Genomic DNA, 57671 nt, shown 5'->3' on the forward strand with positions numbered 1-57671 from the left:
GCGAGTCCCGCATCGCCCCAGCCGAGCTCCTCGAACAGGATGCTCATCGTCGTTGCCCGTTCGGCCGGTTCGAGCTCGAGCAGCCCGTCGACGCCGAAACCGAGCCCGACAAACTTGTCGCGTGCTTCCCAATACGGCGAGCCCGGTGCGATCGCCTCTTCGGGCGTCATGCGATCGAGCTTGACGCCGATCGGGCGCAGCACTTCTTCCGCGTAACGGTGCACGCTCTGCTGAACCATCTGACTCATCTCCGAGGGCGCGGGCTGTGCACCGAGCGGACCGAGTTTGTGCGCTGCAAGGTGATTCGATGCGGTTGACATGTCTCCTCCTTCGAGGTGGTTGGGCGTATCATTTCGTGAGCGACGCACCGGTCACGGCCGGCCCCGGCAAGTGGTCCAGCGGTGTGGCCAGCGGGGTGCGTTTCACCGTTGTCCGGCTGACTGAACTTCGATCTCCTGCATGGAATCCATGGTGTCCCGGCGCGGCGCCATGCAACATCCCCCGTACAGGGGAGCGCGATTGCGTGGACGGGGGATGGCAGCCAGGGTCAACCCGAATGCCCGGAGCAGCTGATGCATGTCATTGAAGCGATGCCGCAACAGAAGCCGCCTTTCCTTCTCACCACGAAGGTCTTTCCACCACGGCTGCCCCCCGGTCTGATCGACCGTCCGCGGCTGAATGGTCTTGCCGAGCAGGCCGAGAGCAAACGGCTCACGGTGATCAAGGCGCCCGCCGGCTTCGGCAAGACTTCGCTCGCGCTCACCTGGCTCGCGCGGCTGCGCGCGGGCGGCGCACACCTCGCGTGGCTGTCTCTCGATACTGAGGATGACGAACCTGCGCGCTTTCTCCATCACGTGGCGCAGGCGTTGCGGCATGCCTGCGGCAACGTCGGCGCTTCCGCGATCGGCTTGACGGCCGAGGCCTCGCTGGTTCCCGCGCATGCCGTCGTGTCGACCCTCATCAACGAACTCGTCGACGTCGACGAAGAGGTCTATCTCTTCCTCGACGACTATCACCTGATCAGCCTTCCGGCGATTCACGACGCTATGTCGTTTTTCGTTGCGAACGCACCGTCACATGTGCATGTGGTGCTCTGCACCCGCACGGATCCCGCGCTGCCGCTCGCCCGGCTGCGAGCCCGCAACGATCTGCTGGAAATCGACGCAGCGGCGCTGCGCTTCAACTTCGACGAAACACGCTGCTTCGTCGAACACGAATGCCCCGGCAAACTGCGCGCTGCCGGCGTCAGATCGCTGTTCGCAGGCACCGAAGGCTGGGCCGCGGCGCTGCGCATTTCCACCTCGGTGCTCTCGCGCGAGCAGGTCAGGCCGGGTTGGGAATTGACCGCGCCTTCCGGCTCTTCCCGGCCGTTCGCCGCTTATCTGGAAGACATGCTGAGGCGCTTGCCCGTCGAGATGGTCGAGTTCATGCTGCGCACGTCGATCCTCGACCGGCTGACGGCGCCGCTGTGCGAGGCGGTCACCGGCATCGAGGCGAGCCAAAGCCTGCTCGAGGCAATCGCCGCACGCCAGTTGCTGCTCGAACCGATGGACGTGGAAGGACACTGGTTCCGCTATCACCACCTGATGGGCGAGTACCTGCGCCTGCGGCTGGAGACGCAGTATCGCGACGACGTGCCGGGTTTGCATCTGCGTGCATGCCAGTGGTACGCCGGGCAGGAGCGCTGGACCGACGCCGTCAGGCACGCCATCGCCGCCGGCGCCACGGAAGACGCCGTCTCCTTGATGGGCCGTTGCGCGATGGCGCTCGTCACCAGAGGCGACCTGCTGACGCTGCTAGGCTGGCAACGCCAGTTCCCGGCCCACCTGATGCGGGCGCAAGTGACCGTCACGCTGGCAATCGCCTGGGGAATGGCGCTGGCGATGCGCTTTCACGACGCGCTCGCCATGCTGGATGCAATCGAACGCGACACGTCCGCCACGAGCGCCGGCGCTGAAGCCATCCGTTGGGAATCCCAGGCGATCCGTTCGGTCGTGGCAGCGCTGCAGGACGATCCGCAACGGGCGCTCGTGCTGGCCCAGGCCTGCCTCGATCAGCCGTCGACCGATATCTGGACCACCAACGTGGTCTCCAATGTCGTGCGCTTTGCGCATTGGAAAGCGGGCGACCTGCAGGCGCTGTACGCAACGCCCTGGATTCCCTATTCGATCGAGGAAGACAAGCGCAACGTGTTTTCGTCTGTTTACCGGCTATGTCTGCTGGGCCACGCGGAAATGCAGCAGATGCACTTCGCGCTGGCCGAGCGGTATTTCACGGAGTCGGCGCGGCTCGCCGAACATCATGCCGGCCCGCAGTCCGTCTGTGTCGCGCTGTGCGCGCCGATGATCGGACATATCCGCTACGAACAGGGCCGGCTGGACGAGGCCGAAGCGCTCGTCATCGACCTGATGCCGGTTGTCGACGCCGCAGTCATGCTCGATAGCGTATTGATCGCTTATCGTCTGCTCGTGCGGATCGCGATCGCGCGCGCGGACACCGCCCAGGCCCATGCCCTGCTCGACCAGGCCCAGACCCTGGCTTATGCGCGCCGGTGGGACCGGCTGAGCGCCGCCGCGCTCGTCGAGCGCAGCCGCCTGTATCTGATGGAAGGAAGACTCACGGAGGCCGCCGCGTGTGTCGCGCAACTCGACCGGCTCGCCGCCTCCGTGTGCGGCCCCGCGCAGTCCGTCTCACCCGAGATCGAAACCTACCGCGCGCTGGCGGCGGCCTGTGTGGCAATGGCGCAGAATCGCGCGCGGGATGCCGTCGAGTCGTTGAATGCCGCGCTTCAGAGCGTCGAAAGCCGGCATGGCGATTACCTCGCGTTACGCCTGCGAACCGTGCTCGCACTCGCGTGGCTGGGCGCGCAGGAACGCAGCCGGGCCATCGAGATTTTTCGTGAAGTGCTGAGCGTTGCCGCACCCGCCGGCATCTATCGGTCCATCCTCGATCAGGGAGCGGAAATCGGTCCGTTGCTGCAAGCCGTTCGCGACGACACACGATGCACGGCGCAAACGAAGGACGCGAGCGCGTACATCGATCATCTGCTCGACGGCTGGCGCGCGCTGTACCAGCCCGCCAGCAAGCCCGAGCGCGAATCGCTGAGCCCAAGGGAGCGCAACATCGTCGAGTTGATCGCCGAGGGACAGTCGAACAAGGAAATCGCGCGCGCCCTCGGGATCACGCCTGAAACCGTCAAGTCTCACGTGAAGAGCATCTTCGTGAAGCTGGCGGTCGACAAGCGCGCTCAGGCGGTGGCGCGCGCGCAGGCGTTGGGACTCGTTGGGCAGCTATAGATCGCGCAGCGCCCTGCTCGACGCATGCGCTTCACCGCGCGGCGACCAGCGTGGCCGCGTGGAGCAGAACGCCGATCAGACCGCCGACGAAGGTGCCGTTGATCCGGATGTATTGCAGGTCGCGGCCGATCTCCGCCTCGATCTTCCGGCCGACTTCCGCCGCATCCCAGCTTGTCACGACCTCGGTGATCAGCGCCGACAGCCGGCGCCGGTAGCGCACCGCCAGCGAGCGCGCGAGTTCGAGCCACCACGCGTTCAGCTTGCCTTGAAGGACGGGCTCGCTGCTTACGCTCTTGCCGAGCGAAGCCAGCATACTCGCGGCCACGTCGCGCAGGACCGAATGCTCGCGATCCAGGTCGGCGGCCACGCGCGCGCGGGTGTGATCCAGAATCACGCGATAGTATTCACCGTCCCTAAGGCGCCGGATGCAATCGCGCAGCAACGATCTGCCGAAGCGGCGATGAACGGCCGAGCTCTGCAACTGAACGATCAGATCCTGCACGGCCGCGTCGAACTGGCGGCGCAACTCGTGATCCGGACTCGCGGCGACTTCACGAAGCAGCGCAATGATGCCTTCGACGAACCGGTTGACGATATAGGCGTCGAGCTGTGCGGGCGTGTAGCGCGACGCCGCGCTGAACCTGGCCTTGATCAGATCCACGTTGGCGGTGAGCCACTTCTCCAGCGCGCCCAGTCCGCGATCCAGCAGTGGCTGATGCCGGTCATCTTCCGTCAGGACTTTGAGGATGCCGCCGGCAGCGCGAGACACGTCGAGCGTGCGCAATTGCGGAATCACCACGCGCTCGAAGAAGCGCCCAAGGTCCGCGCCGTCGATGCTGTTCAGCAATCCCGGCAGCGAGTCCGCCACCGCATCGGCTACCGCGCGGCTGTGGGCCGGCTCGGCCAGCCACTGGGCCAGCGCGTGCGCGGCGTTATGGCCGCTGAGCCGGCCGATGATGAGCTCCGGGGTCAGGAAATTGTCTTCGACAAAGTTGCCGAGACTCTCGGCGATGTGCTGCTGGTTGCGTGGAATGATCGCCGTATGCGGGATCGGCAGGCCAAACGGATGCCGGAACAAGGCGACCACCGCATACCAGTCCGCGATCGCACCGACTATGCCGGCCTCGGCGAACGCTCGCGGCCATGCAAGCCACGGATAGCCGGCCTGCCAGGAGACGCACGTGGCCAGCAGCGCGATCATCAGCGCGAGCAGGCACGTCGCGGTTCGCCTCATGCGCTTCAGACGAATCGCCTTGCGGTCTTGCGGTGCATCGGCTGACGCGCGTTGCGAGCTCTCACTGCCGTCACCGTCGCCGTCAGTCAGAAAGCTCAAACCGTCTCCTGCCGAAGAAACTTTCGCACCACGGGCGCCACGTCTTTCGCACGCGTGATCAGAAACAGATGCCCGTCGTCGATCACATAGAGCGTCGCGTCGCGGATACGGGCCGCGAGAATTTTCGCGTTGGTCAAGGGCACGATAGGATCGTCGTTGCCGTGCATGACGAGTGTTTTCTGGCTCAAGCTGCCGAGCCAGGGCAGGCTGCTCCAGCCCGATGCGGCCAGCAGCTGATAGAGATAGCCACGGCCGCGCGGCGCCTGAATGTGGCGGCTATGTTGTTCGAGTAGCGCGGGATCGCGCCGGTAAGCACCGCCATAGATTTCCGCCCCCACCTTCAGAAGATAGGCCGGGTCGGTATAGCGGCGCGGTCCGATCAGCTTCGACAGCACCGAAAGCCGCGCCGGCACCATGATCACGCCTGGCGACGTGGCCGCCAGAATCAGCCGGCGGCAGCGCCCCGGATACAGATGCGCGAATTGCTGCGCGAGCGCGCCGCCCCAGGAGACGCCGAGCACGTCGACGGGTCCGTCATGACCCAGCCGCGACAATAGCCTGTCGCTCAGCACCGACAGCGTCGAGAAGCGATACGGCAGGACCGGCGCAGGCGAGCCGCCGACGCCCGGGATATCGAAGATGATGACGCTCACGTCTTCCAGCGCTGCCACGAACGGTTCCACGAGTTCGAGATTCGCGCCAATGCCGTTGAAGATGAGCAATGGCGGCGAAGCGTCGCTGCCATACCGGGTCGCAACGCGCAGAAGCTGACCGTCCAGATCGACGGTCTGGATCTGCAGGGTGGTGGCCGACTCGGGGCGCATCGTCATTTCTGTCATTTCTCTCATCCGGAAGACCTCATGACACGACACTGCTGCATCGGCAGCAGTGGTGTTTCGCATTGCCGCGCCGCGTTACTTTTTCGGTTGCAGGAGCGCCTTCAATTCCTCGACATGCTCTGCCGCGCGCCGCGTCACCACCGCAAAACTGTCGGACTGGGCACGGTATGCCGTATCAGCGAGTTCCTGCATGTCCACCAGCGCCTTGTGCAACGCCTGCTGAACCACTTCGCCCGTATTCGCCGTGGGCTTGCCGCCTGCCGCGCCGAGCCGCGTGACGAGAGACTGCAACTCAGCCATCGTCGTGCGCAGAATCTCCGACTGCTTGGTAGCGAGCGACTGCATGCCCGAGAGCGCGGCGGTGTTGGCTTGCGCGAGCGCGTCGATGTCCTTGCGGCGCGACTCCAGAAGCGCGGTGACGTCGATGCCCGGCAGCTTGAACTGCCCGATTACTTTTGCGTATTCACCGAAGAGATTGCTGGGATTGATTGATTCCATGATCAAGACTCCATAAAAACTGCGTTGAAAAAATATTGGCTATGACGCCATGACACGGCCACAGGGGTGCGTCATGCTTCCATCACGTAGGTGCCGGGCGCCTGCGCGACCGACGGATACTGCTTGTTGCCCGGCGCTGCCGGCGCGGCCCGGCGTTCACCCGAACGGGCGGCCAGCCAGTCGCGCCAGTTGCTCCACCACGATTCCTTTTCGGCCTGCGCGGCGGCGAGCCACGCGTCGGCATCGGCCGGCAGTTCCGGATTGACGAAGAACTTCGCCTTCGGATTGCCCGGCGGGTTGATCAGGCTCTGGATATGGCCGCTCGAGCTCAGCACGAAGCGTGTATTGCCGCCGAAGGTCCGTGCCGAGTTGTAGACGCCCTTCCACGGCGTGATGTGATCCGTGATGCCGGCCACGACGTACTTGTCACAGGTCACCTCGGACAGATCGATCGGCGTACCCAACACCGTCAGCGCGCGCGGCTTGCTGAAGAGGTTGCCCGTAAAGATGTCGAGCAGTTGTCCATGCAGTTTGGCGGGCAGCCGGGTCGTGTCGTTGTTCCAGTAGAGGATGTCGAAGGCAGGCGGCGTCTTGCCCAACAGATAGTTGTTGACCCAGTAGCTCCACACCAGATCGTTAGGACGCAGCCACGCGAACACGCGGCCCATCTCCTCGCCGGCGAGCACGCCGCGCGCGGTGCTGCTCTGCTTGGCGGCCGCGATCGCTTCCGGCGTCGCGAAGAGGCCGAGCTGCGATTCCGCGCTGCTGTCCAGCACGGCGACCATCAGCGTGGCGGCGTTGACGGTCTTTTCACCACGGCTCGCGAGATGCCCGAGCAGCGCCGAGATCGTCATCGCGCCGGAGCACGCGCCGTGCAGGTTCACGTCGTCGCTGCCGGTGATGTCCCGGACCGCCGCGATCGCTTCCATCAGCGCGGCGACGTAGGTATCCATGTCCCAGTCACGCTGCGCGGCCGTGGGGTTGCGCCAGCTCACGACGAACACCTGGAATTCGTTCTTCACCAGATAGTTGACGATGCTCTTGCCTTCCGACAGGTCGAATACATAGAACTTGTTGATCTGCGGCGGCACGATCAGCTGCGGGCGGCCGTACACCTGCTCCGTGGCCGGTGCGTACTGGATCAGCTCGAGCACCTCGTTGCGAAACACCACCGCGCCCGGTGCCGTCGCGAGATTCTTGCCGACTTCGAACGCGGTGCGGTCCACCTGCTCGGGCATGCCCTGGTTCTTCAGCAGGTCCATCACGAAGTTGCGGAACCCGCCAATCAGGCTCGCGCCGCCGGACTCGACGATCTTCTTGAGCGCCGCCGGATTGCCGAGCAGCGTATTCGTCGGCGCCAACGCATCGGTCAGCAGCGACAGCACAAACTGCGCGCGCTCCTTGCTCCGCTGGTCCAGCGCCGAACGGGCGACGAAGCCGGTGAGCGCGTCGCGCCACGCCAGATAGCCTTGCAGTGTCATGCGGTACCACGGATTGTCCTGCCACGCCGGATCGCCGAAGCGCTTGTCGCCCTGCGGCGGCGAGGATTCCGCGCTGCCGCACAGCACGGCAACCAGCGCCCGGGCGAGTGCCGCTTCCTGTTCCGCGACCAGCGCGGGTTGCTGCAACGCCTGCGCACCGATCTGCTGTGCGGTGGCGAGGATGTCGCAGGGACGCAGCCCGACAAACGGGTTGGGACCGAGCATGCCGTCCGCGGCAGACGCCGCGAGGTCATCGGCCGGCGTGTCTCGCGATTGATTTTCAGTGGTTACCGCCATTTTGCTGCTCCTCAAACGACCGCTTGGTCGTCGTCAATTCGTCTTCGTCAGGCGACCGGCTCACGCCACCAGCATCGCCAGCGTCTCCGCGATCAGGGCCGGCTTGGCCTCGCCCTCGATCTGCAACTCGTTCATCGTCTTGACGATGACGCGGCCGCCGCCCTTTTTCTCCACCGACACCAGGCTCACGCGGTTGCGTACCCGTGCACCGGCCTTGACCGGCGTCATGAAGCGAACCTTGTCGAGTCCGTAGTTCAGGCCGGCCGAGGCGTCCTCGGGAATCAGGCCGATCTCGATCGCGAGTGCGGCCAGCAAGGACAGCGTCAGATAGCCATGGGCGATGGTGCCGCCGTAGGGGCTCTCGCGCTTCGCCCGCTCCACGTCCACGTGAATCCACTGCCGGTCGCCGGTGCATTGCGCGAAGGCATCGATGCGCGCCTGGTCGACGACAACCCACTCCGACAGACCCAGCTCGCGGCCGACGAAGTCGTCGATCGTGGCAAGGCTGTATGCGTTGATACTCATCGTGTCTGCTCCTCGTGACCGGTCAGGCGAACTGCTCGCGCAACCACTTCTTGTTCATCTTGCCGACGCTCGTCTTCTCCAGCGCGTCGACGAACTTGACGATCTGCGGCACCGCATACTTCGAAATCCGCCCCGTCGCGCTGAACGTCAGCACATGCTGTTTGATGTCTTCCTCGGTGGCCGCCATATCGGCCTTCAGCACCACCAGCGCCACGGGCCGTTCGCCCCACTTGTCGTCCTTGATGCCGATCACCGCGACTTCGGCGACACCCGGATGCAACGAAATCAGGCTTTCGATTTCAAGCGACGAGATCCACTCGCCGCCCGACTTGATCACGTCCTTGATCCGGTCCGTGATCTGCACGTTGCCGGTCGGGTCGATATTGGCGATGTCCTGCGTATGCAGATAGCCGCCGGCCCAGAGCTGCACGGACGCCTCGGGATTGTTCAGATAGCCCTGCGTCAGCCACGGCGCGCGCACGACGACTTCACCGAATGCCTTGCCGTCGTGCGCAACGTCCTCCATGCTTTCGTTGACGATGCGCAGGTCGACGAGCGGGACCGGCCTGCCGGTCTTGCAGCGCAAACGCACCTGCTCATCGAGTCCAAGCGCTTCGCTGCCGGGCGGAAGTTGCGCGAGGCTCAACACGGGGCACGTCTCGGACATGCCGTAGCCGGTGAAGACGTCGATGCCCCGCTCGAGCGCCGTGCGGGCAAGGCCGTGCGGCAACGCGCCGCCGCCGATCACGATCTTCCAGTTGCTGAAATCGACCGAGTTCGCCTCGGGGCAACCCAGCAGCATGTGCAGGATCGTGCTCACGCAATGCGAGAACGTGACGCCTTCGTCGCGCACGAGTTGCACCAGCCGTTCCGGCACATAGCGGCCCGGATAAACCTGCTTCACGCCAAGCACCGTAGCGATGTAGGGCATGCCCCACGCGTGCACGTGGAACATCGGCGTGAGCGGCATGTAGACGTCACCGCGGTGAAAGCGCTGGCCCGACATCGGACTGGACAGCGCCGCCATCACCGTGAGGGTGTGCAGCACGAGTTGCCGGTGAGAGAAATAGACGCCCTTGGGCAAGCCGGTGGTGCCCGTCGTGTAGAACGTCGTGGCGCGCGTGTTCTCATCGAAATCCGGGAACGCGTAGCTGGGCTCGCCGGCGGCCAGCATCGCCTCGTACTCGGTCGCGAACGGAATGGTGTGCGCACAGGCGTCGCTGCCCGGCTCGTCGATCCAGACGAAGGTGTGCACCGTTTCCAGTTGATCCTTGATGGCCTCGACCACCGGCAGAAAATCGGTGTGAACCAGCAGTATTTCCGCACCGGCGTGGTTGATCGTATAAGCGATCTCCGCCTGCGAGAGCCGCACGTTGACCGTCTGCAGCACGGCGCCCATCATCGGGACCGCGAAGTAGGACTCGAGATAGCGGTGACTGTCCCAGTCCATCACGGCGACCGTGCTGCCGTGCCGCGCGCCGAGCCGGCTCAGGCCGTTGGCGAGCCGCGCAATCCGTTCGTGCAGCGTGGCATAGGTCATACGAAGCTGACCGCGGTAGACGATTTCCTGGTCCGGGGCCTGAACGAACGGCGTATGCAGCAACTGCTTGATCAGTAGCGGATACGCATGGGCCGTGAGCGTCGGGTCTTGCACGTCGTCCTGCATCTACATCTCCTTGAGTCCGAAATTGGATCGCGGGCTGGCACAGGTTGATCGTCGCGTGGCGCGTTCAGTGCATCCCGAGTGATGCCATGATCGGTGCGATAAGGGTGCCGGACCATCCCCTGAAAGGGGGAGCGGCATGGGTGAGGGGAAAGGGAGCGCGCCCCCCGCGCAAGGCCGGGGCGCCCGTCTGGCGGGCGGCTTGTGCCGCAGCGCGCTCAGCGCGGTTGTGTCGTGGCGGGAGTGCTCAGCGCGGTTTATGCCGTGATGGGAGCACTCAGCGCGGTTTGAGTTCGACGGGCGAATCGGCACGGTAGCCGCCGCCCAGTGCCTTCGCCAGCGCAATTTCCTGACTGAGCCGCTGCCCGTCGAGGTTGACGAGCGCAACCTGCTCGGCAATCAGCGGCTGGCGCGCCTCCAGCGCCGTGACGCGGCTCGCGAGTCCGCGCTGGTACTGTGCCTCGGCGCTGTCTCGCGCGAACGCCACGGCCTGCACCTTGCGCGCCTGCAGTTGCGTTTCGGCATCCAGGTCCTGCAGGCGGCTGCCGGTCGACGCGACATCGCGCACGGCATTGAGTACCGCCTGGTTGTACTGCTCGATCAGCAGATTGCTCGCGGTTCGCGCGCCACCCAGATTCGCATTGAGGCGCCCGCCGTCGAAGATCGGCAGGGTCAGGCCGGGAATCAGATTGATCTGCTGGCTCGCATGCATGAACAGCTCGGCCAGATGCAGCGAGTCGAAACCGAAGAAGGCCTTGATGTCGAAGCTGGGATAGAACGCTGCCTTCGCGGCGTCGATCTGGTCGAACGAAGATTCGACATACCAGCGCATCGCCTGCAGGTCCGGACGCCGCGCCAGCAATTCGTACGACAGGGTGGCCGGCAAGCTGGCCTGGGCGTGTGGCAGCGGCACCGGCTCGATCTCCTTCAGACCGCCCGGCCCGGCACCGGTCAGCGCCCGCAACGACTCGCGGAACTGCTTGAGCTGCCCTTGTGCCGCGACGATCTGCCCTTGCACAGCCAGTTGCTGCGCGCGCGCTTCTTCGACCCGGGTTTGCGGCTCGAGGCCGCGTGCCGCACGCGCCGTGTGCGTTTCCAGCTCGAACGCCGCGACCTGTTGCGACTGCTCCAGCAGATCGATGAGCTGATACGTGGTCTGGATACCGTAATAAAGCTGCGCGACGTCGGTCGAGATTTCGAGTTCGGCCGCCGACGTTTCGGCGAGGCGCGCGTTGTGCACGCCCAGCGACGCCGCCACCTGCGCGCGTTGCTTGCCCCAGATATCGATGTCGAGACTCGCGCCGAGCCCGACCACGCCCTGTGTGTACCAGGGGCCGTCCAGTCCGGCCGCCGGCTCGTTCGACGCGAACGGACCCAGAAAGCCGTGCGCCGAGACGTGCTCGCGATCGATCGAGCCCAACGCAACCACCTGAAGATTCGATCCGGCCTTCACCCGTTCGACATCCGATTTGGCCTGCGCCACCCGGGTGCGGGCGATCACGATGGTCGGTGCGTCCGCGAGCGCGCACTCGATCAGCGCATCGAGCTGTGGATCGCCGTAGCCGGTCCACCAGCGCGCGGACGGCCAGCCGTCGCGCGCCAGATGGATATCGTCGGCGAGACGGATCTGCTCAGGCGGGATCTGGGCGTACGGTGTGCCGTTTTCGTGGATCAGCGCGCAACCCGGCAGCACGAGCGACATCCACGCGACGCATGACAAGCATCGGCGCCATTGCCAGTCCCACCGACCCGAGCGCGCCTTCATGTGCGGATGGCCTGTGATGAGGGCGCCGCGACGGATGCCTCGACGCGCCAGTCCGGCAAGCCAGCGAGCTGGCGCGATAGTTCATCCGCTGCGGCGATGAGCGGCTGATCGATTGGTTGGCTCGGCTGGGCTGGTTCGGCGGCTTGCGCAGGGACCCCGATGCGTCGTGGTGCGCGGGCGGCGGGCGGGCTGGCCGCAAGATCATCCGCGTACCGGTCGAGCTCGACGCAGGCCTGTTGCTGGATCGAGCGCACTGCATCGACCGTTTGTGGGCTCCCCGATCCCGCTTGCGCCATCAGCGCATTGCGCAACGCATTGCCCGCCAGCATGATCTCGCGTCCCTGCGCGAGAACCGTTTGTGCGCGCAGCGTCAGTTCCGCCTGCTCCCCTTCCTGCCAGTTGGGTTCGAGTGCGACACGCGCAAGCGTCGCCTCGCAATCGCCCAACACGGCCCACGCCTGCAACTGGCGCTGGGCATAGGGCAACTCATCTTTCTGCGCGCCTGCCTGCGGTACGCGCAACTGTGCGGCAATCGCGCGCAGCAGGCCGGCGAGCTTCTGCCGCAGCACGTCGCCCTCGCCCTCCCGCCAGAACGACATCTGCACGAAGGTCGCCACGCCTACGCCCAGCACGATGCCCACCATCCGGTCGCGGATTTCAGTGAGGTTCGTGGTGGGCCCGAACTGTTCGAGCACGGCGAGCGCGAAAGTGAACATCACCTGGATGCCGGCATAGGAGATCCGCTCCGAGCCGGCCGTTATCCACGCCCCGAGCGCGATCACCGGCAAGCTCATCAACAGCAGGCTGACAATGTCGTCGACGTGGGGAACCACGAACACGACCATGAACAGCGCCAGCGCGCTGCCGGTGGCCGCCCCGGCAACCCGCAGCAAGGCACGCTGCGTCGAGGCGCCAAGGCTCGGCAGCGCGACGATCAGGCAAGTCAGCATGACCGTGTGGACGCCCTGCCAGTCGGCGGCGTTGTAAAACACGTAGCAGCCGAGAACAGCGAGCAGCGTCTTCAGCGAAAAGCGCGCGTACGCGGGATTCGTCCATGCGTCGGGCGCGACCATCGGCTCGCTCGCGGGCGGCGTGGCCGGCGCGGCGGCGCCGCTTGCGGCAAGATCGGCGTAGCCGCGCAGCGCGCGCTGCAACTCGGCAGCCGCGGGCGTCGTATCGGCGGCCGCGCGCTCTTCAGGTGTCGCCGTGCTTACATAGCGATAGGGCTCGCCGGTCACGACCGATTCGTCGAGCGCGTGGCAGTTCGCGAGCAACTCGCGCAACATCGCGCGCTGTGCGGCCGACGCGTCCCGCCCATTGAGCGGCAGTTCACTCGCGGCGCGATAAAGACGCGACACCGTCGCGATGCACGCAAGCTGCAACGCCTGATGCTCACGATAGCGGGCATCACGCATGGTGGCGAAGCGCAGCAGCTTCTGCAGCGTGACCGCGCCTTGCTGGACGCTCGCCAGCGTGACCGGCGCGGCGCTCGTGGCGCCCTCGATCAGCTGCGCGAGACGCGTATCGAGCGCCGCGAGTTGCCGATGGATTTCCGCCTTGAGCTGCAATTGCGGCTCGGCAGGCAAAAGCAGCGTATTGACCACGAGTGTCAGTGCGATCGGATAGTTGACGGTGATCCACACCCACAACACCGCGCGGATCAACAGGTCGGCCTGATCGGTCTGGTCCACGAAACTCTGCACGTAGATCACGACGATGGCGACGATGAAGAACACCACGCCGACTTTGAGAACGCGCATCAGATACACGCTGACGAAGAACAGCACGCTCGCGGTGACGATGCGCAGCAACGGATAGTCGAATGTAAACTTCAGTACCAGGATCGAGAGGCCAATGGCGAACGTCGAGCCGACGATGAACAGCACGCCGACCAGCCGCGTCACCACCACGTTCGACTGCGTGACGTAGAACACCACCAGCAGCGATAGCGCGAGCGACGGCACCTGCAGCGCCATCGAGGCGACGATCACGATGGCGCTCGTCAGCAGGCAACGCAACATGACGTTGAGGCGCCCCGGGAAAGGCGCCAGCTCGCGCGCGAGGAAAGCGCCCGCGTCGCGCAGTGTGACGGGCAGGAAGTCGGCGGCGGTCATGGGCTCCTCAGGGACGCTCGCTGCCGTTGCCGCGTCCGGGCTCCAGCACGGCCACCGCCGACGTGCCGAGCCGGAACAGTTCCGGATTCGGATTGTCGATCCGGATCTTCACCGGAAAGCGCTGCGATACATGGACCCAGTTAAGGGTGCGTTGAATGTTCGGCAATCCGCCAGGCAATGCAAGGCCTGCTTCATCGGAGGCGACGCCGTAGCTGATCGAATCCACGCTGCCCCGGAAGCGCTGGCCCGTATCGCTCATCAGGTAGACCGTGGCGGGCGTTCCCGCGCCGATGCCCTTGAGTTCCGTCTCGCGAAAGTTCGCGACCACGTACCAGTGCCGCGTGTCGATCAGGGTGAAGACAGGTTTGAGTACCGAGGCGAACTGACCCGTCGATGTTTTCAACGACACGATGCGTCCATCGAACGGGGCGCGCACGGTCGCATATTCGAGGTTCAGTTCGGCACTCGCGATCTCCGCCATAACAACGGCACGTTGCGCGACCAGCGCATCGACACCGCTCACCGCCGCGGCCGCCTGTTGCGCTTGCAGTTGCGCGGCGCTGAGCTCGGCCTGGGTGGAGCGTTGCGCGGTGCGCGCACGGTCGACCTCTTCCGCCGACACATAACCTTTTGCCAGCAGCGGCTCCATGCGATGCAGCGTATCGGCCGCCTGGCTGGCAGCGGCGCGCGCGCGCTCGACAGCCGCACGCACCGACTGCGCGTTGTATTGCTGCGCATTGACCGAGCGCTGAGTCAGTTCGATTTGCCTGTCGAGCGCGACGAGGGTCGCCTTGCCTCGCGTCAGTGCATCCTGATACGGACGCGGATCGATCCGGAACAGCAGATCGCCCTGCTTCACCGCCTGGTTGTCGCGCACGGGCAGTTCGACGATGCGGCCGTTGACCTCGGGCACGACGTCGATCGTATCCGCGTAGACGTAGGCGTCGTCGGTGCGCGGCGTACGGTCAACCAGCCGGATGACGAAAAGCAGCAACAACAACGTCACCACAACCAGCACGATGGCTGGCCATTTTCTCCTTGATGTGCTGCTGGCTGTCGTCGCCATTCATCCACCTGAGCGAGATTCAATGTTGGAACAGCGTCAACCAGGCAGCAAGTGCGAGCAAAGTGACGAGGGTGGGATAGACCACGGCCGCGGGTCCCAGAAGATGATCGGCCTGCAAACGCTTGAGAAGCAGATAGATGACCACCGTGAGTGCCACGCCCGCGACGATACAGAACAGCCAGTCCGGAAAGTACGCGCCGAGCACGCCAATGGAGGGCGAACGCGAGCACCCCGAAATTGGAATCGCGGCAATCGTGGCCATGCCGATTGCACGCTTCGAAGCTCTGCCTCTGGCAAGTGGCATGTGTCGTTTCAAAGTCGTCTCTGTGGTCGAATCAAGGTCACATGTCTGTGCGCGCTAAAGATGTAACGCCAGCTTTACAATGCGTCGGGAAGCGCCAAAGGCGCCGCCATCCAAGGGCTCGTTGAAGAAACCGGTAGCGCCTTGTCGAGCAGCAACCCGCGCTCCGCTCGCCGGGAGCCGCGAGCCTGGAGGCGTATCACGTCGTCACAATAACGCCGAAAAAGGCATTCCGCATTACATGAATATGCAATGCCGCTGCGCGAAACAACTCGGTAGAATCGAGCGATGGACCCGTTGTCGCGCCGTGCCCACTTCGACATTTCAATCGTTCAGGCGATGCTATCCAGCAGGTCCAGCAAAGCGTCCCCGTCTACAGGCTTTCTGAAAAAACCCAATGCGCCTCTTTGCAAATAGTAGCTTTCTGTATGCTCGCCCGGTTTGCCCGTGATAATGATGACCGGCGTGGCCGCGTCCGACTGAACCGTTCTCTCGAGCACCTGAATGCCGTCAATGGGCCGCATTCCCAAATCGGTAATCACGCAAATCAGACCCGAGTAGCCGTCGGAGAAAAAATCCAGTGCGGATTCGTAGGCCCGTGTTTCGTACCCGCCAGAGGCCAGCAAGTTTGCAAGCGAAGTCAGAACGCGTTTGTCATCATCTATCACGGCAACGGTTCGAACCGCAGGCGTGGACATTTTTTTCTCCGGCTCATCGAGTCCAGCAAAGAATGCGCGTGAGTGTCAGGCACCGAACGTGGTCGTCGTCGATGTTTCGAGTTGCAGCTTGCCCGCCAGCCTGACCAGAGCGGCAAATGAATCCGCCTGCATTTTTCTCATGATGTGGCCACGATGCACCTGCACGGTGTATTCGGTAATACCCAGTACCGTCCCCGCCTGCTTGTTGAGCAGGCCGCTCGCGAGTAACGGCAAAAGCTCCTGCTCGCGCGGCGTCAGCGACTCGTAGAGCGCCTGCAGCGCCGCCGTATCTTCCGCCTCCTTGCGAAGAACGTGTGCTCTCGCGAGGGCTGCATCGACCGCGCGCATCAACGCATCTTCGTCGAGAGGCTTGGTGAGGAACTCAACCGCCCCCCCCTTCATGGCAAGAACCGCGGATCGCACATCCGCCATTCCGGTAATGAAAATGACGGGAATCCGTGAAGCCGCGCTGACAAGCTCCTGGACTTTCAGCCCATTCATGCCGGGCATTCTCAAATCCAGCACCAGGCATGACACGCCATCTTCACGCGGCGTGTCCAGAAACTCACCGCCGGAGTCGAATACGTGGACGTCTCTTCCGTTGGCGCGCAGCAGAACAGAAAGTGCGTCTCGCACCCGCCTGTCGTCGTCGACTACATACACCAGTTCGCTTGCAGTTTCCATGGAACCCCTCTTGGATCAGGTCCTGTCAGAGGCAGGGTTTCCAGGCCGTAGTGACTGAGCCGAACAGCTCAAAAGTGCCTGGTTCCTGATGCTAGTTGGCAGGGTGAAGAACGGCTATTACATGAATCTGCAATGAGTCCCGCGAGGCGCGACGGAGCACGGGCAAGGAGACGCCGTCAATCTTGACCTTTACCCTGACCAACCACGTCTAGCCCAGCCCGAAGCGCAGCCACCTGAATAGCATAAACAGCGGTAGCCGTTATCACGCCCGTTATCAACACGCCGAGTAGTCCAAGCGAAACCGCGACGATCCGGCCGAGCGTGGTGGTGGGTATCACGTCACCGTAACCGATGGTCAGCGCCGTGACCGCGCAAAAGTAGAAGGTCTCGCCTGGCGATGAGGGCGTGCGCGTGGCGACATCGACAGCCCCACCGACGTAATACATGGCAACCGACAGAACCAGGAAAAGTATCAGCAGCACTGCCAGAATGGCGCGCAGGTGCCAGAGGATCCGGGCAAACTCGGTCATTGCATGGTGCGGCTGAATTCGCACGCGAACCGCCTCTTTGGCGCCATTATCCATGCCATGACCTCACAGATGTTCCGGACGCTCTGTTTCCGAAGCCTGCATTCGATACCACTACGGGGTCGATCCTGAATGCTTCTCCGGACCAGGAAAGTGCCGGAGAGCGGGCGTGCTTATCGAAAATGTGCGATTGCTGAGTTACGCCGAGTCCTGATCCAGCGTCTGCTGGGTACAGAAAATAGCAACCGGTAGAAAGGGGCCCGGTCAGCGTCAAAGGATTTATCCCGAGGCGAAAAGCCAAAGTTACATCTTCGCAGTGGCGGGTGCCATTACATATTCATGTAGTGCACAACATGGCTGCCCGCGTTTCCGTCCGACGATTCCGCCAGCTATAATTTTTCTGCACCGGCCGCATAAGAGGAACCTTCAGCGAGATTTTCGTGGGCCGTCTGTGCGACGTTAGAGACCTGGACGCTAACGCTCATTCATTGCTGGACTCGACGACCCGGAGAAGACGATGATCACGCCTGCGGTCCGAACCGTTGCCGTGATTGATGATGACCGACGCGTTCGGACATCTCTCGCGAACCTGCTTGCCTCTGGCGGGTATGGAACACGGGCCTACGAATCCGCGCCGGATTTTTTTTGCCGGCGCCTACGCGGGCCTCGTATGCGTTATCACCGACCTGGGAATGCGACCCGTCGCTGGACCTGCTCAATCGTATCGTCTGAATGGCCTGGGTCTAAAGTGCGGGCTGGTCTGGACCGGCAAGACCGAGGTCCCGCACCCGCGCAACGGCTTGAGTGCGTCGATCCACGCCTAGTTTCATGAAGATGCTCTTCACATGGGATTTGACCGTTTCAGCGCCAATTCCAAGCGTATTCGCGATTTCCTTGTTCGACTGTCCTCGTGCAATCAGGTCGACGATTTCGCGCTCCCTTGAGCTCAGTGATCCACGCTCTGTGTCGCGCTCACGGTCGCCGCCCTGTTGATAAAGGATTCGCCAGCCATCGAGCAGATGATCGATGTATGAGATCAGCTCGTTCGCTCGCACCGTGTGTGCTGTGTGCGCCGTGTGTGCTGCGTGCCGCGCGTCTTCGCCAACAACCCGCAGCAACGCGCCGATGTCCGGACCTACATCGAGGATGGACTGGTACACACCCGCGAGCGCGGCGACCTTCAGGACGTCGCGAAACACCTCGATCGCACGGGCGCGTTCGTTCGCCGCCAGCCAGACCAGCGCAAGCATGGTGCGCAAACGTATCGCCAGGAAATCGCCGTGGCGTCGTTCGGCGCTTTGCAGCGCCGCGCTCAGCTCCGCGGCGGCCTCTTCGGTGCGGTGCTGGGCCGCGGCAACAGAGGCCGCCGCGAGTGCACGATAGTTCTCGATCTCGAGTGCGATGGAGCGAGAAGAATGGGAATTGGCTCGCGCCACCTGATCGAGTTGCGTCAGACATGCACCCGCCTCCATCAACCGGCCTTCCGCAACATAGAGCCGAATGCGCTCGGCAAGGGCGGCAGCGGTCAGCCGTTCCCATTGACGTGCGCAACCCAATGCCTGCGCCCGATCGAGCAGCGCGTATGCCTGCCTCATGTCCGAACGCGCGGCTGCGATCCGGATAAGGAGGCGATAGGCAATCAACACGCTATCGAGCAGGACCGCCACGTCGATCACCGGCATCAAACCGGCAACCCGTTTTTCCGCTTCGTCCAGTCGGCCTTGTTCGTACTGGATTTGCCCGATCATCGGCGCGCACAGTGCGACCGAGATCGAGTCGGGACCGGCATGGTGTTCGGCCAGTCGCATCGATTCGGTGAAATACCGCTCGGCAAGCCCGAAGTGCAACTGTTGCATCTCAGCATGTCCCAGCAGGCACTGCCGGTACACCGAAGAATACAGGTTGCGCTGGTGTTCTTCGCTTGAATAGGACATCCACGGCGTTGCGTAAAGCGCTTCGAGTTTGCCGGCTTTCCAGTGCCCGAAGCGCACAACGTTGGACGCCACATTGGTGGTCCAGATATCGGCAGACGGCCGCGCGAGGCACGCTTCAGCGAGAGCGAGCGCCCGTTCGGGATGGTCCTTCAGTCCCGCGACGACCGAGCGGATCGCCTGGGATTCCCAGCGGATATCTTCGGTTTCCTTACCGGTGTGGGACGGCAGATCGTGTTCGAGCGCATCCAGCATCGTGAGCGCCTCGTCGAAATGCATGGCGAGCGCCATGCCCCAGGCGATCGCCAGCGTCACCTTCACCTTCACCTGTGCACCGGCCAGACCCGCCGGAAACCGGCGCTGCAAACCGAGCAGCGTGAGCAGATCGCCTTTCTTGACCAGCGCCATCGCGCACTGCTCCATCAGACGACTCGCGTTATCCGTGTTGCCCGCGGCGATCGCATGCTTGACCGCCTCGGTCCACAGCGCCTGCGCGCCATACCATTCGCACGCGCGGCAATGCAGCTGCGCCACCTCGTCCGGATGCTGCGCCTCGAGCTTCGCGCGCAGGTACTCACTCATCAGATGGTGATAACGGAACCATTGTCCGTCGAAGTCGAGCGCTTGCAACAGCAACCGGCCCCCGGCGATTTCGTCCAGCATGCGCTGGCTCGTGCGCTGCCCCGTTATCGCGTCGCAGAGCGGCGCGCTCAGGCGATCGAGTATCGACGTGCGCAGCATGAACTCCACCATGTCGGCGGGCAATCGCTCGAACATGTGTTCGATATAGGCGGAGAACGGCCGCGACGTACCTGACGGCACAATGCCTTCCTGAGCCGGTTGGTATTCCGTGCGCGACAGCAAGGACATCGAGATGCGCAACGCCGCAGCCCAGCCTTCCGTGTTGGCAAAAAGCGTCTCGACGTGGGAAGCGTTCAGCACGCCGGGCAACGCGTGTTCGACGAAGCGCCTCGTCTCGTCCAGGTCGAAACGCAAGGCCGGTGCATCGACTTCCAGCAGCTCGTCTCCTGCCCTCAGCCTCGCGAGCGGCAGCGATGGATCTGTGCGGCTGCAAACAACCACATGCACATGTGACGGTGCCTTTTCGATAAAGAACGACGTTGTCTGGTGGACTGCTGGAAGGCTGATCAGGTGATAGTCGTCCAGAAACAGCACGACTTCGTCGTCGACTTCGAGAAGTTCGTTGATCAACGTGGTAACGACGGCGCGCGGCGGGACGAATGCGGCGTCGGCAGTCAGGCTGATCGCCGCGGCGCCGACATTGCCGCAGGCATGCCGCAATGCACGCGCCAGACTATTGAGGAAATGCGCGGGTTCGTCGTCTTCCGTGTCGAGCGACAGCCACGCCACCCGTGTACCGTTCGCGCGCAGCCGCTCGAGCCAGACGAGTGCCAGCGAAGTTTTGCCGAATCCGGCGGGCGCTTTGATCACGGTAAGACGCTTGCTCGCGGCGCGCTCGGCCAGATCGAGGAGCCGCGGACGACTGATCAGATCCGCCGGCAGACGCGGCAGAACGACCTTCGTTTCAAGGAAAATGTGCGGCCCGCTCGCGGGCGTTTCTCCAACCACACGCATTTGTCAGTCACACCGTGTTATTGGGGTGGCCGTGCCTGCCGCCGTCCCCTGACTATTCAAGCGCATCCCCTTTCTGGGGGAGGGAGAGCCTCTCCCCTGTACGGGGGATGGCAGGCTGCGCCGCGCCAGGAGATCATTTCTACACGCGACAAGGGCCGCGTGTTTGCCGATCATTGCCGGGCGCCTCACTGGCGCCGCACTGGGAGCGACTCGTTTTTTGCCCATCATACGCCGCATCGAATCGCATTGCAGAGTATCAGGCGGCAACCGCTCCATAGCCGTAAAAGTCGCTGCACGGGCGCTCCTTGTCATTCGAAATCGTGCGCCCGTTACTGATAAACAGATATCCGTGTTAGCCAAAGTTCCAAGAATCAGCAAGCACTTGCGGGAAAACACCGTCTCCCTCGCGGCCGATCTGACGCTTGTCGTCGAACGCACGCTTGCGATCCTGACGCCGCTCGACGGATACAGATTGCTCGCACCGGCAGCGAAACGGGACGTTCGCGAATCCGTCGCGCTGTCGGCCAAAGTCTGGTTCGAGACACTGTTGTCGGGCGAACCCCCATCGGCACAGGACATGGACACCTTCCGGGAAATCAGCCAGAGACGTGAGCATCAACGCGTACCGTTGCAGTGTCTCCTTCAGGCATTGCGTCTGGGGTTGCGAGAAATCTGGAGCACCCACATCGCGCTGGGCGAGCTGGACGAGCGTATCGCCAAAGAGCTTCTGGCCGACGTCTCGGTGTATCTCCTCGACCACTTCGATCTCATTGCGCAGATCATCGTCCGGGCCTATCTGACTGAACACTATCGGCAGCCGCGCTGGGCGGGATTGGCGATCGCCATCGAGGAAGGCGCGCGCCGATCCGAAAACGTGCGGCACCATCTGGTCGCGCTCCTCGAGCAGTTAGCGGAGGAGCCGGACCTGCTGTCGCGGCTCGAACTCGACCACGCTCGCGAGCAACGCGGTACGGAAGCGGCCGGTGCGCAAGTGATGAAGTTCTTCGGCCTCGATGTCGATATCGATGACGGCGCGGAATTCTCGGCGGCCTTGCGCGACGCGCAGGAGAGGCTGGCGCAGGCGTCGAGGCTCGCGGCGGTCGCCGAACTGTCCGCCTCGATTGCCCACGAACTCAACCAGCCGCTCCAGGCCATCGTCGCGCATGGGCGCGCATGCGTGCGATGGCTCTCTGCAACGCCGCCCAGGATCGACGAAGCCAAATACTCGGCGGAGCAGGTGCTGCGCGATGCGAACTCCGCGGCAGACGTGGTAAGCCGCATTCGGGCGCTCTTCCGGCATACGGCTCCCCAAAAGGTCGAACTCGACGTCAACAAACTGATTCTTCAGGTCTGCACGCTGATGGCCGACGACATCCAGCGCAACGCGGTTTCGCTCAAGACGACCCTGGGCGAAGACGTCTCGAAGATCAGCGCGGACGCGGTTCAGATTCAGCAGGTGATCGTGAACCTCGTGCGCAATGCAATCGAAGCATTAGCGGGAACGGCGGAACGACCGAGGCTGCTCGTGATCCGTTCGCACCGCGATGCGGACAACATCGTGGTCGACGTGGAAGATCACGGCACCGGACAGATGGACTTCGAGAAGATCTTCGAGCCGTTCTTCACCACGAAGGAAACCGGGATGGGGATGGGACTGGCAATCTGCCGGTCCATTATCGAAGCACACGCAGGCAGGATCTGGGCCGTGCGCAATGTGCCGCGAGGGGTCACCTTCAGCTTCAGCCTTCCGAGAACGTTGCCGTAGGCAAGGTTTCGAGCCGCAGCTTGCTTGCCTGCCTGACAAGCGTAGCGAAAGAAGCCGCCTGCATTTTTCTCATGATGTGACCGCGATGGACCTGCACGGTGTATTCGGTGATACCCAGTACCCCGGCCGCCTGCTTGTTGAGCAGGCCGCTCGCGAGTAACGGCAAAAGCTCCTGCTCGCGCGGCGTCAGCGACTCGTAGAGCGCCTGAAGCGCCGCCGTATCTTCCGCCTCCTTGCGAAGAACGTGTGCTCTCGCGAGGGCTGCATCGACCGCGCGCATCAACGCATCTTCGTCGACGGGCTTGGTGAGGAAATCAACCGCCCCGCCCTTCATCGCAAGAACCGTGGACGGCACATCGCCCATGCCGGTAATGAAAATGACAGGAATGCGTGAGTCAGTGCCGACGAGCTTCTGGACTTCCAGTCCACTCATGCCGGGCATCCTCAAATCCAGGATCAGGCATGAAACGACATCTTGACGCAATGTGTCCAGAAACTCCCTGCCGGAGTTGAATGCGTGGACGTTTCTTCCGTTTGCACGCAGCAGAACAGAGAGTGCCTCTCGCACCCGCCTGTCGTCGTCGACTACATAGACTATTTCGCTTGCGGATTCCATGGAACCCCTCTGTGGTCAGGCAAAACTTCTCCTAACGCCGGTACAGCAGGTCTCCGATAGACCCGCGGAATGTGCCTCTCGAACGGGGCATTGCCGATGAGAAATTATAGCCATCCGAATCGTTGTCTGGAAGCACGGGGAGTCGCGATATGCATTACATGAATATGTAATGTCGTCGTCGCATATGAAATTGTAGGCTTGTTTTTTCATAGCGGCATTGATTCGAAGTCGCCGATACGGCGCACCCGGAAAAGACGTCAATGCTATCAACCCGATCATGCTGCCCGACGCCGCGCACGGCAAACAGGCACTCAGTCCGGCGGCAGTCGGGTCTTGACGAACTCCGAGGTTGACATGCTTACCGTGCTGATACCTCGCTCGTCCCGGGCTGCTGCCCTTAGCGTCGCCATCGCCGGTGCATCGGGGGTAGCCGCGCTGCTCGAAACCATCACGGGCTGCCTTAGCCTCGTCCTGGTTGTCCTCTTCACGCACTTTTGCGGGCGCAACTTCGGGCGTCTCGCCGCGGGCTTCACCTCGCTCGGGATCGCCGCAACGATGTTGGCCTCCGACCGCCCTTCTCTTACTCCCGGCTCGCTCAGCCGTAGTGGCGTCACAATCGCGGCGGCATGGCTATGTGCCGGGCTGATCTCCCGGCGCAACCGCCAATCCGCCGCAACTGCTTCATTGAAGCCGGCGCAATCTTCTCTTCGAACTGAAGAAGAAACATATCGGCGCATTGTCGACAACGTGCCGGCATGCGTCTGTGTCGGCAGCCCCACCGGCGAACTTCTCTATGTGAATAAAACAGGTGTCGCCGCGCTGGGAAAGCCGATGGAGGAAATCGTCGGTGATGGATGGATGACTTACGTTCACCCCGATGACGCGCAGGCCGCACGGCGGCAATGGAAAGCCTGCATTGCCGCGCGTGAAGCGATCGATATTAGCGTGAGGATGCTGCAGCACGACGGCGTATACCGCTGGCAGCGTCTTCTGGCCGAGCCGTCACGCTCGTCAAGCGGGGACATCGTCAACTGGTACCTCGTCGGAATCGAAATCGAAGAGACCATCAAGGCCCAACAGGCGCTGGCGGCAAGTGAAAGAGAAGCCAGAGAACTGCTCGACCGGTTACCGGGCCGCTTCGCCACTCGCACACCGGATGATTTCGACTTCATCAATCAGCAGATCCTCGAAAAAGCAGGAACAACGCTGGAAGGCATGCAGAATCTCGGCTTCCTGCGATTCATTCACCCCGATGACCGCGAGCGGGTCAAGGAAGGTTATCTCCGCTCGGTTCGGGACAAGAGCGCGTATGACACAACCTACCGATGGGCGGACCACGGTGATGATTACCGATGGCGCCACTCGCGCTCCGTTCCTTATTTCAACGATGACGGGAGTGTCTACAAGTGGTATGCGGTGAACATGGACATCGACGAGCTTTACCGCTCCCAGGAAGTCATCCGTGAACGTGAAGTTCAATTGAACTGGTTAGCGGAGACGCTTCCTGGCCTGCTGTGGTACACGGACTCGCATGGCCGCCTCGAATACATCAACAAGCGCGCGGAAGACTACACCGGACTGCAGCTCAACGATCTGATAGCGGACGGCGGGCTTCACCTGGTGCACCCGGACGACGCCGCGTCGACCATTGCGATCTGGCAAGATTCTCTCGATAACGGCAGACCTTATGACTGCGTCCATCGTCTCCGCTCGGTCGACAACACCTACCGCTGGTTCCAATGCAAAGGCACGCCTCTGCGCGACGCCAACGGCGAAATTGTGAACTGGTTTGGTCTATCGATCGATATCCACGTGCGGTACCTGGCCCAGGAGGCCCTTCGCACGAACGAACTTAATTTGCGAAGACTTGTAGACGCGTTGCCGGCGATGATCTGGAGAGCCACACCGCGAGGCGAAGTCGACAGATGGAGTCAGCAAATGCTGACTTTCATGGGAAAGAGCGGGGAACAATTCGACAAGGAGATGTTGCTCAACCTCATTCCGGAAGCTGACCGTCTGCGAGTCCGCTCGCGCTGGAGACAAGCTGTTCGAGAAGGCACATCCTATCAGGACACGTACCAGGTGACGGGCGCCGATGGAGAACTGCACTGGTACCTTGCTCGCGGCGAACCGTTTCGCGACGAAAGCGGCCAGATCCTGCATTGGTACGGCGTCTGTACGGACATCGACGATCTCAAGCAAACGGAAGCCGTGCTCGAACAGCGGGAGCACCAGCTACGCGAGCTCATCGAGACCATTCCCGCGATGCTCTGGTGCAACAATCCACGCGGCGAGCTCATTTACATCAACCGGAAAACCGCGGAATTTGTCGGCCTGAGGATTTCGCAGCTTGCTGTGCGCCGCTATCAGAGGACCATCCATCCAGACGACCTCGGCAGTCTGAACCAGGCGTGGACGCATTCGATCAGGACCGGCGAGCCGTACAGCCACGTCGCCCGGCTGCGCAGAAAGGACGGGGTTTACCGGTGGTACCAGCATATCGCTGAGGCCATGAGAGACGCCAACGGCAATATTGTCCAATGGTACGGACTGAGCCTGGATATCGACGAACCCAAGCGTGCCGAGGACCGGCTACGACAGACTCAGGCTGAACTTGCCCGGGCGACCCAGATCGCCACGGTCGCGGAACTCTCGGCCTCGATCGCCCACGAGCTCAACCAACCTCTCACGTCCGTTATCGCTAATGCGCAGGCTTGCAAACGGTGGCTCGCAGCGTCGCCACCCAATTTGAGCGAAGCCAGGGTCTCCGTGGAAAGCGTGGTTCGAGATGCCCGTTCCGCCGACGAAACGATGCAAAGCATCCGCGCACTGTTCAAGCGGCAATCGTTTCAGAAGCGCGAACGGAATGTGAAAGACATGGTTCTCGAATCCGTGCGGCTGCTGCGGGAAGACGAAACGAGGCGTAGCGCGGACATCGACTTCGACTTGCCCGACGGCCTGCCCGCGGTGTTCGTCGACCAGATACAGATTCAGCAGGTGCTGCTCAACCTGATGACGAACGCAATAGAGGCCACGGAAAACTCGGGACGCACACCCAGAATTCTCATTACCGCCAAGCCCCTTGGCAACCGCTCCGTTCTGCTCGAAGTCATTGATAACGGGTCGGGCATAGTCGGTGGCGACAGCATATTCGATGCATTCGTCACGACCAAGAGCAAAGGAATGGGCATCGGGCTTGCAGTGTCCCGCTTCATTATCGAAACTCATGATGGCCGTCTTACCGCCACCAATAATGAGGCCTATGGAGCAACCTTCAGCGTCGTGCTGCCGGTCATGAGAGGGAGCGCCGCAAATTCCGACGTCGGGATAAGTGAAGCGAGTGACTAGCCTTCCTCTTCCTGGTCAAACGCGCACGCACTCCACATTCCTGTAATAGCGGTCCGTGGGACTGCTACCTATCATCCAGTCAAGGCCGAGCGTAGCTCAACCCAGGCACGTCGCATAAGACCGTGGGCGCGGGAACGCCTATTTGTCTAACGTGAATCGAGGAACCGCATCATGCAAGCTCCCTTTGATGCAGACCGAGCGTGGCAGTCCATGATGGCGCTCCTCTCCAGCGAGGTCGAAATACGGTTGCCCAATGTGTCCGCCGGCGTGCGCCCGAAGCGTGCCGATTGCGATTTTTCGAAATGCGCCATCCGGGTTCTGGAACGCAATGGACGAACCTCGGCCACGGTTGCGTGGAGCGACGCGACCTCCTGCTGCTACGGCGAGCAGGTATGGCGGCGCCGCACTGCAAGGAAGTCGGGGGTGTGCGCGCTGAGTGGCCAGGCCATTGCAACCGGCGACGCAATCTACCGACCACGGCCTGCCCGGCCGGCACCGCGCAACATCGACGCGATGATTCTGGCCACCGTCATGGAGGCTATCCCTGTGGAGGTTGTTGCGTGAGCGTTCAGGTCACGCTCCTCGCCCCGTCACTTCCTCAATGTGTGAATCCCCTGTGACATAAGCCTCGCCGGACTGATTCCAGTTTCATGTAATAGCCCTCCTTAGTCCCGCCAACTATTCTGATGACCGTCGCATAACGAAACGTTCAATCCGGTCGCTTTGCAGCAATTCTTTAATTTATGGAGATGCGAAATGGCAACGATAGCTGCCGACTACATGGTTGGTGCACTGAAAAATGCCGGCGTGAAGCGTGTGTTCGGTGTGGTGGGGGATTCGCTGAATGGCTTCACGGACTCCCTGCGCCGGGACGGTTCGATTGAATGGCTTCATATGCGGCATGAGGAAAGCGCGGCTTTCGCGGCCGGCGCCGAGGCTCATCTCACTGGAGAACTCGCGGTCTGCTGCGGCAGCTGCGGTCCGGGCAACCTGCACCTCATCAACGGCTTGTTCGACTGCCATCGCAGCGGCGTGCCGGTACTCGCCATCGCCGCGCATGTCCCGAGTTCGGAAATCGGCATCGACTATTTTCAGGCGACTCACCCCGAGGTGCTGTTCAAGGAATGCAGCCACTACGTGGAACTGGTTCACAGTCCCGACCAGCTGCCGCAGATCCTGGGCCGTGCCATCCGCACAGCCGTTGCGCGTAAGGGCGTCGCGGTGGTCGTCATACCTGGCAATGTGGCACTGGGGCCGCTCACAAAACCCGTGCCGAGCTGGAGCGCGCCCGCCGCGCCGGTGATTCGTCCAGCGAACGACCAGATCACGGAACTCGCGCGCCTGCTGAATGGATCGTCGCGCGTGACCATGCTGTGTGGCGCCGGTTGCAAGGATTCCCATGCGGAAGTCGTGGAACTCGCCCGCAAGCTGCAAGCGCCCATCGTGCATTCGCTGCGAGGCAAGGAGTACATCGAATACGACAACCCCTTCGATGTCGGGATGACGGGGCTGGTCGGGTTCTCCTCCGGCTACTCCGCAATGAAGAGTTGCGACATGCTGCTGATGCTCGGCACCGACTTCCCGTATCGACAGTTCTACCCGGAGAAGGTGACCATCGCGCAAATCGATACACGGGCCGAAGCACTCGGCAACCGGTGCCCGATAGAACTCGGCGTATTGGGAACGGTCAAGGATACGCTTGGCGAACTGCTTCCCCTGATCCACGAGAACACGGACAGCAGCTTCCTGAATCGCGCGCTCGACGACTATCGCAAGGCTCGCGAAAGTCTGAATGCGCTGGCCGAACCGGAAGTGGGCAGCAGCACCATTCATCCGCAGTACGTGACCCGGCTCGTCAGCGAACTCGCGGACGAGGACGCGATCTTCTCCTGCGACGTCGGCACCCCCATCGCGTGGACGGCCCGCTATCTGAAGATGAACGGCAAACGGCGCCTGGTCGGCTCATTCAATCACGGCTCGATGGCCAACTCGCTGTTGCACTCGATCGGCGCGCAGGCCACGTTCAGGGACCGGCAGGTCATTTCGATGTCGGGCGACGGCGGCTTCACCATGATGATGGGCGAGTTCCTGACGCTGATTCAAACCGGTTTGCCGGTCAAAGTCGTCGTGCTCAACAACGGAACGCTGGGCTTCGTTGAAATGGAAATGAAGGCCAGTGGGTTCGTCGATACGGGATGCGACCTGAAAAATCCGAACTTCGCGGCCATGGCCAACGCGATCGGCATCAAAGGGATTCGCGTCGAGCACCCCGCGGAGCTGGAAGCCGCGCTCAGCGAAGCATTCGCCCATCCGGGTCCGGCGCTGGTCGACGTGGTAAGCGCACGCCAGGAACTCGTGATGCCGCCTGCGACGACCACCGACCAGGCTTACCACTTTGGGTTGTTCATGCTCCGTGCCGTCATGGACGGTCGCGGCCAGCAGCTCATCGATCTCGCCAAGGTCAATCTGTTCCGCTAGTGCGGTGCGTCTGCGCCGCGCGGTGGCCCGTACCCGGTCGAACAGCAACTCAATGGAACGCTAACCATGTCCAGCAAGGTCGTCAGCACAGGAAACGAGACATCAGGCCGCGAGCAGATACATGTCGGTTTCGTCATCGCCTGGCTCTTTTGTGCCGCGTTCTACTTCATGCAGTACATGCTGCGTTCCGCGCCGGGCGTGATGATCCCGGAGCTGAGTGCGGCGTTCGCGCGCGATGCGCTGGGCGTGGGCGCGCTCGTCGGCCTGTACTACTACACCTACGCGCTGTTCTCGATCGTTTGCGGTGCGTTGCTCGATCGGGTCGGCGGCAAGGCCGTCATTCCGGCCGGCATCGTTCTGGTTGCCGTCGGCGCGGCGCTGTTCGGCCTGGGCAGCGTGGAGGCCGCGCAGTTCGGCCGCCTGCTGCAAGGCGCGGGTTCGGCGTGCGGGTTCATCGGCGCGGTGTATCTCGCCACGCATGGCTTTCCGCCACGTTCGCTCGCCACGGCGGTGGGCTTCACGCAATGCTTCGGCATGCTGGGCGGCTCCGCGGGTCAGTTCGCCGTGGCGCCGCTGATTCATGGCCTCATCACATGGCAGCAGTTCTGGTGGCTGTCCGGCCTCGTCATCTTTCTGATCGCCGCACTGGTGTTCGTCGTCACGCCGGCAGGTCACGACGACAGTCCGGCCAGCCAGGGATCGTGGATGAAGATGTTCGCGCCGTACAAGGAAGTGCTGACCAATCCGCAGTCGTATCTTTGCGGCTTCTGCGCCGGCCTGCTGTTCTTGCCGACGACGATAGGCGACATGATCTGGGGCATTCCCTTCCTGCGCAACGGTCTCGAAGCCAGCTATACGGAGGCCGTCAATCGCGCGAGCATGGTGCCGCTCGGCTGGGTGATCGGCTGCCCGCTGTTAGGCTACCTGTCCGACCGTCTGGGCCGGCGCAAGCCGGTGTTGATGGCCGGCGCGCTGCTGATGCTTCTATCCGGTGCCGGCATTTTCTATCTGCCGGCCGGTGTGGCGCCGCCGTATGTGCTCGGCCTGCTGCTCGGCATTGGCTCAGGCGCCGCCATGCTGCCCTACACGGTGATCAAGGAGGTCAATCCGGACAATGTGAAGGGCAGCGCCAGCGGCGCGATCAATTTCCTCGTGTTCACGTTCAGCGCGTTGCTCACACCGGTGTACGGCAAACTGCTCGCCCATCTGGCGAAAGGCGGCACGATTGATCTGCCGGTGTTCCGCGCGGCCGGTTCGTGGCTGCTCGGCGGTATCGTGCTCGCCATGGTGCTGACCCTATTCATGCGCGAGACCGGACCGCGCGGACGCGCGAACGCGTGAGGCTGACTATCCGGGCCAAGCCCTCCCCGCCTACGCGCTCACCATAAGCAACAACTCAACGGCTCACCGATACCGGTCTGCCGTTGTCCTTCATGACTACGCGCGCTTGAACTCGCCGTCTCGCAACCTCCAGAGTCCAAGCGCGTTGTCGTCATGGAGCGGTTCTGGAAGAAGCGCTGCCGGCAGATCCTGGTAGCAGACCGGCCGCAGAAAGCGCTCGATTGCACTCGTTCCAACCGACGTGCTGCGCGAATCGGAGGTCGCTGGAAACGGACCGCCATGGACCATCGCGTGGGATACCTCGACACCCGTGGGGAACCCATTGGCGAGAATCCGCCCCGCCTTCCTTTCAAGCGTAGGCAAAAGCCGGCGCGCCAGGTCGTAGTCCTGTGGTTCGAGTTGCAAGGTCGCCGTCAACTGTCCTTCGAGGTGCTCCGCAACCTCGATCATTTCGTCAACATCCGCGCACGTAATAACGAGTGACGTCGGTCCAAAGATCTCTTCCTCAAGCTCAGCGCTTTTGAGGAAACCGGCGGCAGTAGTCGCGAACAACACGGGACGCGCCGGGCACGAGACGCCGGTCTCGACACCTTGCGCCAGGTCCTGAACACCGCTTGCTCCGCTGCGCCGCTCGATCGCGGATCGATAGGCGGCCGCAATGCCCGGCGTGAGCATGGTCTGTTCTTCCTTCTTCGCCAGCGCCGCTGACAACGATTCGACGAATCCACGCGCCGATGGACTGTCGAGCAGAATCACGAGGCCCGGATTCGTGCAGAACTGGCCGACGCCGAGTGCGATCGAATCAGCCAGTGCGCTCGCCATCGCATCTGAACGTTTCTCGAGTGCGCCCGGCAGCACGAAGAAAGGATTGATGCTGCTCATCTCGGCGAACACGGGAATGGGCTCGCGACGCTTCGACGCGATATCGACCAGTGCCAACCCGCCACGTCGCGATCCGGTGAAGCCGACAGCCTTGATCGCCGGATGCGCAACGAGCGCCTCGCCGATTTCGTTGCCGCCGCCGAACAGCAGCGAAAACACGCCTTCGGGGAGTCCGTTGTCGCTGGCCGCACGCTGAATCGCCCGTCCAACGAGTTCCGACGTACCGAGGTGCGCACCGTGGGCCTTGACGACCACCGGACACCCTGCCGCGAGCGCCGAGACCGTATCGCCGCCCGCCACCGAAAAGGCCAGCGGGAAGTTGCTTGCGCCAAATACCGCGACCGGTCCCACTGGAATCTTCTGCAGACGAAGATCCGGGCGAGGCAGCGGCTTGCGCTCCGGCAACGGCGAGTCGAGCGTCGCGCTGAGCCAACGCCCCTCCCGCACGAGCGCGGCAAAGAGTCTCAACTGGCCGACGGTCCGGCCGCGCTCGCCTTCGATCCGGGCCTTGGGCAGTCCGGTTTCAACATGAGCACGTTCGATCAGCGCGTCGCCGATCTCGACGATATTGTCCGCAATGGCCTCGAGAAACTTCGCCCGCGCCGCCAGCGCAACGTTCCGGTAGGCGTCGAACGCCTTGCCCGCAAGACTGCAGGCCCGCTCGACATCAGCACGGTCACCGCCGCCGAACGCCGGTTCAATTTCGATTCCGCGAGCAGGATCGAAAGCGCGCAATATCGCCGCGCTGCCACGAACCGCACGCGCACCTATCAGCATCTCGCCAGTAATTTGCATTGAAAAATCTCCATCAGGTTTTGTATGCGCGATCACAATCCGAACACGTCCTACAGCGACGCCTCGAGCATCATTTGATAGTCATTCACGGATGCGATACGCGGATTGGTCTTGTGGCTATGGTCCTGCAGTGCGCCCTTGATGATGTTGGGGAACATCTCGCGCGTCACGCCCACCTCTGCGAGGCCGGTCGGCAATCCCAGGCGGCCGGTGAGGGCTTTGACCGACGAGCCGATCTCCGCCGGATTATCCAGACCTATTGCCTGCGCAATGCGCGCGAGTTTCCCCTCTTCAACCATGCTCGGCGCCTCACGATTAAATTCGATCACTGCCGGCAGGAAAATCGCGTTCAGCGTGCCGTGGTGCAGCCGGGGATCGATGCCGCCCAACGCATGGCTCAGGCTGTGTACGCAACCCAGGCCCTTCTGGAACGCCAGCGCGCCCTCCATCGAGGCGCTCATCATGTTCAGCCGCGCCACGCGGTCGTCCGGGTGCGCAGTGGCACGCTCGATGTGACGCCACGCACGCCATAAACCATCGAGCGCGATGCCGTCGGCCGCGGGATTGAATACCGGCGACATGAACGTTTCGAGGCAGTGAGCGATCGCGTCCATGCCGGTGGCCGCGGTCAGCGCGGGCGGCAGTTTCATCGTCAGTTCCGGGTCGCAGATCGCCGACTTCGGCACGACGAACGGCGAGATGACGCCCACTTTGCGGCCGTCGTCCAGAATCAGAATCGCGCCCCTGCCCACCTCGCTGCCGGTGCCCGCCGTAGTCGGAATCGCGATGACTGGGGCGGTGGCCGACGTGATGCGCGCCGCCCCGCCTTCGATCACGGCGAAGCTTTGCAGTGGGCCGCTATGCGTCGCACAAACGGCGACACCTTTCGCGAGATCGATCGACGAACCGCCGCCGACGGCGATGATGCCGTCGCAGTCATGCTTTCGGAATTCCTCCACCGCGTCACGCACGGCGCCTTCATTGGGATTGGGCGGCGTACGGTCGTAGACAGGAACATTCGGACCACTGCCCAGCGCGTCCAGCACGCGCTCGACAATTCCGGCATGCCGGATGCCCTGGTCGGTCACGATCAAGGGGCGGCGCATGCCAATTCGTTCGCACTCGCTTTTCAACAGGCGAATCGCGCCAAACTCGAACTGAATCTGAGTGACGTAATTGATAAGCGACATGGCAATGACCTGCAGTTATAGTAAGGACGTCCCTCAGCGTCTTGCCCCGGATGCGCCGCGGGTTTACGTTAGCGCGCCTTCTTCATAAATAAGGACTTTATGACGCAGTATAAGCAGCAGACCGTATCTGACAAACTGAGAACATTTGATACCGCTATAACTTTTCCTCAACCCTGAATGACACCTTCGCTTAATTCCATCGTCTCCCGGCTCCATCTCAAGCAGCTGCGGCTGCTCATTGCGCTTGGCGACCAGGGCTCGCTCCTCAATGCCGCCAAACAGGTGGCACTGACCCAACCCGGCGCCAGCAAGGCGTTGCAGGAAATCGAAACCACCTTCGGCACGCCGCTTTTCAATCGCACGAATCGTGGACTCGAGCCGAATGCGGTCGGTAACTGTGTGATCCGCTATGCCCGGCTGATCCATACCGATCTCGCCCACCTGCGCGAAGAGATCGTCGGGATCATGCGTGGGCACGGCGGCAGAGTTGCGGTGGGCGTGATCATGGGCGCGGTTCCACGACTGACCGAAGCGATCAGTGCCTTGATAGCCAAACACCCCGAAATGTCCGTCGAGATCGTCGAGGACACCAGCGCGACGCTCCTCAATCTCATCGACGCGGGGCGCCTCGATCTGGCTGTGTGCCGGACCACGATCAGTCAGACCCCCTATCTGTACGAAAGCACCAAGGTTCAGGACGAGACCCTGGCGGTCATCGCCAACGTGCATCATCCCAGGTGCGGCGAAAAGGAACTCGCACTTAAAGATCTGGCCGACTTCAGGTGGGTCGTTTATCGGGCCAATATGCCCATGCGCATGCTGCTCGAACGCGAATTCCGCGAGGCGGAGATCAGATTTCCTCTGCACCTGCTCGAGACGACTTCCGCGTTCGCGACCCTCTCGTTGCTGCAAAGCAATCCGACTTTCGTCGCGCTGGTCTCGATCGACGTTGCACAGTTCTTTACGCGTCACGGCATCACGCGAATTCTGCCGCTTCGATTGTCTTCACGCAGTGAGCCGTATGAACTCGTGACGCGTAAGGGCGCGCCGCTCACACCAGGCGCGCGCCACCTGATCGAAGAAATCATGGGCCATTGACGTGACGGCTTAGGAGCTGCCTGGCACTTGCGCGAACTCAGGGCTCGTCGCTGAGACTCACCGGGGCTTCGTCTTTCTTCATCAGCTCATACCAGATCTCGCTGACCTTCACGGCGACGTCAATCCGGCTGCACACCTCAACGCTCGATTTCCGTCCCGCGAACCGCGTCGATCAGATAGTCGACGAAGGATCCAATCCGCGACGAAATCGCCGTATTGCGATAGTAGACGGCGTTGATCGGCTGCCGGACGTCCTGCGTCTGACGCGGAAAAAGCTGTACAAGCGTGCCTTCGCGACGATCCCGCGCGGTCATGAAGTCAGACAGGCACACGATGCCGGCGCCCGCCAGCGCAAGCTGCCGCAGCGTCTCGCCGCTCGATGACGAGATAGTGGGCGCGATGCGATAAGGTTCGTTATCCGGACCGAGTATGGGCCAGATGTTGAGCGATTCGGGCTGATTGAATCCCAGCAGCGAACGCTTCGCCAGTTCGTCGACCCGTTTGGGCAGGCCGTGCGATTTCAGATAGTCCGGGCTTGCGAGGATACGCAGACGGCTGCTGCCAATGGGCTTGCCATGCAACGTCGAATCCTTCAACCGGCCGATCCGGATGGCCACGTCGGTGCGCCGCTCCAGCAGGTCGATGATCCCTTCATTGCTATTGAACTCCAGCTCCACGTGCGGGTAGCGTTCCCGGTAGCCCTGCACGAGCGGCACGATCACGTGCAGCATGAACGGCGTGGCCGCGTCGACGCGTAAGCGTCCCGACGGCCGCTCGCGACGCGCGGCCATCTGTTCCTCCGCCCCTTCCACCGAGGCGATGATCGCCCGTGCGTCCTGCAGAAACGCCCGCCCTTCTTCCGTCAATTCCAGACGGCGGGTGGTTCGACGCAACAGCGTGGTTTTGAGCTTGTCCTCGAGCCTTCCCAACGTGCGGCTCACCGCCGAAATGGCCAGATCGAGCTGCTGCGCGGCCGCCGTGATGGATCCCGTGTCGACGACCGTCACGAAGGCCTGCAACTCATCCAGGGTGGTTTTCATTTTTGATTTCAAGTCAAAACGTTTCCCTTTATAGACTGGCCTTTAGTCAAAAGTAAAGGGCGTTGCAACTCAAACCACAACGCGTGCTGCGCACGTAACAAACCCCACCTCAATCCGACATCGAGTCCGTGTGAGCGGCCGGCGTGCTCGCGGTTTTCATCGCCCCTGACCCGTCGAGGTGGTGCTGGATCGCGTAGATCTCGCGATTGTGGGCGATCGTGGCCGCCGACGGCGGATAGTCACTGTTGTTAGTCGGGATCAGTCCTTCGGCCTGGGCCTGTTTCAGTTGCGCCATGACCTCCGCATGCGTCAGTCCTGACGGATTGGATTGCGCGAATGCGGCGGTGCCGAATGACAGGCTGAGGGCGGTAACGGCAATAGCGGTAAGCAGTTTCATGATGATCTCTCCGATGGTGTGCAAACAATGAATGGCCTGAACCACGCTTCCCATTGTTGTCATTTCACCTGTCGGCGCACTGACCCGCGGATTACCGTTCTGTTATCCGCGCGCAAGCGGCAATAAAGCACCAGATAACAGACTTGTAATTTACCGGACCGCAGCCGGTAAGCCCCCGGCCATCACACTCCTGACTCATGAAGCGCATGCCATGCGCCGTCCGTTGCATTGAAAAGACGGGCGCTTCCATCTGCCTCTTTTCAGGAAACCGTCATGTGGATCGTCAAGCTTGCGCTGCGCCGGCCCTACACATTCGTGGTCCTCGCCGTGCTGATCTTTATCGTCGGCCCGCTGGCGATACTTCGCACGCCGACTGATATCTTTCCGAACATCGACATTCCGGTGGTCAGCATCGTCTGGAGCTATAACGGCTTCTCCGCCCAGGACATGGCGAACCGCATCACGTCGAATTACGAACGCGCGCTGACTTCCGACGTCGACGATATCGAGCACATCGAGTCGCAATCGCTGAACGGCGTGTCGGTGGTGAAGATCTTTTTCCATCAGGGTGCGGACATCAATCGCGCGATCGCCGAGGCCGCGTCCAATTCCGCGTCGATCCTGCGGGTGCTGCCGCCCGGCACGCTGCCGCCGAACATCATCACGTACAACGCGTCGACGGTGCCGATCCTGCAATTGGGACTCTCCAGCGACACCTTGTCCGAACAGCAGCTCTACGACCTCGGCAACAGCCAGATCCGCACGCAACTGGCAACCGTGCAAGGCGCTGCCGTGCCCCTGCCGTTCGGCGGCAAGGTCCGCCAGATCATGGTCGATATCAATCCGCGCGCATTGCAGGCAAAAGGTCTCGCGCCGCTCGACGTGGTCAACGCCGTGAACGCGCAGAATCTGATCCTGCCGGGCGGCACGGCCAAGATCGGCACGAAGGAATACAACGTGCAGATGAACGGCAGCACGGACACGGTCGCCGCACTCAACAATCTGCCGATCAAGACGGTGGCCGGCGGCGTGGTGTATGTGCGCGATGTGGCCCATGTGCGCGACGGTTATGCGCCGCAAACCAATATCGTGCGTAGCGACGGCAAGCGCGCCGCGCTCCTGACCATCGAAAAATCCGGCAGCACGTCGACGCTGACGATCATCCAGCAGGTCAAGGCGATGCTGCCGCATATCGCGGCCGGTTTGCCGAGCGCGCTGCACATCACGGCGCTGGCCGACCAGTCGGTGTTCGTCAAATCCGCGGTGCTCGGCGTCGCGCGCGAAGCGCTGATCGCCGCCTGCCTGACCGCGTTGATGATTCTGTTGTTCCTCGGCAGTTGGCGCGCCACGCTGATCATCGCGGTGTCGATTCCGCTCGCGGTGCTGACGTCGCTGATCGCGCTGGCCGCGCTCGGCCAGACCATCAACATCATGACGCTCGGCGGCCTCGCGCTCGCCGTGGGCATTCTCGTCGACGACGCCACCGTCGCGATCGAAAACATCACGCATCACCTGGAGAACGGCGAGCCGCTGTTTGACGCGATCCTGAACGGTTCGGGAGAAATCGCCGTGCCGACCTTCGTGTCGACGCTGTCGATCTGCATCGTGTTCGTGCCGATGTTCCTGCTTTCCGGTGTCGCGCGCTATCTGTTCGTGCCGCTCGCCGAAGCGGTGGTGTTCGCGATGATCGCCTCGTATTTCTTCTCGCGCACGTTGATCCCGACGCTCGCGCTGTATCTGATGCGCGCGCGTAGCAATGTGCCGGTGACGGGCAACGGTCCGATCGCGCAACTCGTGCGTTTTCAGGCCGGCTTCGAGCACCGTTTTGAATTGCTGCGCGAACGCTACCGCGGCGTGCTCAGCGCGGCGATCGCAAGTCCACGCCGCTTCGTCGCGATCTTCCTGCTGCTGTGCGTCGGCTCGCTCGCGCTCGTGCCATTTGCCGGACGCGATTTCTTCCCCGCCGTCGACACCGGCGAAATCCGCTTGCATCTGCGCGCCCCTACCGGCACACGGATCGAAGATACCGCGAGCCTCACCGATCAGGTCGAAGCCCGCGTGCGTAGTGTGATTCCCAAACAGGAGCTGTCCGCGATGCTCGACAACATCGGCGTGCCGGTGAGCGGCATCAACCTGACCTACGATTCATCGGACCCGATCGGCCCCGAAGACGCCGACGTGATGATCACGCTCGCGCCCAAACACAAGCCGACCGCGGCCTATGTCGCGACCCTGCGCACGACGCTCGCCAAGGATTTCCCGGGCGTGAGCTTCGCCTTCCTGCCGGCCGACATCGTCAGCCAGATTCTGAATTTCGGCCTGCCCGCACCGATCGATATCCAGATCGTCGGCAACAAGCTCGATGCCAACCGCGTGGTGGCGAACCGCCTGCTCGCGCAACTGCGCGGCGTGCGCGGCCTCGTCGACGCGCGGATCCAGCAGCCGGGCGACGAGCCGGCGATCAACGTCAATGTGGACCGCACACGAGCGATCCAGGCGGGCTTGCAGCAACGCGACGTGGCGCAGAATCTGCTGATCGCGCTGTCCGGCAGTTCGCAGACCACGCCGAATTTCTGGCTCGATCCGAAGAACGGCGTCAGCTATCCGCTGATGGCGATGATGCCGCAGTACGACATCGACTCGCTGCAGGCGCTGGCCAATATTCCCGTGGCGCAAAGCGGCAGCGCGGCTTCCGCTGCAAGTACCGCAGCCGCTTTTGCCAATGGCGCCGGCGCTGCCCCGCAGAACCTGCTCGGTGCGCTCGGCACACTGTCGCGCGGCACTCAGCAAGCCGTCGTCTCGCACTACAACGTGCAACCCGTGCTCGACATTTTCGCCTCGGCGCAAGGCCGCGACCTCGGCGGCGTGGCGGCCGACGTGAACCGTCTGGTCGACCAGATCCGGCCGCAATTGCCGCCGGGCGCATCGATCGTCGTACGCGGCCAGGTGCAGGCGATGCACGACTCGTTCGCCGGCCTCGCCAGCGGCATGGTGTTCGCGATCGCTCTCGTCTATCTGCTGATGGTCATCAATTTCCAGTCGTGGCTCGACCCGTTCATCACGATCAGCGGCTTGCCGGGCTCGCTCGCGGGCATCGCGTGGATGCTGTTCAGCACGGGGACCCGGCTGAGCGTGCCGGCGCTCACCGGCACGATTCTGTGTATCGGCATTGCCACGGCCAACAGCATTCTCGTGATCAACACCGCGCGCGAATTGCACCACGGCGGCAAGCCGCCCCTGCAGGCGGCGCTGGAAGCAGGCTTCAGCCGCTTCCGCCCCGTGTTGATGACCGCGTTGGCCATGCTGATCGGCATGCTGCCCATGGCGCTCGGCCTTGGCGACGGCGGTGAACAGAACGCACCGCTCGGCCGCGCGGTGATCGGCGGGCTCGCACTCGGCACGGTCTCCACGCTGCTGTTCGTGCCGGTCCTCTACGGGATGGTGCATGCGTGGCTGGACAAACGCCGCGCCGCCCGGCAGAGCACGCAGGAAGCCGACCTTGCCGCCCGCACCCATTGATTCCGACGAGAGCCTCCCCATGAACGATTCATCTCTTCCGCCCGAGCTCGACGATCGCGCCGGGCAGTCCGCGAACCGTGCTGACCATAATGTGGAAAATGCGGTGGAAAATGCCACAGGAAATGCCGCGAGAAACGCCGCTCAAAGCGCAGCGCAATCGCCCGCCGCCGCCGCGAGATCGACACCGCGCCGACGCCTGTGGCCACTCGCCCTGAGCGGCCTTGCGGCCGCCTTGCTGCTCGCCGGCATCCTGCCGCGTGTCTCCGCGAACGCCGCACTGACGCAACAGACCCAGGCGCAAAGCGCGCTCAGCGTATCGGTGGTCATGCCGCGCGCCGCGCCGTCCTCGAACGAGTTGCTGTTGCCCGGCGCGGTCACGCCGTTCGCGGAAGCATCGATCTATGCGCGCACCAGCGGCTATCTGGCGCACTGGACGAGCGATATCGGCGCCCAGGTCAAAAGCGGCCAGACGCTCGCGACGATCGACGCCCCCGACCTCGACGCGCAACTGCGCCAGGCCCGCGCCGACGAAAGCACTGCGCAGGCCAACTACGACTACGCGAAGACGACCGCGCAACGCTGGCAGGACATGCTGAAAACGCAGTCGGTCGCGCAGCAGGACGCCGACACGAAAACGAGCGACATGGAAGCGCGCCGCGCGATGCTGGCGTCCGCGCAGGCGAATGTCGCGCATCTCGCCGAACTGGTCTCGTACGAAAAAATCACCGCGCCGTTCGACGGCGTGATCACCGCCCGCCACGTCGATATCGGCGCGCTGGTGACGGCGGGCGGCACGCCCGGTACCGCCGGCATGTCGGGTGAGCTGTTTCATATTCAGCAGACCGGTGTGCTGCGGGTCTTCGTCGACGTCCCGCAGAACGACGCGCCGTATGTCACGCCGGACACCAGCGTCTATCTGAGCGCCCAGCAGTTTCCCGGCCGTCACATAGCCGGACGGGTGACGCGCAGCACCGGCTCGATCGATCCGGCGAGCCGCACGTTGCGCGTCGAGGTGGACGTCGACAACCAGGACGGTGCGTTGATGCCGGGCGCCTATGTACAGGTGCATCTGGCGTTGCAATCGTCGACGCCCGCGCTCGATTTGCCGGTCAGCGCACTGCTGTTTCGCCCGAACGGCGTGACGGTCGCGGTGGTCGACGGCAACGGCAAGGTGGCGCTGAAGACCGTGCACCTCGGCCGCGATTTCGGCACCCATGTGGAAATCACCACGGGGCTGGCGGCCACGGATCGCGTGATCGACAACCCGGGCGATTCGCTGACTGCGGGACAAGCCGTCCAGATCGCACCGGCCACGCATAACTGAGCGCCCGTCATCGTAAGGATGTTTGCCATGCCTTTTACTTCTACTTGCCCGTTGCTGCGGCGCACGCTGGTCGTGGCGCTTGTCGGCACGCTTGCCGCCTGCTCGACGCTCCCCGCTTACCAGCGGCCCACTGCCGAGGTGCCCTCGCATTTCGCGGGCGCCACCCCCGGCTGGGCGCAGGCGGCGCCCGCCGACGCCGCGACGCGCGGGCCCTGGTGGACGATCTTCGGCGATCCCGTGCTCGACCAGCTCGAAGCGCGCGTCGACGTCTCGAATCAGAGCGTCCGCAAGGCCGTCGCGCAGGTCCAGCAGGCGCGCTCGATGGTCGACTATCAGCACGCGGGGTTCTTCCCGACCATCACCGCCGGCGCCGCTCAGGAGCGCTTTCGGACCTCGCAGAACATCGTGGGACGCTCGCTCGCGGGCAAGACCATCCCCGACTATTCGGCGGGCGTGTCGGCAAGCTGGGAGCCCGATCTGTTCGGCCGTGTGCGCGACAGCGTCGCGGGTGCGCAAGCCAATGCCGACGCTAGCGCGGCGGACCTCGAAGCGGTGCGTCTGTCGATGAGCGCCGATCTCGCTGTCGACTATTTCGCGCTGCGCTCGCTGGATACGCAGAAGAAGCTGCTCGACGACAGCGTGCATGCGTACGCCGATGCATTGAATCTGCTCCAGCAGCAGTTGAAGAACGGCGCGATCGATGCCTCCGCGGTCGCTCAGGCCACCACGCAGCTCGAAGCGACCCGCACGCAGGACACCGACATCGACGTGACCCGCGCGCAGATGCAGCATGCGATCGCGACCCTGATCGGCGAACCGGCTTCGACCTTTGCCCTGCCGCCGAACGGCTCGGCAGTGGCGCCGCCGGCCATTCCGGTCGGCGTGCCCTCGCAACTGCTCGAACGGCGGCCCGATATCGCCGCTGCCGAACGGCGCGTGGCGGCGGCGAATGCGCAGATCGGTGTGGCGCACGCGGCGTTCTTCCCCGATCTGATGTTGTCGGCGAGTGCGGGGCTGGAAAGCAGCTTCTTCGCGCCATGGCTGAGCGCGCCGAGCCTGTTCTGGTCGCTCGGGTCGCAACTCGTCGGCACGCTGTTCGACGGCGGCCAGCGCAGCGCCACACTGCACGGCGCGAGCGCGCAATACGACGGCACGGTCGCCGATTACCGGCAGTCGGTGCTGGTGGCGTTTCAGCAGGTCGAGGACAACCTCTCCGCGCTGAATTCGCTCGCCGACGAAGCCGCCAGCCAGCAGCGCGCAACCAGCGCCGCCGATCTGTCGCTGCGCCTCACGACCAATCGTTTCAATGCAGGCGCGGTCAGCTATCTCGACGTGGTGACCGCGCAGACGATCGCATTGACGAACGAGCGCACCGCGGATCAGATTGCCGCGCGCCGCCTGACGTCGAGCGTGTTGTTGCTGAAGGCGTTGGGGGGCACGTGGCATGACGCCGGCGCGAGTTCAACGGCGGCTGATGCGGGTGCTTCGGCGGTTGCCGCGAAGCCCGGCGCTGAAGCCGGTATCGACCTGGCTGCAGACAAGCGGGCAATGCGGCCCGCGGTGCAGTCCGAATCCGAAGCGCAGTCTGCTACGCAGTCCGCCGGAACGTGAGAATGAAGCGCGTGCCGTGCCCGTCGCTTTCCGCGCGCACGGATCCGCCATGCAATTCCATGATGGTGCGCACGATCGCAAGACCCAGTCCCGTCGATCCCGTGGAGGCTTGCGACAACTCCGCGGAAGGCAACGTGCTGCGCGACGGATCGATCCGGTAGAAACGGTCGAAGATCCGCTCGAGATGCTCGGCCGCGATCGGCTGCCCCGGGTTCGACACGGTGATGCGCACGTCGCCGGCGGATGCGCCGGCGTCGAGCACGATCTCGCCGCCGCGCGGTGTATAGCGGATCGCGTTGGCGAGCAGGTTGCTGACAGCGCGGCGGAACAGTTCGAGGTCCGCGGTCAGGGACGCCGCGCCGCTCACACGCACTGTGACATGCGCTTCTTCGGCAATGCCTTCGAAGTAGTCGGCGATGTGCGTCAACTCCAGAGCGGCGCCGAACTCGCGCATATGTTTGACGAACTGCGGATGTTCAGCGCGAGCCAGAAACAGGACGTTTTCGATCATCCGCGACAGGCGATCGCACTCCTCCAGGTTTGACGCGAGAAGCGCTTCGTATTCGTCGGCGGAGCGCGGCCGGGCGAGCGCGACTTCCGCCGCGCCCCGCATATTGCTCAGCGGGGTACGCATGTCGTGAGCGAGGTCGGCGGTAAAACGCGACAAACGCTGAAAGCCCAGTTCGACGCGCTCGAACATCGCATTCAATGCGCTCACCAGCGCCTTGAGTTCGCTCGGCACACGCGCGACCTCGATGCGCGTGTGCAAGCGGTTAACCGTCACGAGGCTCGCGCTCGCCGCGATATCGCGCAGCGGCCGCAGCGCGGCGCGGATCAGCACATAGCTCAGCACGATTGCAAGCAGGACACCGGCCACACCGGCCAGGTTGAGTTCGTCACGGTAACGGTCCAGCAAAAGCCAGCGGTCGCTCATGTTGCGCGCCACCAGTACGCTGGCCGTTTCGCCGTTGCGTAACCGTATGTCTGTCAGGATGCCGCGGATCGGCGCGCCATTGCGGCCCGACCACTCGCCGATATCCGCTTCGGTAATGCGTGCCGAAGCCGGAATGCGTTTGAGCGGCGGCAGCGCGGCGATGATCAGGGCGCCGCTTGTCGGGCTTGTGCCGCCTGTTGCACTTGTTGCGCTTGCTGCGCCGGTCCCACTGGTATCACTCGCGCCGCTCGTTACACCTGCCTCACTTGCCATGCGTGGCGCCGCGAAGGTCCCCGCGGCGTTGTGTTCGATCAGCTGGTTGCCGTCCGGGCCAAAGACCTCCATCGACATCGCTTCATTGCCGAGCACGATGCTGGTGAGACGCTCGCTGTGCTCGCGAATGCCCGGCGCGCTATCCAGCTCCTGAGCGAGACGGCGCGCATGGCGAGCGGCGAGCACGATATCGAGGTTGTCCTGTGCCTTGATCTGCCGTTCGAGCGCCAGGTAAAGATAACTGCCGACCAGCACGAAAACCGCCAGCGTGGTGACGCCGAAGGCAATGGCCAGCGTGGCGGCCAGCGAGCGGCCGCGCATCACCCCGCGTCCTTCACTTCGAGCACATAGCCGACGCCGCGCACGGTATGAATCAGCTTGACGGGGAAGTTGTCGTCGATCTTGGTGCGCAGCCGGCGAATCGCCACTTCAACGACGTTGGTGTCGCTATCGAAGTTCATGTCCCACACGTAGGAGGCGATCTGCGTGCGGCTCAGCACTTCGCCCTGACGGCGCGCGAGCAGTTGCAGCAGCGAGAACTCGCGCGGCGTGAGATCGATCCGCTGACCGGCGCGCTTGACGCGCCGGCGATTGACGTCCATTTCCAGATCGCCGACCTTGATCAGTTCGCTTTCGCGCGGCGGCCCGCGACGCGCCAGCGTTCGCACGCGCGCCAGCAATTCCACGAACGCAAAGGGCTTGACCAGATAGTCGTCCGCGCCGAGTTCCAGACCGCGGACGCGATCGTCGACGTCGTCGCGGGCGGTGAGGAACAGCACGGGGGTGGTCCGCGTGCTGCGCAGCGTCTTGACGATGGTCCAGCCGTCCATGCCAGGCAGCATCACGTCGAGCACGATCACGTCGTACTCTTCTTCCTGCGCGAGGATCAGGCCTTGCGGGCCGTCGTTGGCGACGTCGACCGCGTAGCCGGATTCCTCCAGACCTTTTCTCAGGTAGGCCGCTGTTTTCAGCTCGTCCTCGATCACCAGGATTCGCATTTGACGCTCCACGTTGCATTGATCTCTAAATCATACCGGCAAGCGGGATGCGTCGTGATTACGATCCGGTAATGTCAGGCCTGAACCCCAATCTCATGCGTAGCAAGGCCAAAAACCGAAACCCGCAGGCCAGGCGGGTCGGCATTGTTGCGCAGCGAAAGCCCAAGTTGATGCCGCTCGGCAATCCGCGAAACAATGGCAAGCCCGAGGCCGCTCCCTTCGCCCAGCGCGTTTTCCCCACGATAGAACCGGTCGAAAACCCGTTCGATCTCGGCCTCCGGAATCCCGGCCCCGCTATCCACCACGTCGAACCCCACGCGCTCGCCGACGCGCCGCAGGATCACGTCGACCCGGCCGCCGCGAGGCGTATGGCGAATCGCATTGCTAACCAGGTTGCTCACCAGGACACTCATCCCATGCGGCTCGGCGAGCACCGTGTACGCATCGGAAGCGCCGCGCGGCTCTTCGCACACGAGCCCGAGATCGATCTCTCTCGTCTCCGCGAGCAAGGAAAAATCTCCCACCACCTGTTCGCCGATCCGCCGCAAACTCGTCGGCACCATCGACGTCACTGGATGCGCGTCTTCTCGCGCCAGTGTCAACAACTGCTGCACCAGGTGAATGATCCGGTTCACGCGCCCCTCGACGCGCTCCAGCGTCTGGCCTTCGCCCTTCAACGAACCGTCGCGCGAAGCCGCCTGCAATTGCAGCTTCAGTGCCGCGAGCGGTGAACGCAACTCGTGCGCGGCATCGGCGATAAACGTGCGCTGCGCCTGCGACGCCATGCCGAGGCGCTGCAGCAGATCGTTGAGCGCTTCCACCAGCGGCCTGATTTCGACCGGCACAGCGCCGTCCAGCCGCAACGGCTCCAGCGAATCGATCGAGCGTGTCGAGAGTGCGCGAGACAGGCCGCCGATCGGCGCCAGGCCGCGCGCCACCACCAGCAGCACCAGGACGATCGTCACCGGCACCAGCAGGCCGAGCGGCCACAGCGTATGCAGCGCCAGTCGCAACGCGAGGTCCTCGCGCACCGACACCGGCTGCGCGACCTGGATATAGCGTTCGGGCTGTTGCAGCCCAAACGTGCGCCAGTGAAATTCACCGCGCTCCACCGTATTGAAACCGGCCGGCAGGCGCGACAACAGCGGCGCCTGCATCGAGTGATAGACGAGCCGGCCCGAACGGTCCCAGATGTCGATGACGATACGGTCGTCGGCCAGATCGCCGAAGTCGGGGCCATGATGTTCGCCGTCGCCGGCACTCGTGAGATTCGACGGCAACGAGAGTGCGACCGTGCGCAATTCATAGTCGAACAGTTCGCTCGCTTCTCCACGCGCCGTGTGGAAGATCCCGTACGCGGCAACCATCGAGGCCGCCGCCAGGCCAAAAATCAACCAGCCCAGCAGCCAGCGGCGAATCGACGTCATCCGCACCTCTTCAGACGGTAGCCCACCCCGCGCACGGTCACCACCTGCTCCGCGCCGATCTTGCGCCGCAGGCTGTGCACGTGCACTTCGATGGTGTTGCTGCCGACCTCCTCGCCCCAGCCGTACAGTTTCTCTTCGAGTTCCGCCTTGGTGAAGACGCGCGTGGGTTCTTCGATCAGCGCCTGCAACAGCGCGAACTCGCGCGGCACGAGCGGCAGCGGCTCACCGTCTTTGGTGACCTCGTGGGCCGCGGGGTCGAGCGTGAGTTCGCCGTGCGCGTAGACCGGCTGCTTCTGGCCGGTGCGCCGCCGCGCTAAGGCGCGCACGCGCGCGGCCAGTTCGTCGAGATCGAAGGGTTTGATCAGGTAGTCGTCGGCGCCCGCGTCGAGGCCGCGGATCCGCTCATCCACGGCGTCGCGGGCGGTCAGGATGAGCACTGGAGCGGTGCCGCCGTTCTTGCGATAGGCATTGAGCACGCCGATGCCGTCTTTCTTCGGCAGGCCCAGATCGAGTAGCACGAGATCGTAGACGCCGTTGCCCAGCGACAATTCCGCGGCGCGGCCGTCCTCGGCCCAGTCGATGGCGTAGCCCGAACGGCGCATCGCGCCCAGCACGGTCTCCGCGATCATCTCGTCGTCTTCGACCAATAACAGACGCATGGCGTCTCCTCTCTGCAGTTTGCCCGCATTGTCCGGCTTGCCAGCTTAACGCTTCCTTAGGCGCGCCTGACGACACGCTAATGCGCGGCTGAAGGGACGATTAAGGGACGCTGAAGCGGTAGTTAAGCGTTTCCTAAGCATGCCATCCGCAGAATCGGTTCCTGTTGTGCGGCATCCCCTTCGCGGCTGCCGCGTTCTTTCCATTCAGGAGCCGGATTTTGCCCGTTTTCCACGCCGCTGTAGCGGCCCCTCCGGCGATAAGGCGGCGCGCGCTCGTGCCGATGGTCTGCGCGCTGCTGCTGGCCGGCTGCACGTGGTATCACCGCGAGCCGCTCGCGCCAGGCGATACGTCGACCTCCGCCCGTTCGCTCGAACGCGTGAGCATCGATGCGTCGACCATGCCGCTGCCCGAACTGGCCGCGCATCGCTTCGATCCGTCCGACGGACTCGACATCGACGAGGTCGCGATGCTCGCGGTCGCCAACAATCCCGAGCTCAAGCTCGCGCGCGACGACCTCGGCATCGCGCGCGCCCAGGCCTATTCAGCCGGTTTGCTGCCCGACCCGCAATTGAGCGTCTCGAGCGACTATCCTGGCGCCATCGGCACCACCCGTGCGTTCAATTATGGCTTGAGCATGGACGTGATGGCGATCGTTCTGCGCAGCGCGAACCGGCAGTCCGCCGACGCGAGCGTCGCCAGAACGGATCTCGGCCTGCTCTGGCAGGAATGGCAGATCGTCGCGCAGGCGCGGCAGTTGTTCATCAAGACACGCTTCCAGCAGGACACCTTGCCCCTGCTGCAACAGCAACGCGACCTCGCGCGCACTCGCTACGAGCGGATGGCCGAGGCACGCCGCGACGGCAACCTGACCGACGATATCTTGAGCGCCGCGCTCACGTCGTATAGCGACGCGCGCAAGCAATACACCGACGCCGAACGCGCCGCCGAACAGACGCATCACGATCTGAATGCGCTGCTGGGGCTTTCGCCCGCGCTCGAGGTACAACTGCAAGCCGCAGCGCCAGGCGGCAGCAGCGACGAGCCCGGCGAGCTGTCCGACGCCACCCTCGACGCCGCGCTGAGCCATCTCGCGCGACGACGCCCCGACCTGATCGCCTTGCAGGCGGGCTACGAAGCGCAGGAGCAGAAATACCGCGCGGCGATTCTCAGCCAGTTCCCGAGTCTGTCCGTGGGCTTCGTGCGCGCGCGCGATACCTCGAACATCTATACCAGCGGCTTCCAGATCAACCTGAGCCTGCCGATCTTCAACCGCAATCAGGGCAACGTTGCGATTGAAAAGGCGACCCGCCAGCGCCTGCGCGACGAGTACCAGTCACGTCTGAACCAGGCTTACGCGGACGTCGCTCATCTACGCGCGGACAACACGATTCTCACGCGGCAATTGCATCAGACCGAAGCGGCGCTGCCTGACGTCGATGTCGCCGCGCAACACGCGGCCGCCGCCTACGCGGAACACAACCTCACGCTCGGCGCTTACACCGACGCGCAAAGCGCTTCGCTCACCAGACGCATCGACATCGCGACGCTGCGCGAGTCGCTCGCCGAACAACGGGTCGGCTTGCAGGCGCTGCTCGGCAGCGCGATACCCGACGCCTTCTCTTCCGCTCAGACCTACGCCGACACTCATGCGAAATAGCCCCTTTCCCGCGCGGCGGCCGCGCGTCGTCTCGCTGGCGCTCGGCCTTGCCTGTGCCACGCTGATGAGCACCGCCGTCCCTGCCGCCGGCGCGCCCGCCGCGGACGATGCCGCCGCCACGATCGTCGTATCCGTACAAACCGTACGCGCGCAGCGCGCCGTCATTGCGCAGCCGGTGCGGGCCTACGGTATCGTCGCGGCGTCCGCGTCGAACCTCTCCACCGTCAATCTGCCGTATGTCGCCCGTATCGTGCAGATGCGTGTGCAGGCGGGCCAAAGCGTGACGCGCGGCACGCCTCTCTTCGTCGTGCAGGCCGATCCCGCAGCCGTGCTCGCGGCGACCCAGACGCAAAGCGCGGTGACGCTCGCGCAAGGCGAACTGGCACGCACCCAGTCGCTGTACGACAAAGGGCTCGCCACCCAGTCGCAACTCGCGACCGCTAGGAAAGCCGTCGAGGACGCCCGGCAGGCGCTTGCCGCCCAGAACGTGGAAGGCGTGACGCGCGGCAACAAAACCATCGTCGCGCCGCTCGACGGCGTGGTGCTGCAGGTGTCGGCGGCCCAGGGCGATCAGGTGCAGCCGGGCGCCGCGATCTTGCAACTGGCCAGCGGCAGCGGCCGCGATGCCCGCGCGAACGTGATGCTCGGCGTCGAACCGTCGGACGCCGCCGCGATCCATCCCGGCGACACCGTCACGCTGCACGGTCTGTCCGCCTCGCTCGCGAAGGCCGCGGCGCAGGGTCATGTGGTGCTGGTCGGTGCTGCCGTCGACCAGCAAAGCCAATTGGTGAATGTGGGCGCGAATGTGCCGCTCGGACAGAGCGCGTTCATTCCGGGCACGCGCGTGGCCGCCGATATCGCGACACGCAGCGGCACGCATTGGGTGGTGCCCCGTTCAGCGGTGCTGAAGGACGACAAGGGCGCCTATGTGTTTCAGATCACACCGCACAACAAGGCACGTCGCGTGGCGGTCATTACGCAGGTTGAAAACGGCGACCGCTACGGTGTGGATGGACCGCTCGACGGCGCACAAGGTCTCGTGGTCACCGGCAACTACGAGTTGAAGGACGGCATGGCGGTGCAAACTGGCGGAGGCGCGCCGCGATGAATTTCGGTCAATGGATGCAGAAGCACCGGCGCTCGCTGCTGTTCGTGATCGCCTTGCTGGCGATGGCGGGCACACTGACCGCGTTGCGCTTGCCGATCTCGCTGTTCCCGAACGTCGCATTTCCGCGCGCGGTCGTGTCGCTCGACGCGGGCGACCGCCCTGCCGAGCAAATGGCCACGCTCGTGACGATGCCCGTCGAAGAAGCCTTGCGGCGCGTGCCGAATGTGCGCGACGTCGAGTCGAAAACGAGCCGCGGCGCCGCGGAAATCTCACTCAATTTCGACTGGGGCACCGACATGGCGCAAGCCACCTTGCAGGCGCAGTCGGCGATCAGCGAGATTCTCGCGACGCTGCCGCAAGGTACTTCGATGCAGGTGCGGCGCATGGACCCAACCGTGTTTCCGGTGCTCGCCTATAGCCTCACGTCGAAACAGCAGTCGCTAGCGGCACTGCACGATCTCGCGCAATTCCAGATGCGGCCGCTGCTTTCCTCGGTGGAAGGCGTGGCGCGCGTCGACGTGACGGGGGGCGACCAGGACGAGTTCGAAGTCGCGATCGACCCACAACGGCTCGCCGCCTATAAGCTCTCGCTCGCGGATGTCTCGAAAGCGATCGGCGCGAGCAACGTGCTGATGGCGAACGGCCGCATCGAGGATCACGACAAGCTGTACCTCGTGATCGCCAACACCACGATCACGCAGCTGAACGAACTGCGCAACGTCGTGGTGTCCGCCAGCGGCGCGACGCAGATCCGTCTCGGCGATATCGCCACGGTCCGTCAGGGCATCGTGCCGCAATGGATGCGCGTCACCGCCGACGGCCAGGACGCCGTGCTGCTCAACGTCTATCAGCAACCGGGCGCGAACAGCGTGGCGATGGCCAAAGCGATTCGCGCAAAGCTCGCCGACTTCCAGCAGCAGATGCCGGCAGGGGTGCATCTGTCGAACTGGTACGACCAGAGCGAACTGGTCATCGCTTCGGCGACCAGCGTGCGCGACGCGATCATGATCGGCGTGGTGCTGGCCGCGCTGACGCTGTTTGCTTTTCTGCGCAACTGGAAGATCACCGCGATCGCCGTCGCGCTGGTGCCTGTCGTGATGGCGGCGACGATTCTGCTGCTCGACGTGTTCGGCATGGGCTTCAATATCATGACGCTCGGTGGCATGGCAGCCGCGGTCGGCCTCGTGATCGACGATGCCATCGTGATGATCGAACACATCGTGCGACGCATGCGAGAAGGCGGCGCACACGCGTTTCACGGCCGCGTGATGGCCGCCGCGCTCGAATTCACGCGACCGCTCGCGGGGTCGTCGGCGGCGACGCTGATCATCTTCGTGCCGCTCGCGTTCCTGTCGGGCGTGACGGGCGCATTTTTCAAGGCGCTGTCGGTCACCATGGCGAGCGCGTTGTTCATTTCGTTTCTCGTTACGTGGCTCGCCGTGCCGATTCTCTGCGACCGCTGGCTGAAACCGAAAGACGCCGAGGAACACAAGGACACCCGCTTCGCCGCGTGGATGAATCGCCGCTACGCGTATCTCGTCGAGCGTGTCACGGCGCGGCCGATTCTCGTGCTGCTCGGCCTCGTGCCGCTGATCCTGGTGGCGGCGTTCGCCTTCACGAGGGTGGGCAGCGGCTTTATGCCGAGCATGGACGAAGGCGGTTTCGTGCTCGACTACCATACGGAGCCCGGCACTTCCGTGACCGAAACCGACCGGCTGATGAAGCAGATCGAGAGCATCATTCGCGCGAATCCGAACGTCGCGACCTATTCGCGCCGTACCGGCGCAGGGCTCGGCGGCGACCTCAACGAGCCCAACAAGGGCGACTTCTTCATCCGGCTGAAGTCGAGCGGCCGCGAGCCGATCGAAACGGTGATGGAAGAAATCCGCTCGAAGATCGAGACGCAGGTACCGGGCGTGAGCATCGAGCTCGCCCAACTGATGGAGGACCTGATCGGCGACCTCACCGCGGTGCCGCAACCGGTGCAGATCAAGATCTATTCCGACGACCAGAACACCCTCGACACCACCGCGCGCAGAGTCGCCGCGCAGATCGGCAAGATTCAGGGCGTGGTGGATGTCAACGATGGCATCAATCCCGCCGGCGATGCACTCGAACTGCACATCCGCCCCGAAGCCGCGGCCGCCGAAGGCATGGACCCCCAGTCGATTGCACAAGCCGTCACCGACATGGTGGAAGGCAACGTGGCGACGCAATTCCAGAGCGGCCCGAAAACGGTGGGCGTCCGGGTGCGGGTCGCGGGCGCCGCGAAACTGACCGATACGCAACTGGGGCAGTTGCAGATTCGCGCGCCGGACGGGCATCTATTCGCACTGAACCGTGTCGCCGACCAGATGACGGTAACCGGCCAGCCCGAAATCAGCCGTGACAATCTCAAGCGAATGGTGGCCGTGACGGCACGCATCGACGGCCGCGATCTGGGATCGACGATTGCCGACGTGCAGAAGACCATGAGCGACAGGAGCCTGTTGCCTACCGGCGTGTATTACGAATTGGGCGGCTTGTATCAGCAGCAGCAGATTGCGTTCAAGGGACTATTGACCGTGTTCGGCGCCGCGATTGCGCTCGTGTTCGGGCTGCTGCTGTTTCTCTACGAGCGCTTTCGGGTTGCCCTGGCAGTGATGGCGATGCCGTTGCTCGCGGCCGGCGCGGTCTTCATCGGTTTGTGGATCACCGGGATCGAGTTGAACATCTCCGCGATGATGGGGATGACGATGATCATCGGCATCGTGACCGAGGTGGCAATTTTTTACGTGTCCGAGTTGCAGGGACTCATCACGGATGAGGGTGTGCCATTTGCAGAGGCTTTGCTCGCGGCTGGGCGCAATCGCCTGCGGCCGATTGCCATGACGACGATTGCTGCAATTCTGGCTTTGTTGCCATTGGCTTTTGCGCTTGGGCAAGGGTCGGCGATGCAGCAGCCGCTTGCTGTCGCCATCATTTCCGGGTTGATCGTGCAGTTGCCGTTAGTGCTCTTACTGTTGCCTGTGCTGCTCAAACTGCTGATGAGGCGAACCGTTTAAGGCGTCGGCCGATACCGTTAGTGATACCGGCATTCCCACCCGACCTTCACACGAGGCGCCCGCAATTGCGTCCCAACGCCTTGCTGGCGGCCATCGAAACAACGCGGGTGCGCTTGACGGCGGCGCTTCGGCTGCCCGATACCGAACCGCGCCACCTCGCCCGCGTTTGCTGCGCGGAAAATGCGGATACCAGCGACGAAACAGCATCCGGCTGAGAGGAGTGAATCGACGCATTGGACTGCCCCAACATCGGCAATTGCGCGGGTCGAATCTTGAATAGATCCGCCTGCACATTGCCGGTGCCTTCATGGACGGAGGTCAGGTAGGTAACTGGCAACGCTTCTCTCAAGCTTACCGCCGCCGCATCGACGTCGGCTTGCAGTTCACCCACATGCTGGCGCACGGTACGGTCGACCGTGCCCTGCACATCGGTCACTGCCCGCTCGATACCGTCCTTCACCTTGCGCAGTTCGTCGATCCGGATCTGCTGATCCACTTCCGCCCGCACGCTGTTCAGATAACGTTGGGCGCGCCCCAGCAGTGTGCCCGCGGTGCGCGCGACACGGGGAAGTCGCTCCGGACCGAGCACGACCAGCGCAACCGTGCCGATGACGGCCAGTTTCGAAATGTCGACGTCAAACATGGCAGCCGTCCCTCCAGATTGTTGCGAATTCAACTACGTGCATGGGTCATTGCTGCGAACTGGCGCGCGGACCCTGTACCTCGATGTGCGCGGCCGCTGGCGCCGCCTTCGCGCCGGCGTCGGCTGCAACCGGTTCGATTTCCTGCATGCCTTCCTTGAAATCCTTGATCGCTCCGCCCAGGTCCGAGCCGAGATTGCGGATCTTCTTCGTTCCGAAAACTAGCGCAACGATTGCCAGAACGATCAGCCAGTGCGTAATGCTAAGGCTACCCATGATCAAACTCCTTTCATATGTAATGAACTGAACGGCAACCTCTTCCAGGGTCGTGCACTGATCCTAATGGCATTTGCATGGAGCATGTATCAAACGTTCTTATAGTTTCATGAAAAAAATCTTGATTGTTCATTTTGGCCACACGTTTTTAGTATTTGCGGCACGGAGCGCATGGCGATGTCCCGATGCTGCAGTGAGGCGTCCACGTTGAGCGACGTTTAGCGGCAACTAGCGGCTACTAGCGGCAACATCAGTCACGCCGGCTCCAGTCCACACCTGCGTCGTACAGGAGTTCACCCTGACCACGGGTAATTGTTCTAGAGGATTACTGATGAGGAATCAAACATGACTGACCTGAAACGTCGCAGCGTACTCGCCGGAGCAGCAGCTGGAGCCGTGGCTCTCGGCGCATCGGCTGCGGCCAGAGCGGCTGAATTCGGCAACCCGGACCGGCCATTGCAAGGCAGTATCAATTCGACACCCGCTGCGAATTCCGAGCCGGGCCCGCAGAATCCGCAACTGCGCGACGTTCTGCCGTCGTTCAACAATCCGCCGCCGACGGACGTCGGCGGGATGTCGATTCCATGGGCCTCCTTCAATGAGGCGCACAAGCGTATCCAGGCTGGCGGCTGGGCTCGCGAAGTGACCACCAAGGCGTTCCCGATATCGAAGGACATCGCGGGCGTGAATATGCGTCTCGGACCGGGCGGCGTGCGCGAACTACATTGGCACCAGCAGGCTGAGTGGGCCATCATGGTCAGCGGCGACGTTCGTATCACGACGATCGACACCAAAGGCCGCGCGGAAGTGGCGGATGTACAAGCCGGGGACATCTGGTATTTCCCGCCCGGTTTGCCTCACTCGTTGCAAGGCCTGGGTAGCAACGGCGGCGAATTCGTGCTCGCGTTCGACAACGGTGCGGCCGGCGAATTCAACACGCTGATGGTGTCCGACTGGTTGGCGCACACGCCGCCCGACATCCTCGCCCAGAACTTCGGCGTGCCGGCCGAGAAGTTCAAGGAAATCCCGCTCGATCAACTGTGGATCTACCAGGGTGCGAAGGCAGGCCCGCTTGCGGCCGACCAGGCTTACGCAGCATCGCCGGCGGGCCGCCCGGACCATCCGTTCATCTTCCGCATGGGCTCGATGGCGCCGACGCTGTCCCAGCCGGGCGGTGAGGTCCGTATCGTCGACAGCAGCAACTTCCCGGTTTCGAAGACAGTCGCAGCCGCGATGGTGACGCTCCGTCCGGGCGGCTTGCGCGAGATGCACTGGCACCCGGACGCGGACGAATGGCAGTACTTCATTCAGGGTACGGGCCGCATGACGGTGTTCAACACGGGGCCGGCCGCTCAGACGGTCGACTTCAACCCAGGTGACATCGGCTACGTCGAGAAGAATCTGGGCCACTACATCAAGAATACCGGCAACACCGATCTGGTCTTCCTGGAGATATTCAAGTCGGACCACTTCTCCGAAGTGACGCTGGCGCAGTGGCTGGCGAACACGCCCCGGCAACTGGTGCGTGAACACCTGCGTGTCGACGACGCCACGCTCGACGTCATCCACAAGCTGAAAGACCGTCGCGACGTCATCGCGTAAGCAAACACAGTCCTGCAGTAACCGTGGCGCCGCGTGTATCCGGGTTCGTACCTGAACCAGGGGCACGGCGCCCGCTCCGGATTCAATGCGCAAGCACCACGCTTGCGCCGCGCTTGCGCAATCAACGCTGTCAAGCCGTAACGACACCACGCAGCTTTTTGAAGAGGCGCTCCTCATGATCATGGCAATCAAGCGAACGGCCAGGTACGCACTGTCCGGCGTGGCAACGGCGGACACAGTCATGGCGATGCGCGATGCCCTCGACAATAAACGCAGCGGTCTGCGTGCGTTGCTGCCATTCGCGGGCCCCGCGGTGATCGCCTCGGTCGGCTACATGGATCCAGGTAACTTCGCGACCAACATCCAGGCCGGTTCGACCTATGGTTACGAACTGCTTTGGGTCGTGCTGCTGTCGAGCCTCGTCGCCATGCTGTTTCAGGCGATGTCGGCCAAGCTCGGCATCGTGACCAGCCGTAGTCTCGCGGAACTCTGTCGCGACGAGTTTCCACGCCCTCTCGTGATCGGCATGTGGATCGCCTCGGAGATTGCCGCGATGGCGACCGACCTCGCCGAATTCATGGGCGCGGCGATGGGCATCTCGTTGCTGTTTCATCTGGCGATCGGCTGGGGACTTGTGATTACCGGCGTCGTCACTATCGGTATTCTGTCGCTGGAAAAAAAGGGCTTTCGTCCGCTCGAGATCGTCATTGCCGCGCTCATTACCGTCATCGGACTGAGCTATCTATCCGAACTCGTGATCGCACCGCCAGACTGGCACGCCGTCATCTTTCACACATTCGTGCCACATCTGCACGGAAGCGATGCGCTGATGCTCGCGGTAGGTATCGTCGGCGCGACCATCATGCCCCACACGATCTATCTGCACTCCGGCCTGACACAGAACCGCGCACCTACGCGCAATGACTACCAACGCCGCAAGCTGGTGAAATTTTCGAACCTTGAGGTCATAGGTGCGATGGGTTTTGCCGGTGCGGTGAACCTCGCGATGGTGGCCATGTCCGCCTCCGTGTTCAGCAAGAACGCACCTGGCATTTCGGACATCACGGCGGCATACCACACGCTTACTCCGGTTCTCGGCGCGGGCGCCGGCGTACTGTTTCTGATTTCCCTGCTGGCCTCGGGTATCTCCAGCTCGGTGGTGGGAACCATGGCCGGTCAATCCATCATGCAGGGCTTTGTCGGATTCAGAATACCCGTTCTGCTACGACGCCTCATCACCATGGTACCGGCCGTGATTGTCTGTATGACGTGCAACCCGATGAGCGCCATGGTGGACAGCCAGATCGTGCTCAGTCTGATCCTGCCGGTCCCGCTCATTGCGCTAGTCGTGCTGTCGTCGCGCCGCTCAGTGATGGGCCAATTTACCGCGTCCCGAAAGCTGATCGGAACGGCTGTCGTCGCAACCGGCGTGATTCTGGTCCTGAACGTAATGCTCGTCTGGCAAGCGGTCGTTTCTTAACAGCGCGCGAGTGCGACGCGCGACTTCGAGGCTCGCGCCACCGGCAACAATCGTGTTCGTTTCTGGAGCAGCGTGCTCAGGCCGCTGAAGATCGATGCCCGTATGCACACTCTCGATTCCCGTGAGACGTTCAAGCCGCGTGCCGGCCTCGGTGAGAAGAAAATGCCGGAAATCGCGAGCCGCGGGCGGCAAGGGGCGGTCCGCGCGGTGCGCGACACACCATTGGCGCTTAAGCGGAAAGCCTTGCACGTCCAGTACCTTGAGCAAACCGGCGCGCACTTCGGACTGAACCGCTTGCGCCGACAGAAAGCTGATGCCGAGGCCTGCCATGACCGACTGCTTGATTGCTTCCTCGCAACCGAGCTCCATGAAACGCAGTGTCGATTCGAGGCCGCAAAATGTGGCGTCGGCGGCGTTGCGGGTGTCAGTCCCGCTCTCCCGCACGATCACACATTCGAGTGCGATGCGCGCAAACGGAATGCCGGTTTCATCAGCGAGTGGATGCGTCGGCGCGGCCACCAGTACGAATGGATTGGGTGCAAACGGCTCGACTGTCATGGCAGGGTCGTCCGGTGCGTGCACCAGTACGGCGAGGTCGATCTGGTCGTTTCGCAGCAAGGTGATGAGTTGATCGCGACTGCGCACCGTCATGTCGAGATCGATGCCGGTGTTGCCCTGCATGAACGAGTTGATCAAATGCGGAAAGAAGTAGCTGCCCGAGGTAATCAGCCCAACCCGCAGGCGCTGGATGCCACCGGTCATCAGGTTCGCCAGTGATTGCTCGGCGGCCTTCAGATCCGCAAGGATCACCCGGCAGTGATGCAGAATCAGCTCGCCTGCCTCGGTCAACGAGATCCGCTTGCCAATGTGGCGAAACAGCGGCAATCCCGCTTGATCCTCCATCTGCTTGATCTGCATCGATACGGCCGGCTGCGTCAGGTGAAGGTCTTCAGCCGCTCGGGAAAAACTCAAGTTTCGCGCCACACTTTCGAAAGCCTTGAGTTGTCGAATTGTCATATTTTTCATTTGAATCCGCATGCCTGCTCTGTGGAACGTACAAACGCCTACGAAATATCCGGGCTTCCGCCAGCTCTACTGCAGTCACGCATGGACGCCGTGGCGACGCGCTGCAGATCTCTGGCTACGACAGGGAGATGAAGGGTGGCGCGCCTGACCAGCGTGGCGCGTGGAAAGTTAAGGCCAGGTACCGCGGCTCACATCCCCGCGGGCAGAATCGCTGCTAAACCCGAGAAGGTCCAAGATTGTTTCTCAACTGCATTGATTGAATCGCGCTATCGATCCACATGTAGCGACATCTACTCTTGCCATCTGGTTGACAGGCAAAGTTCAAGGTGCCGCGTCGCTTGCCGATCTCGGGTGGTGGAATGAAGTGCCATACATTCTGATTACTTGCAGATGGCTTCTTCTGCGCCCTGAGTTGAGACGAGACAGCCGGCGTGAGGGACGGGTTCTTATGCCCGGACGAAGCCGGCACGGCTGACGGAATGGAAGGCGCCATAACGGCAGATTGCAATTGCTTCAGCGTCGGACTG

Annotated in this window: 43 protein-coding genes (2 of these 43 cut by a window edge); 15 read left to right on the forward strand and 28 right to left on the reverse strand. The window is 63.0% G+C overall.

From position 1 onward, the window contains the following. A protein-coding gene (locus PQR53_RS06425) for an acyl-CoA dehydrogenase family protein (RefSeq protein ID WP_408451738.1) crosses the window boundary here: on the reverse strand, nt 1-320 show its start. It extends 937 nt beyond the left edge of the window; only the first 320 of its 1257 coding nucleotides appear in the window; its start codon is at nt 318-320; its stop codon lies beyond the left edge, outside the window. Nucleotides 321-572: 252 nt separating this feature from the next. Between PQR53_RS06425 and PQR53_RS06430 the strand changes: the two genes are divergently transcribed. After that, nucleotides 573-3296, forward strand: coding sequence for a winged helix-turn-helix domain-containing protein (locus PQR53_RS06430; protein WP_408451739.1), 2724 nt, complete (start codon nt 573-575; stop codon nt 3294-3296). 31 nt (nt 3297-3327) lie between these two features. Here the strand turns inward: PQR53_RS06430 and PQR53_RS06435 are convergent, their stop codons facing one another. The 14 genes from PQR53_RS06435 to PQR53_RS06500 all read right to left on the reverse strand — a co-directional run bounded on the left by PQR53_RS06435 (nt 3328) and on the right by PQR53_RS06500 (nt 20614). Further along, nucleotides 3328-4629, reverse strand: coding sequence for a DUF445 domain-containing protein (locus tag PQR53_RS06435; RefSeq protein WP_408451740.1), 1302 nt, complete (start codon nt 4627-4629; stop codon nt 3328-3330). Beyond that, complete coding sequence (gene phaZ / locus PQR53_RS06440; protein ID WP_408452329.1) at nt 4626-5459, reverse strand: poly(3-hydroxyalkanoate) depolymerase; 834 nt, start codon at nt 5457-5459, stop codon at nt 4626-4628. The genes PQR53_RS06435 and phaZ overlap by 4 nt, the downstream gene beginning before the upstream one ends. Nucleotides 5460-5543: 84 nt before the next feature. Then, on the reverse strand, nt 5544-5966 hold the full coding sequence (locus PQR53_RS06445) for a phasin family protein (protein WP_408451741.1): 423 nt from the start codon (nt 5964-5966) through the stop codon (nt 5544-5546). Between the two features lie 71 nt (nt 5967-6037). Next, nucleotides 6038-7744: an alpha/beta fold hydrolase gene (locus tag PQR53_RS06450; RefSeq protein WP_408451742.1), complete on the reverse strand. Its 1707-nt coding sequence runs from the start codon at nt 7742-7744 to the stop codon at nt 6038-6040. A gap of 60 nt (nt 7745-7804) precedes the next feature. Next, nucleotides 7805-8269: a MaoC family dehydratase gene (locus PQR53_RS06455; RefSeq protein WP_408451743.1), complete on the reverse strand. Its 465-nt coding sequence runs from the start codon at nt 8267-8269 to the stop codon at nt 7805-7807. Nucleotides 8270-8291: 22 nt separating this feature from the next. Further along, nucleotides 8292-9935 carry a fatty acid--CoA ligase gene (locus tag PQR53_RS06460; RefSeq protein WP_408451744.1) on the reverse strand — a complete coding sequence of 548 codons (1644 nt, stop codon included), beginning with the start codon at nt 9933-9935 and terminating at the stop codon, nt 8292-8294. Between the two features lie 274 nt (nt 9936-10209). Then, a complete protein-coding gene (locus tag PQR53_RS06465) occupies nt 10210-11697 on the reverse strand; it encodes an MdtP family multidrug efflux transporter outer membrane subunit (RefSeq protein WP_408451745.1) in 1488 nt (495 codons plus the stop codon). Next, complete coding sequence (locus PQR53_RS06470) at nt 11694-13811, reverse strand: FUSC family protein (protein WP_408451746.1); 2118 nt, start codon at nt 13809-13811, stop codon at nt 11694-11696. Before PQR53_RS06470 ends, PQR53_RS06465 begins: the two co-directional genes overlap by 4 nt. Before the next feature lie 7 nt (nt 13812-13818). Beyond that, complete coding sequence (mdtN, locus tag PQR53_RS06475; RefSeq protein ID WP_408451747.1) at nt 13819-14877, reverse strand: multidrug transporter subunit MdtN; 1059 nt, start codon at nt 14875-14877, stop codon at nt 13819-13821. Nucleotides 14878-14896: 19 nt separating this feature from the next. Continuing rightward, nucleotides 14897-15181: a YtcA family lipoprotein gene (locus PQR53_RS06480; RefSeq protein WP_408451748.1), complete on the reverse strand. Its 285-nt coding sequence runs from the start codon at nt 15179-15181 to the stop codon at nt 14897-14899. A 329-nt stretch (nt 15182-15510) separates the two neighbouring features. Continuing rightward, complete coding sequence (locus PQR53_RS06485; RefSeq protein ID WP_408451749.1) at nt 15511-15876, reverse strand: response regulator; 366 nt, start codon at nt 15874-15876, stop codon at nt 15511-15513. Between the two features lie 45 nt (nt 15877-15921). Then, the gene (locus PQR53_RS06490; protein WP_408451750.1) at nt 15922-16560 is read right to left on the reverse strand and encodes a response regulator transcription factor; all 639 of its coding nucleotides are present in this window, start codon (nt 16558-16560) and stop codon (nt 15922-15924) included. A 176-nt stretch (nt 16561-16736) separates the two neighbouring features. Then, nucleotides 16737-17144 carry a potassium channel family protein gene (locus PQR53_RS06495; protein WP_408451751.1) on the reverse strand — a complete coding sequence of 136 codons (408 nt, stop codon included), beginning with the start codon at nt 17142-17144 and terminating at the stop codon, nt 16737-16739. Between the two features lie 686 nt (nt 17145-17830). After that, nucleotides 17831-20614, reverse strand: coding sequence for a winged helix-turn-helix domain-containing protein (locus tag PQR53_RS06500; protein ID WP_408451752.1), 2784 nt, complete (start codon nt 20612-20614; stop codon nt 17831-17833). A 163-nt stretch (nt 20615-20777) separates the two neighbouring features. On the opposite strand from PQR53_RS06500, the gene PQR53_RS06505 reads away from it, so the two are divergent. After that, entirely contained in the window at nt 20778-22379 is a 1602-nt protein-coding gene (locus PQR53_RS06505) for a sensor histidine kinase (RefSeq protein WP_408451753.1), read from the forward strand. Here the strand turns inward: PQR53_RS06505 and PQR53_RS06510 are convergent. Next, nucleotides 22354-22995 (reverse strand): response regulator transcription factor, encoded by a 642-nt coding sequence (locus PQR53_RS06510; RefSeq protein ID WP_408451754.1) that lies wholly within the window; start codon nt 22993-22995, stop codon nt 22354-22356. The genes PQR53_RS06505 and PQR53_RS06510 overlap by 26 nt on opposite strands. A 354-nt stretch (nt 22996-23349) precedes the next feature. Between PQR53_RS06510 and PQR53_RS06515 the strand changes: the two genes are divergently transcribed. The 4 genes from PQR53_RS06515 to PQR53_RS06530 all read left to right on the forward strand — a co-directional run bounded on the left by PQR53_RS06515 (nt 23350) and on the right by PQR53_RS06530 (nt 30162). Next, entirely contained in the window at nt 23350-26343 is a 2994-nt protein-coding gene (locus PQR53_RS06515) for a PAS domain-containing protein (RefSeq protein WP_408451755.1), read from the forward strand. Between the two features lie 171 nt (nt 26344-26514). Continuing rightward, a complete protein-coding gene (locus PQR53_RS06520; protein WP_408451756.1) occupies nt 26515-26907 on the forward strand; it encodes a DUF3331 domain-containing protein in 393 nt (130 codons plus the stop codon). 192 nt (nt 26908-27099) lie between these two features. After that, a complete protein-coding gene (poxB, locus tag PQR53_RS06525; protein ID WP_408451757.1) occupies nt 27100-28821 on the forward strand; it encodes a ubiquinone-dependent pyruvate dehydrogenase in 1722 nt (573 codons plus the stop codon). A 168-nt stretch (nt 28822-28989) separates the two neighbouring features. Then, nucleotides 28990-30162 carry an MFS transporter gene (locus tag PQR53_RS06530; protein ID WP_408452331.1) on the forward strand — a complete coding sequence of 391 codons (1173 nt, stop codon included), beginning with the start codon at nt 28990-28992 and terminating at the stop codon, nt 30160-30162. A 96-nt stretch (nt 30163-30258) separates the two neighbouring features. On the opposite strand, the gene PQR53_RS06535 is transcribed toward PQR53_RS06530, so the two are convergent. Together PQR53_RS06535 and gbd are read right to left on the reverse strand one after the other, a co-directional pair. Further along, complete coding sequence (locus PQR53_RS06535) at nt 30259-31839, reverse strand: aldehyde dehydrogenase (NADP(+)) (protein WP_408451758.1); 1581 nt, start codon at nt 31837-31839, stop codon at nt 30259-30261. Between the two features lie 50 nt (nt 31840-31889). Next, nucleotides 31890-33029: a 4-hydroxybutyrate dehydrogenase gene (gene gbd / locus PQR53_RS06540; protein WP_408451759.1), complete on the reverse strand. Its 1140-nt coding sequence runs from the start codon at nt 33027-33029 to the stop codon at nt 31890-31892. A gap of 177 nt (nt 33030-33206) precedes the next feature. Between gbd and PQR53_RS06545 the strand changes: the two genes are divergently transcribed. Continuing rightward, entirely contained in the window at nt 33207-34127 is a 921-nt protein-coding gene (locus PQR53_RS06545; RefSeq protein ID WP_408451760.1) for a LysR family transcriptional regulator, read from the forward strand. Between the two features lie 137 nt (nt 34128-34264). Here the strand turns inward: PQR53_RS06545 and PQR53_RS06550 are convergent, their stop codons facing one another. Together PQR53_RS06550 and PQR53_RS06555 are read right to left on the reverse strand one after the other, a co-directional pair. Then, the gene (locus PQR53_RS06550; RefSeq protein WP_408451761.1) at nt 34265-35167 is read right to left on the reverse strand and encodes a LysR substrate-binding domain-containing protein; all 903 of its coding nucleotides are present in this window, start codon (nt 35165-35167) and stop codon (nt 34265-34267) included. 109 nt (nt 35168-35276) lie between these two features. Next, on the reverse strand, nt 35277-35564 hold the full coding sequence (locus PQR53_RS06555) for a DUF4148 domain-containing protein (protein ID WP_408451762.1): 288 nt from the start codon (nt 35562-35564) through the stop codon (nt 35277-35279). Between the two features lie 273 nt (nt 35565-35837). On the opposite strand from PQR53_RS06555, the gene PQR53_RS06560 reads away from it, so the two are divergent. From PQR53_RS06560 to PQR53_RS06570, 3 genes are read left to right on the forward strand one after another with little or no spacing between them, the layout of a single operon-like run. Beyond that, nucleotides 35838-39083 carry an efflux RND transporter permease subunit gene (locus tag PQR53_RS06560; protein WP_408451763.1) on the forward strand — a complete coding sequence of 1082 codons (3246 nt, stop codon included), beginning with the start codon at nt 35838-35840 and terminating at the stop codon, nt 39081-39083. Between the two features lie 19 nt (nt 39084-39102). Next, nucleotides 39103-40407 carry an efflux RND transporter periplasmic adaptor subunit gene (locus PQR53_RS06565; protein ID WP_408451764.1) on the forward strand — a complete coding sequence of 435 codons (1305 nt, stop codon included), beginning with the start codon at nt 39103-39105 and terminating at the stop codon, nt 40405-40407. 27 nt (nt 40408-40434) lie between these two features. Further along, complete coding sequence (locus PQR53_RS06570) at nt 40435-42018, forward strand: efflux transporter outer membrane subunit (RefSeq protein WP_408451765.1); 1584 nt, start codon at nt 40435-40437, stop codon at nt 42016-42018. Here PQR53_RS06570 and PQR53_RS06575 read toward each other — a convergent pair. The 4 genes from PQR53_RS06575 to PQR53_RS06590 form a co-directional block, all read right to left on the reverse strand. Beyond that, complete coding sequence (locus PQR53_RS06575; RefSeq protein ID WP_408451766.1) at nt 41996-43546, reverse strand: heavy metal sensor histidine kinase; 1551 nt, start codon at nt 43544-43546, stop codon at nt 41996-41998. The two genes, PQR53_RS06570 and PQR53_RS06575, sit on opposite strands and share 23 nt — an antisense overlap. Then, complete coding sequence (locus PQR53_RS06580; RefSeq protein WP_408451767.1) at nt 43546-44223, reverse strand: heavy metal response regulator transcription factor; 678 nt, start codon at nt 44221-44223, stop codon at nt 43546-43548. The genes PQR53_RS06575 and PQR53_RS06580 overlap by 1 nt, the downstream gene beginning before the upstream one ends. Nucleotides 44224-44297: 74 nt before the next feature. After that, nucleotides 44298-45650 carry a sensor histidine kinase gene (locus PQR53_RS06585; RefSeq protein ID WP_408451768.1) on the reverse strand — a complete coding sequence of 451 codons (1353 nt, stop codon included), beginning with the start codon at nt 45648-45650 and terminating at the stop codon, nt 44298-44300. After that, complete coding sequence (locus PQR53_RS06590; RefSeq protein WP_408451769.1) at nt 45647-46309, reverse strand: response regulator; 663 nt, start codon at nt 46307-46309, stop codon at nt 45647-45649. Before PQR53_RS06590 ends, PQR53_RS06585 begins: the two co-directional genes overlap by 4 nt. A gap of 281 nt (nt 46310-46590) precedes the next feature. Between PQR53_RS06590 and PQR53_RS06595 the strand changes: the two genes are divergently transcribed. Genes PQR53_RS06595 through PQR53_RS06605 form a run of 3 tightly spaced genes read left to right on the forward strand, consistent with a single transcriptional unit; the run spans nt 46591 to nt 52119 of the window. Further along, nucleotides 46591-47967 (forward strand): TolC family protein, encoded by a 1377-nt coding sequence (locus PQR53_RS06595; protein ID WP_408452333.1) that lies wholly within the window; start codon nt 46591-46593, stop codon nt 47965-47967. Next, nucleotides 47957-49075, forward strand: coding sequence for an efflux RND transporter periplasmic adaptor subunit (locus tag PQR53_RS06600; RefSeq protein WP_408451770.1), 1119 nt, complete (start codon nt 47957-47959; stop codon nt 49073-49075). Before PQR53_RS06595 ends, PQR53_RS06600 begins: the two co-directional genes overlap by 11 nt. After that, nucleotides 49072-52119, forward strand: a complete 3048-nt coding sequence (locus PQR53_RS06605; protein ID WP_408451771.1) for an efflux RND transporter permease subunit — start codon at nt 49072-49074, stop codon at nt 52117-52119. Before PQR53_RS06600 ends, PQR53_RS06605 begins: the two co-directional genes overlap by 4 nt. Nucleotides 52120-52165: 46 nt before the next feature. Here the strand turns inward: PQR53_RS06605 and tatB are convergent, their stop codons facing one another. Together tatB and tatA are read right to left on the reverse strand one after the other, a co-directional pair. Then, nucleotides 52166-52762, reverse strand: a complete 597-nt coding sequence (tatB, locus tag PQR53_RS06610; RefSeq protein WP_408451772.1) for a Sec-independent protein translocase protein TatB — start codon at nt 52760-52762, stop codon at nt 52166-52168. A gap of 46 nt (nt 52763-52808) precedes the next feature. Beyond that, on the reverse strand, nt 52809-53036 hold the full coding sequence (tatA, locus tag PQR53_RS06615; RefSeq protein ID WP_408451773.1) for a Sec-independent protein translocase subunit TatA: 228 nt from the start codon (nt 53034-53036) through the stop codon (nt 52809-52811). Nucleotides 53037-53381: 345 nt separating this feature from the next. Between tatA and PQR53_RS06620 the strand changes: the two genes are divergently transcribed. Then, nucleotides 53382-54638, forward strand: a complete 1257-nt coding sequence (locus PQR53_RS06620) for a cupin domain-containing protein (RefSeq protein WP_408451774.1) — start codon at nt 53382-53384, stop codon at nt 54636-54638. A gap of 175 nt (nt 54639-54813) precedes the next feature. Further along, on the forward strand, nt 54814-56118 hold the full coding sequence (locus PQR53_RS06625) for an Nramp family divalent metal transporter (RefSeq protein ID WP_408451775.1): 1305 nt from the start codon (nt 54814-54816) through the stop codon (nt 56116-56118). On the opposite strand, the gene PQR53_RS06630 is transcribed toward PQR53_RS06625, so the two are convergent. Both PQR53_RS06630 and PQR53_RS06635 read right to left on the reverse strand, forming a co-directional pair. Then, on the reverse strand, nt 56005-57156 hold the full coding sequence (locus PQR53_RS06630; protein WP_408451776.1) for a LysR substrate-binding domain-containing protein: 1152 nt from the start codon (nt 57154-57156) through the stop codon (nt 56005-56007). The genes PQR53_RS06625 and PQR53_RS06630 overlap by 114 nt on opposite strands. Before the next feature lie 434 nt (nt 57157-57590). Continuing rightward, nucleotides 57591-57671 carry the 3' portion of a hypothetical protein gene (locus PQR53_RS06635; protein WP_179730772.1) on the reverse strand. It continues 72 nt past the right edge of the window, so 81 of the gene's 153 nt are visible here — the last part of the coding sequence; its start codon lies off the right edge, out of view; its stop codon occupies nt 57591-57593.

Source organism: Paraburkholderia fungorum (assembly GCF_046027605.1).
Lineage (GTDB): Bacteria > Pseudomonadota > Gammaproteobacteria > Burkholderiales > Burkholderiaceae > Paraburkholderia > Paraburkholderia fungorum_F.

Bases quoted from the DNA above. Each gene is read 5' to 3' on its own strand.
- PQR53_RS06535 (WP_408451758.1), bottom strand. From the start codon at position 31,839: ATGCAAATTACTGGCGAGATGCTGATAGGTGCGCGTGCGGTTCGTGGC.
- PQR53_RS06460 (WP_408451744.1), bottom strand. From the start codon at position 9,935: ATGCAGGACGACGTGCAAGACCCGACGCTCACGGCCCATGCGTATCCG.
- poxB (WP_408451757.1), top strand. From the start codon at position 27,100: ATGGCAACGATAGCTGCCGACTACATGGTTGGTGCACTGAAAAATGCC.
- PQR53_RS06595 (WP_408452333.1), top strand. From the start codon at position 46,591: ATGGTCTGCGCGCTGCTGCTGGCCGGCTGCACGTGGTATCACCGCGAG.
- tatA (WP_408451773.1), bottom strand. From the start codon at position 53,036: ATGGGTAGCCTTAGCATTACGCACTGGCTGATCGTTCTGGCAATCGTT.
- PQR53_RS06560 (WP_408451763.1), top strand. From the start codon at position 35,838: ATGTGGATCGTCAAGCTTGCGCTGCGCCGGCCCTACACATTCGTGGTC.
- PQR53_RS06520 (WP_408451756.1), top strand. From the start codon at position 26,515: ATGCAAGCTCCCTTTGATGCAGACCGAGCGTGGCAGTCCATGATGGCG.
- PQR53_RS06470 (WP_408451746.1), bottom strand. From the start codon at position 13,811: ATGACCGCCGCCGACTTCCTGCCCGTCACACTGCGCGACGCGGGCGCT.
- PQR53_RS06600 (WP_408451770.1), top strand. From the start codon at position 47,957: ATGCGAAATAGCCCCTTTCCCGCGCGGCGGCCGCGCGTCGTCTCGCTG.
- PQR53_RS06575 (WP_408451766.1), bottom strand. From the start codon at position 43,546: ATGCGCGGCCGCTCGCTGGCCGCCACGCTGGCCATTGCCTTCGGCGTC.
- PQR53_RS06480 (WP_408451748.1), bottom strand. From the start codon at position 15,181: ATGCCACTTGCCAGAGGCAGAGCTTCGAAGCGTGCAATCGGCATGGCC.
- PQR53_RS06490 (WP_408451750.1), bottom strand. From the start codon at position 16,560: ATGGAAACTGCAAGCGAACTGGTGTATGTAGTCGACGACGACAGGCGG.
- PQR53_RS06530 (WP_408452331.1), top strand. From the start codon at position 28,990: ATGCAGTACATGCTGCGTTCCGCGCCGGGCGTGATGATCCCGGAGCTG.
- PQR53_RS06515 (WP_408451755.1), top strand. From the start codon at position 23,350: ATGCTTACCGTGCTGATACCTCGCTCGTCCCGGGCTGCTGCCCTTAGC.
- gbd (WP_408451759.1), bottom strand. From the start codon at position 33,029: ATGTCGCTTATCAATTACGTCACTCAGATTCAGTTCGAGTTTGGCGCG.
- PQR53_RS06545 (WP_408451760.1), top strand. From the start codon at position 33,207: ATGACACCTTCGCTTAATTCCATCGTCTCCCGGCTCCATCTCAAGCAG.
- PQR53_RS06500 (WP_408451752.1), bottom strand. From the start codon at position 20,614: ATGCGTGTGGTTGGAGAAACGCCCGCGAGCGGGCCGCACATTTTCCTT.
- phaZ (WP_408452329.1), bottom strand. From the start codon at position 5,459: ATGACGATGCGCCCCGAGTCGGCCACCACCCTGCAGATCCAGACCGTC.
- PQR53_RS06590 (WP_408451769.1), bottom strand. From the start codon at position 46,309: ATGCGTCTGTTATTGGTCGAAGACGACGAGATGATCGCGGAGACCGTG.
- PQR53_RS06620 (WP_408451774.1), top strand. From the start codon at position 53,382: ATGACTGACCTGAAACGTCGCAGCGTACTCGCCGGAGCAGCAGCTGGA.
- PQR53_RS06455 (WP_408451743.1), bottom strand. From the start codon at position 8,269: ATGAGTATCAACGCATACAGCCTTGCCACGATCGACGACTTCGTCGGC.
- PQR53_RS06625 (WP_408451775.1), top strand. From the start codon at position 54,814: ATGATCATGGCAATCAAGCGAACGGCCAGGTACGCACTGTCCGGCGTG.
- PQR53_RS06585 (WP_408451768.1), bottom strand. From the start codon at position 45,650: ATGACGTCGATTCGCCGCTGGCTGCTGGGCTGGTTGATTTTTGGCCTG.
- PQR53_RS06630 (WP_408451776.1), bottom strand. From the start codon at position 57,156: ATGCGGATTCAAATGAAAAATATGACAATTCGACAACTCAAGGCTTTC.
- PQR53_RS06565 (WP_408451764.1), top strand. From the start codon at position 39,103: ATGAACGATTCATCTCTTCCGCCCGAGCTCGACGATCGCGCCGGGCAG.
- PQR53_RS06510 (WP_408451754.1), bottom strand. From the start codon at position 22,995: ATGGAATCCGCAAGCGAAATAGTCTATGTAGTCGACGACGACAGGCGG.
- PQR53_RS06555 (WP_408451762.1), bottom strand. From the start codon at position 35,564: ATGAAACTGCTTACCGCTATTGCCGTTACCGCCCTCAGCCTGTCATTC.
- PQR53_RS06445 (WP_408451741.1), bottom strand. From the start codon at position 5,966: ATGGAATCAATCAATCCCAGCAATCTCTTCGGTGAATACGCAAAAGTA.
- mdtN (WP_408451747.1), bottom strand. From the start codon at position 14,877: ATGGCGACGACAGCCAGCAGCACATCAAGGAGAAAATGGCCAGCCATC.
- PQR53_RS06485 (WP_408451749.1), bottom strand. From the start codon at position 15,876: ATGTCCACGCCTGCGGTTCGAACCGTTGCCGTGATAGATGATGACAAA.
- PQR53_RS06605 (WP_408451771.1), top strand. From the start codon at position 49,072: ATGAATTTCGGTCAATGGATGCAGAAGCACCGGCGCTCGCTGCTGTTC.
- tatB (WP_408451772.1), bottom strand. From the start codon at position 52,762: ATGTTTGACGTCGACATTTCGAAACTGGCCGTCATCGGCACGGTTGCG.
- PQR53_RS06495 (WP_408451751.1), bottom strand. From the start codon at position 17,144: ATGGATAATGGCGCCAAAGAGGCGGTTCGCGTGCGAATTCAGCCGCAC.
- PQR53_RS06580 (WP_408451767.1), bottom strand. From the start codon at position 44,223: ATGCGAATCCTGGTGATCGAGGACGAGCTGAAAACAGCGGCCTACCTG.
- PQR53_RS06550 (WP_408451761.1), bottom strand. From the start codon at position 35,167: ATGAAAACCACCCTGGATGAGTTGCAGGCCTTCGTGACGGTCGTCGAC.
- PQR53_RS06430 (WP_408451739.1), top strand. From the start codon at position 573: ATGCATGTCATTGAAGCGATGCCGCAACAGAAGCCGCCTTTCCTTCTC.
- PQR53_RS06465 (WP_408451745.1), bottom strand. From the start codon at position 11,697: ATGAAGGCGCGCTCGGGTCGGTGGGACTGGCAATGGCGCCGATGCTTG.
- PQR53_RS06450 (WP_408451742.1), bottom strand. From the start codon at position 7,744: ATGGCGGTAACCACTGAAAATCAATCGCGAGACACGCCGGCCGATGAC.
- PQR53_RS06570 (WP_408451765.1), top strand. From the start codon at position 40,435: ATGCCTTTTACTTCTACTTGCCCGTTGCTGCGGCGCACGCTGGTCGTG.